The sequence below is a fragment of the Rhizobium sp. CB3171 genome, assembly GCF_029714265.1.
In the GTDB taxonomy this organism is placed as follows: Bacteria; Pseudomonadota; Alphaproteobacteria; order Rhizobiales; family Rhizobiaceae; genus Rhizobium.
In genome coordinates this window covers 980,418-1,038,088 of the sequence record NZ_CP121653.1, presented here as the reverse complement: position 1 = coordinate 1,038,088, position 57,671 = coordinate 980,418, and the positions used below count along the sequence as shown (strand labels likewise).

Annotated in this window: 44 protein-coding genes and 2 pseudogenes (2 of these 46 cut by a window edge); 25 read left to right on the top strand and 21 right to left on the bottom strand. The window is 60.5% G+C overall.

The genetic code is table 11. From position 1 onward, the window contains the following. Positions 1–453: the 3' portion of an alpha/beta hydrolase gene (locus QA648_RS24090; RefSeq protein WP_283053972.1), read on the top strand. 378 nt of this gene lie to the left of the window's left edge; only the last 453 of its 831 coding nucleotides appear in the window; its start codon lies beyond the left edge, outside the window; the stop codon is at positions 451–453. A gap of 105 nt (positions 454–558) precedes the next feature. Here QA648_RS24090 and QA648_RS24085 read toward each other — a convergent pair whose 3' ends face one another. Then, the gene (locus QA648_RS24085) at positions 559–984 is read right to left on the bottom strand and encodes a glyoxalase/bleomycin resistance/extradiol dioxygenase family protein (protein ID WP_283053971.1); all 426 of its coding nucleotides are present in this window, start codon (positions 982–984) and stop codon (positions 559–561) included. A gap of 154 nt (positions 985–1,138) precedes the next feature. On the opposite strand from QA648_RS24085, the gene QA648_RS24080 reads away from it, so the two are divergent. Next, the gene (locus QA648_RS24080; protein ID WP_283053970.1) at positions 1,139–1,516 is read left to right on the top strand and encodes a hypothetical protein; all 378 of its coding nucleotides are present in this window, start codon (positions 1,139–1,141) and stop codon (positions 1,514–1,516) included. Between the two features lie 30 nt (positions 1,517–1,546). Here the strand turns inward: QA648_RS24080 and uxuA are convergent, their stop codons facing one another. Beyond that, positions 1,547–2,749: a mannonate dehydratase gene (gene uxuA, locus QA648_RS24075; protein ID WP_283053969.1), complete on the bottom strand. Its 1,203-nt coding sequence runs from the start codon at positions 2,747–2,749 to the stop codon at positions 1,547–1,549. Between the two features lie 116 nt (positions 2,750–2,865). Between uxuA and QA648_RS24070 the strand changes: the two genes are divergently transcribed. The 4 genes from QA648_RS24070 (at position 2,866) to QA648_RS24055 (ending at position 10,564) form a co-directional block, all read left to right on the top strand. Next, positions 2,866–3,579: an FCD domain-containing protein gene (locus QA648_RS24070; RefSeq protein WP_283053968.1), complete on the top strand. Its 714-nt coding sequence runs from the start codon at positions 2,866–2,868 to the stop codon at positions 3,577–3,579. A gap of 30 nt (positions 3,580–3,609) precedes the next feature. Beyond that, positions 3,610–6,081: a glycoside hydrolase family 2 protein gene (locus tag QA648_RS24065; protein ID WP_283053967.1), complete on the top strand. Its 2,472-nt coding sequence runs from the start codon at positions 3,610–3,612 to the stop codon at positions 6,079–6,081. A gap of 19 nt (positions 6,082–6,100) precedes the next feature. Further along, positions 6,101–7,165, top strand: a complete 1,065-nt coding sequence (locus tag QA648_RS24060; RefSeq protein WP_283053966.1) for a S66 peptidase family protein — start codon at positions 6,101–6,103, stop codon at positions 7,163–7,165. A 138-nt stretch (positions 7,166–7,303) separates the two neighbouring features. Next, positions 7,304–10,564: a cellobiose phosphorylase gene (locus QA648_RS24055; RefSeq protein ID WP_283053965.1), complete on the top strand. Its 3,261-nt coding sequence runs from the start codon at positions 7,304–7,306 to the stop codon at positions 10,562–10,564. Between the two features lie 84 nt (positions 10,565–10,648). On the opposite strand, the gene QA648_RS24050 is transcribed toward QA648_RS24055, so the two are convergent. Together QA648_RS24050 and QA648_RS24045 are read right to left on the bottom strand one after the other, a co-directional pair. After that, positions 10,649–11,026, bottom strand: a complete 378-nt coding sequence (locus QA648_RS24050) for a hypothetical protein (protein ID WP_283053964.1) — start codon at positions 11,024–11,026, stop codon at positions 10,649–10,651. A 232-nt stretch (positions 11,027–11,258) separates the two neighbouring features. Then, on the bottom strand, positions 11,259–12,452 hold the full coding sequence (locus QA648_RS24045) for an MFS transporter (protein ID WP_283053963.1): 1,194 nt from the start codon (positions 12,450–12,452) through the stop codon (positions 11,259–11,261). 143 nt (positions 12,453–12,595) lie between these two features. On the opposite strand from QA648_RS24045, the gene QA648_RS24040 reads away from it, so the two are divergent. The 6 genes from QA648_RS24040 (at position 12,596) to QA648_RS24015 (ending at position 20,128) form a co-directional block, all read left to right on the top strand. Beyond that, the gene (locus QA648_RS24040; protein ID WP_104826794.1) at positions 12,596–13,492 is read left to right on the top strand and encodes a LysR family transcriptional regulator; all 897 of its coding nucleotides are present in this window, start codon (positions 12,596–12,598) and stop codon (positions 13,490–13,492) included. Positions 13,493–13,528: 36 nt separating this feature from the next. Continuing rightward, complete coding sequence (locus QA648_RS24035) at positions 13,529–14,188, top strand: DUF2161 family putative PD-(D/E)XK-type phosphodiesterase (RefSeq protein WP_283053962.1); 660 nt, start codon at positions 13,529–13,531, stop codon at positions 14,186–14,188. A gap of 277 nt (positions 14,189–14,465) precedes the next feature. Continuing rightward, a complete protein-coding gene (locus QA648_RS24030) occupies positions 14,466–15,971 on the top strand; it encodes a DegQ family serine endoprotease (protein ID WP_283053961.1) in 1,506 nt (501 codons plus the stop codon). A 295-nt stretch (positions 15,972–16,266) separates the two neighbouring features. Continuing rightward, positions 16,267–18,420 (top strand): GGDEF and EAL domain-containing protein, encoded by a 2,154-nt coding sequence (locus QA648_RS24025; RefSeq protein WP_283053960.1) that lies wholly within the window; start codon positions 16,267–16,269, stop codon positions 18,418–18,420. 226 nt (positions 18,421–18,646) lie between these two features. Then, positions 18,647–19,282 carry a J domain-containing protein gene (locus QA648_RS24020; protein ID WP_283053959.1) on the top strand — a complete coding sequence of 212 codons (636 nt, stop codon included), beginning with the start codon at positions 18,647–18,649 and terminating at the stop codon, positions 19,280–19,282. Between the two features lie 132 nt (positions 19,283–19,414). Beyond that, positions 19,415–20,128, top strand: coding sequence for a DUF899 family protein (locus QA648_RS24015; RefSeq protein WP_283053958.1), 714 nt, complete (start codon positions 19,415–19,417; stop codon positions 20,126–20,128). A 22-nt stretch (positions 20,129–20,150) separates the two neighbouring features. Here QA648_RS24015 and QA648_RS24010 read toward each other — a convergent pair. The 3 genes and pseudogenes from QA648_RS24010 to QA648_RS24000 all read right to left on the bottom strand — a co-directional run. Next, positions 20,151–21,800: pseudogene (locus QA648_RS24010) on the bottom strand (PAS domain S-box protein); the annotation flags it as partial. Between the two features lie 214 nt (positions 21,801–22,014). Next, positions 22,015–23,157 carry a Xaa-Pro peptidase family protein gene (locus QA648_RS24005; protein WP_283053957.1) on the bottom strand — a complete coding sequence of 381 codons (1,143 nt, stop codon included), beginning with the start codon at positions 23,155–23,157 and terminating at the stop codon, positions 22,015–22,017. Positions 23,158–23,241: 84 nt separating this feature from the next. Then, positions 23,242–23,946: a GntR family transcriptional regulator gene (locus tag QA648_RS24000; RefSeq protein WP_283053956.1), complete on the bottom strand. Its 705-nt coding sequence runs from the start codon at positions 23,944–23,946 to the stop codon at positions 23,242–23,244. Positions 23,947–24,097: 151 nt separating this feature from the next. On the opposite strand from QA648_RS24000, the gene QA648_RS23995 reads away from it, so the two are divergent. Further along, a complete protein-coding gene (locus QA648_RS23995) occupies positions 24,098–25,009 on the top strand; it encodes a dihydrodipicolinate synthase family protein (RefSeq protein WP_260305125.1) in 912 nt (303 codons plus the stop codon). A 107-nt stretch (positions 25,010–25,116) separates the two neighbouring features. On the opposite strand, the gene QA648_RS23990 is transcribed toward QA648_RS23995, so the two are convergent. Continuing rightward, the gene (locus QA648_RS23990; RefSeq protein WP_104826804.1) at positions 25,117–25,329 is read right to left on the bottom strand and encodes a hypothetical protein; all 213 of its coding nucleotides are present in this window, start codon (positions 25,327–25,329) and stop codon (positions 25,117–25,119) included. Between the two features lie 253 nt (positions 25,330–25,582). On the opposite strand from QA648_RS23990, the pseudogene QA648_RS23985 reads away from it, so the two are divergent. Further along, positions 25,583–27,093, top strand: a pseudogene (locus tag QA648_RS23985) (DUF1800 family protein). 17 nt (positions 27,094–27,110) lie between these two features. Further along, positions 27,111–28,295, top strand: coding sequence for a DUF1501 domain-containing protein (locus tag QA648_RS23980; protein ID WP_283053955.1), 1,185 nt, complete (start codon positions 27,111–27,113; stop codon positions 28,293–28,295). A 31-nt stretch (positions 28,296–28,326) separates the two neighbouring features. On the opposite strand, the gene QA648_RS23975 is transcribed toward QA648_RS23980, so the two are convergent. The 3 genes from QA648_RS23975 to QA648_RS23965 form a co-directional block, all read right to left on the bottom strand. Beyond that, positions 28,327–29,202, bottom strand: coding sequence for an arginase family protein (locus tag QA648_RS23975; RefSeq protein ID WP_104826807.1), 876 nt, complete (start codon positions 29,200–29,202; stop codon positions 28,327–28,329). 69 nt (positions 29,203–29,271) lie between these two features. Then, entirely contained in the window at positions 29,272–32,298 is a 3,027-nt protein-coding gene (locus QA648_RS23970) for a glycoside hydrolase family 38 C-terminal domain-containing protein (protein ID WP_283053954.1), read from the bottom strand. 338 nt (positions 32,299–32,636) lie between these two features. After that, on the bottom strand, positions 32,637–33,833 hold the full coding sequence (locus QA648_RS23965; RefSeq protein WP_104826809.1) for an MFS transporter: 1,197 nt from the start codon (positions 33,831–33,833) through the stop codon (positions 32,637–32,639). Positions 33,834–33,951: 118 nt separating this feature from the next. Here QA648_RS23965 and QA648_RS23960 point away from each other — a divergent pair, with 118 nt between their 5' ends. From QA648_RS23960 to QA648_RS23920, 9 genes are all read left to right on the top strand, one after another. Next, positions 33,952–34,782, top strand: a complete 831-nt coding sequence (locus QA648_RS23960) for a helix-turn-helix transcriptional regulator (RefSeq protein ID WP_104827884.1) — start codon at positions 33,952–33,954, stop codon at positions 34,780–34,782. 96 nt (positions 34,783–34,878) lie between these two features. Then, on the top strand, positions 34,879–35,943 hold the full coding sequence (locus tag QA648_RS23955) for a LacI family DNA-binding transcriptional regulator (RefSeq protein ID WP_283053953.1): 1,065 nt from the start codon (positions 34,879–34,881) through the stop codon (positions 35,941–35,943). A gap of 44 nt (positions 35,944–35,987) precedes the next feature. Then, positions 35,988–37,226, top strand: a complete 1,239-nt coding sequence (locus QA648_RS23950; RefSeq protein ID WP_260305131.1) for a sugar ABC transporter substrate-binding protein — start codon at positions 35,988–35,990, stop codon at positions 37,224–37,226. Positions 37,227–37,294: 68 nt separating this feature from the next. Next, the gene (locus QA648_RS23945; RefSeq protein WP_104826811.1) at positions 37,295–38,212 is read left to right on the top strand and encodes a sugar ABC transporter permease; all 918 of its coding nucleotides are present in this window, start codon (positions 37,295–37,297) and stop codon (positions 38,210–38,212) included. A 26-nt stretch (positions 38,213–38,238) separates the two neighbouring features. Beyond that, positions 38,239–39,102 carry a carbohydrate ABC transporter permease gene (locus QA648_RS23940; RefSeq protein ID WP_260305236.1) on the top strand — a complete coding sequence of 288 codons (864 nt, stop codon included), beginning with the start codon at positions 38,239–38,241 and terminating at the stop codon, positions 39,100–39,102. Positions 39,103–39,127: 25 nt separating this feature from the next. Then, complete coding sequence (locus QA648_RS23935; protein ID WP_260305133.1) at positions 39,128–41,059, top strand: glycoside hydrolase family 127 protein; 1,932 nt, start codon at positions 39,128–39,130, stop codon at positions 41,057–41,059. Position 41,060: 1 nt separating this feature from the next. Continuing rightward, positions 41,061–42,134, top strand: coding sequence for a sn-glycerol-3-phosphate ABC transporter ATP-binding protein UgpC (gene ugpC, locus QA648_RS23930; RefSeq protein ID WP_283053952.1), 1,074 nt, complete (start codon positions 41,061–41,063; stop codon positions 42,132–42,134). A gap of 114 nt (positions 42,135–42,248) precedes the next feature. Beyond that, on the top strand, positions 42,249–43,181 hold the full coding sequence (locus QA648_RS23925; protein ID WP_283053951.1) for a dihydrodipicolinate synthase family protein: 933 nt from the start codon (positions 42,249–42,251) through the stop codon (positions 43,179–43,181). 190 nt (positions 43,182–43,371) lie between these two features. Further along, entirely contained in the window at positions 43,372–44,928 is a 1,557-nt protein-coding gene (locus QA648_RS23920) for a GMC family oxidoreductase N-terminal domain-containing protein (protein ID WP_283054260.1), read from the top strand. 50 nt (positions 44,929–44,978) lie between these two features. Here the strand turns inward: QA648_RS23920 and QA648_RS23915 are convergent, their stop codons facing one another. From QA648_RS23915 to QA648_RS23905, 3 genes are all read right to left on the bottom strand, one after another. After that, positions 44,979–47,249 carry an FdhF/YdeP family oxidoreductase gene (locus tag QA648_RS23915; protein WP_283053950.1) on the bottom strand — a complete coding sequence of 757 codons (2,271 nt, stop codon included), beginning with the start codon at positions 47,247–47,249 and terminating at the stop codon, positions 44,979–44,981. Between the two features lie 131 nt (positions 47,250–47,380). Then, complete coding sequence (locus tag QA648_RS23910; protein ID WP_283053949.1) at positions 47,381–48,331, bottom strand: lytic transglycosylase domain-containing protein; 951 nt, start codon at positions 48,329–48,331, stop codon at positions 47,381–47,383. Between the two features lie 119 nt (positions 48,332–48,450). Beyond that, positions 48,451–49,344, bottom strand: a complete 894-nt coding sequence (locus QA648_RS23905) for a LysR family transcriptional regulator (protein ID WP_283053948.1) — start codon at positions 49,342–49,344, stop codon at positions 48,451–48,453. Between the two features lie 190 nt (positions 49,345–49,534). Here QA648_RS23905 and QA648_RS23900 point away from each other — a divergent pair, with 190 nt between their 5' ends. Further along, positions 49,535–50,836, top strand: coding sequence for an MFS transporter (locus QA648_RS23900; RefSeq protein ID WP_283054259.1), 1,302 nt, complete (start codon positions 49,535–49,537; stop codon positions 50,834–50,836). A 5-nt stretch (positions 50,837–50,841) separates the two neighbouring features. Here QA648_RS23900 and QA648_RS23895 read toward each other — a convergent pair whose 3' ends face one another. The 7 genes from QA648_RS23895 to QA648_RS23865 all read right to left on the bottom strand — a co-directional run. Then, positions 50,842–51,447 carry a flavin reductase family protein gene (locus tag QA648_RS23895; RefSeq protein ID WP_283053947.1) on the bottom strand — a complete coding sequence of 202 codons (606 nt, stop codon included), beginning with the start codon at positions 51,445–51,447 and terminating at the stop codon, positions 50,842–50,844. A 99-nt stretch (positions 51,448–51,546) separates the two neighbouring features. Then, on the bottom strand, positions 51,547–52,662 hold the full coding sequence (locus QA648_RS23890) for an anhydro-N-acetylmuramic acid kinase (RefSeq protein WP_283053946.1): 1,116 nt from the start codon (positions 52,660–52,662) through the stop codon (positions 51,547–51,549). Between the two features lie 10 nt (positions 52,663–52,672). Beyond that, positions 52,673–53,695 carry a serine hydrolase gene (locus tag QA648_RS23885; protein WP_283053945.1) on the bottom strand — a complete coding sequence of 341 codons (1,023 nt, stop codon included), beginning with the start codon at positions 53,693–53,695 and terminating at the stop codon, positions 52,673–52,675. A 20-nt stretch (positions 53,696–53,715) separates the two neighbouring features. Then, positions 53,716–55,458 carry an ABC transporter ATP-binding protein gene (locus tag QA648_RS23880; RefSeq protein WP_283053944.1) on the bottom strand — a complete coding sequence of 581 codons (1,743 nt, stop codon included), beginning with the start codon at positions 55,456–55,458 and terminating at the stop codon, positions 53,716–53,718. Next, positions 55,455–56,294, bottom strand: coding sequence for an ABC transporter permease (locus QA648_RS23875; RefSeq protein ID WP_260305143.1), 840 nt, complete (start codon positions 56,292–56,294; stop codon positions 55,455–55,457). The genes QA648_RS23880 and QA648_RS23875 overlap by 4 nt, the downstream gene beginning before the upstream one ends. Continuing rightward, positions 56,294–57,253 (bottom strand): ABC transporter permease, encoded by a 960-nt coding sequence (locus QA648_RS23870; RefSeq protein WP_283053943.1) that lies wholly within the window; start codon positions 57,251–57,253, stop codon positions 56,294–56,296. The genes QA648_RS23875 and QA648_RS23870 overlap by 1 nt, the downstream gene beginning before the upstream one ends. Before the next feature lie 30 nt (positions 57,254–57,283). Beyond that, positions 57,284–57,671, bottom strand: the 3' end of a protein-coding gene (locus QA648_RS23865) for an ABC transporter substrate-binding protein (protein ID WP_283053942.1). Its footprint extends 1,133 nt past the window's final position; only the last 388 of its 1,521 coding nucleotides appear in the window; its start codon lies off the right edge, out of view — the gene reads right to left on this strand; it ends in the stop codon at positions 57,284–57,286.

Here is a 57,671-nt window from a genome sequence, read left to right as displayed (position 1 = left end):
ATCGGCAAAGCCGCCGATATGGTCGACGGCCCTCTGATGCTGACAGGACATTCGGCCGGCGGCCAGCTCGCAACTCGCATCGTCACAACGACATCACCATTACCGGCATCCATCCAGGCCCGCATCCGCCATGTGGTCTCCATCTCCGGAGTGCATGACCTGCGACCGATCATGAAGAGGGCTATGAATGAATATCTGCGCATCGATGCCGCTGAAGCCGCGGCCGAAAGCCCGGCGCTGCTGGAGCCCGCAGACAATGTCCGCCTCACCTGTTGGGTCGGCGGCGCGGAGCGTGCCGAATTCATCCGCCAGAATGCCCTGCTTGCCAATATCTGGACCGGCCTCGGAGCGGCAACGTCTGCCGTTGTCGAACCGGATCGCAATCATTTCACGATATTGGACGGCCTGACCGATCCCACGCATCCCCTGACGCGGACCCTGCTTTCAGAATAATAGACAAGGCTTCATCCAGAAAGCCGCGTCTGGTTCAACCTTGCAACGACATTCGACGAATGGGACCGGGTTCGAACTCTTCGAACCCGGTCCTTTCTGCAAAGTTTATTTCTTGACGGGCGCGTTCATGGCCCAGACGATGCCGAAGGGATCGCGAAGCTGGCCCCAGCGGTCGCCCCAGAACATCACCTCGATTGGCATGAGGACCTCGGCGCCGGCATCGACGGCGCGTTTCCACCAGGCATCGATATCGTCGACAAGCAGTTGCAGGGTAAAAGCCTGCGGCTTTTGCAGCGCGTGACCATGTTCGGGATAAGCGTCGCAGAGCATCAACGAACTGCCGTTGATATAGAGATGGATATGCATCGTCCGGCCCTGCTCGTCAGCCGGATACATGAACACCTGTTCGGCGCCGAAGGCGCGCTTGTAGAATTCGGCGGCCTTCATGGCGCCATCCACCGTCAAATAGGCCACCAGGCCGCCAAGCACCGGCACCTTGGGCTGCTGCGATTGTTCTGTTGCATCGGTCATGATCGACTCCTCGGAACGGATTTTGCTAGTGCCCATCGGACGGGCTGTCCCAAGGACGAGCTTCGATCCGATTTTCCGACAAGCGCGGTGAAGGTTTTTCGATATGATCATTTCGTGGCAAAGAACCTTGCATCCCATGAACGGCGAGAGACACATGACCCGATGGCAAACACTGTTTCTGTCCTTAGGGCTGTTTGCCGGGGTGGCTCCAACTTGCTTGGCGTCCGGCCTCGCCTATCGCGGCATAGAAGACGACAGGACGAGCGGCGTAAAACACGGCCTTTTCGAGATAAGGGAAGAGGCGAGGCAATTCATCGCCAAGGAAAACATGGCTGACGGCACCCGTTGGGAGGCGCTTGACCCAAATCTGAAGATTCAGGTGCCGAGATGCGCTGTGCCGCTGACGGTGAAATGGGTTCCCAAAACATATGGCCTGTCCGCGCCGAATGTTGCGGTGACCTGCAGCAGGACGATCGACGGCAGTTGGGAAGGACATTGGAATGTCTTTGTTCCCGTCAGATTAAAGCGATGAAGGCTGCATCGGCTTGCCGAGCAGGAATCTCTAAAAGCTTTTCCAATAGCGTGAGTAGTCATCGATCTTGCCAATGGCGTGGATGACGCCGTGCAGCTCGGCCAGGCCCTTGAGCCGCCCGATCAGCGAATAACCGGGATTGGTCGGCTTATCGACATCGTCGCCGATCAGGTGACCATGGTCGGGGCGCATCGGAATCATATGGTCGGGGCGGCCATCGGTGCGGCGGCGAGCCTCCTCCGCCAGAAGTACGCGCAGGATCGCGTACATGTCACCGCGCCCTTCCAGATGCGCGGCTTCGACAAAGGAACCATCCGGCTCGATCGCCACATCGCGCAAATGGGCAAAATTGATGCGCGACGCAAATTCGCGGGCGATGGCAAGCACGTCATTGTCGGCGCGCGAACCAAGGGAGCCGACGCAAAGTGTCAGGCCGTTGGCGGGATGATCGACGCAGCCAGTGATGCGACGCAGATTCTCCGCCGTCGAAACCACTCGCGGCAAGCCAAAGAGCGAAATCGGAGGATCGTCGGGATGGATGGCGAGCCGTGCTCCAACTTCGGCGGCGACCGGTACGACCTCGTGCAGAAAATTGTCGAGGTTCGTCTGCAGGTCCTCCGTCGTCAGCCCGTCAAAGGATTCGATGGCGGTACGGATCGCCTCACGCCCGTAGCTATCCTCGCCGCCCGGAAGACCGGCGATGATATTGCTCTCCAGTCGACGAACCGCCTCTTCCGAGAGCCCCTTCAGCCGCTCCTCGGCACGCTGCAAAAGCTCCGGCGCATAGTTTGCTTGGGCACCTTTCCGGCGCAGAACGAAGACATCATAGGCAACGAATTCCACCATGTCGAAACGAAGGGCAAGCGCCCTCGTCGGCATCTCGAAGCGCAGGTTCGTGCGCGTCCAATCGACCACCGGCATGAAGTTGTAGCAGATCGTCTTGATGCCGGATCGGGCGAGATTGACCAGCGTGTCCTTCCAGACGCCGATCGCCTGGGCAGCGCCGGCGCCGCCAAGCTTGATAGCGCTTGGGACCGGGATCGATTCGCAGACGCTCCAGCGCATGCCGGCTGCTTCCACCAGGGCCTTGCGAGCCCCGATCTCCTCCGGTGTCCAAGTGCGGGAATGGGAGATCTCGTGCAGTGCCGTGACAATGCCCGTTGCGCCGGCTTGACGTGCGTGAATGAGTGGAACGAGATCCTTCGGCCCGAACCAGCGCCAACAGCTCTCCATGCGATGCCTCCCTGATTTGTTGGTCAACATATCGCTACATCGGCGAAAGTCCATCGCCGTGTCTGCTTGACATCCCTTATTGACCAACAATATCTGTTTGATAGTTGGAGGAATGCATGGCGATGGAAACCGCTGAGATCGAAGGGAAGGGATCGGCGGTGGACCAGGTGGTCGACGAGATCCGGCGGCTGATGCGCGAGCGCAATCTCGGGCTTGGCGACGCCCTGCCCTCGGAGATCGAGCTGGCGGCGATGTTCAACAGCAGCCGCAATACAGTGCGCGAAGCAATCCGCATCCTGAAGGCCTATGGCATCGTCGAAAGCAGGCAAAAGGTCGGCGCCGTCATCACCGACCGCCGCCAGCAGGCGTTGATGGAATTGTTCTCCTTCGCGATCGACATATCGGCCGAAAGCTTCCTGGACATTCAGGGTTTTCGCCGGCTGATCGAGGTCAATCTCTCCGATCTTCTTTTCCAGAATATCGACGACACCAGCATTGCGCGGCTGAAGGCAATCAACGACGCCATGAAGCTGGCGCCGGAACTGTCGAAGGCTGCGGAATTCGACTTCAAGTTCCATGCCGAACTCGTCGGCCTTGCCAACAATCGCACACTGTCACAGGTCTATGGCATTCTACAGCCACTGTTGCAGCGGCTGATGGAAGCCGGCAAGCGCTCCCGGGTCGCCGTCGAAAGTGCCTATAACGAACATTGCGACATCATCGTCGCGCTCCAACAGCGTGACCGAATCGCCTATGCCTATCATATGAACCGTCATCTTCACGCCGGGTTGCAGTTCATCCAGCCTCCCCAAGAACCGCGACAGATTTGACACAATCCATTTCCTGACGGACAGATAATCATGAAGAAACTGCCACTCGACACCGGCTGGACCCTTTCTCGCGTAGGCGCACCTTCGACCGCCCCGTCGCTCCCGGCGACGATCCCGGCTGCCGTGCCTGGCAATGTGCATCTTGATCTGCTGTCGGCCCGGCTCATCACCGACCCATATCTGGATGTCAACGAGATCTCCCAGGACTGGATCGGCCGCTCGGCCTGGCGTTACCGGATGGCTTTCGACTGGGATGACGAAGAGGCGGATCGGGTCGATCTGTCCTGCCTCGGGCTTGATACGGCGGCACGCGTGGAACTGAACGGCATATTGCTCGGGGAAACCTGCAATATGCATCGCAGCTATCGTTTCGACATTCGCGGGCAGCTCAAGGAGGGCCGGAACGAGTTGATCGTCGATTTCGATTCCGCCTATGCCCATGGCGAAGCGGTCCGCAGAGCGCTCGGTTCGGCCGCCGATATCCCGGCCAACTATCCCGGACCCGGTAACCTCATCCGCAAGATGGCCTGCAATTTCGGCTGGGACTGGGGTCCGAGCGTCGTCACAGCAGGCATATGGAAGCCAGTCGCCATTGAAAGCTGGTCGAAGGCGCGTCTCGCCATTGTCCGCCCGGAAATTACCTTGCAGGGCGGTGACGGTATGGCGCGCCTGCGTATCGAGGTCGAATGGGCGGACGAAGGCACGGACAGCGCGGCTCTGGTGATGTCGATCGGCGGCAAACGAACCGAAGTCCGAATTGCGCAGGGCGAGACGCATGCTCTGGCGGAATGCCGCATCGATAATCCGGAAATCTGGTGGCCGCATGGGCTCGGCGGCCAGCCGCTCTACGACCTCGACCTCCAGCTTCTGGGCTCAGACGGAGCGATGCTGGATCGCTGGCAGCGCCGCGTTGGCTTTCGCTCCGTGCGCCTCGACACCGCGCCCGATGAGATCGGTTCTGCCTTTACCCTCGTCGTCAACGACGTGCCGGTCTTCGCCCGTGGCGCTAATTGGATTCCGGAGGATTGCTTCCTGCCGCGCGTGACGCGGGAACGCTATCGCGAGCGGATCGCCCAGGCACGCGATGCCAATATGAACATCCTCCGCGTCTGGGGCGGCGGCATTTACGAGACCGATATCTTCTATGAAGAGTGCGACGCCGCCGGCATCATGGTCTGGCAGGATTTCCTCTTCGCCTGCGCCGCCTATCCGGAGGAGGAGCCGGTCTATGGCGAGATCGAAGCGGAAGCGCGTGAGGCGATCACCCGGCTGATGCCACACCCCTCGCTGGTGCTCTGGAATGGCAACAACGAAAACATCTGGGGGTATTTCGACTGGGGCTGGCAGGATGTGCTCGCCAATCGTCCCTGGGGCGCCGGCTACTATCTTGACCTGTTGCCGAAACTGGTCGCCGAGATCGACCCGACCCGAGCCTACTGGCCTGGAAGCCCCTATTCCGGCTCGATGGATATTGCGCCGAATGCCGACGAGCATGGCTGCAAGCACATCTGGGACGTCTGGAACGAGGTCGGATACGAGACCTACCGCACCTATATTCCGCGTTTCTGTTCCGAATTCGGCTGGCAGGCGCCCTCGACCTACGCTACGCTTACCGAATCCGTGCGAGAGAAAAGTCGAGCGCCCGCCTCCCCCGGTGTCCTGCATCGCCAGAAGGCAACCGGCGGCAATGACAAACTGATCAAGGGATTGGAAGGCTGGTTTCCCGCTCCGGAGAATTTCGACGACTGGCTTTTCGTCACGCAACTGAATCAGGCGCGCGCCATCAGCGTCGGGGTCGACCATATGCGTTCGCATCGCCCCACCTGCATGGGCGCGATCGTCTGGCAGCTCAACGATTGCTGGCCGGTGACCTCCTGGGCAGCGGTCGATGGCGCAGGCCGGAAGAAGCCGCTCTGGTACGCCCTACGCAACAGCTATGCGCCGCACCTCCTGACGATCCAGCCGCGCGGCGACGGTCTTGCCGCCATCGCCGTTAACGATGCGACACTGTTCTGGCGCGTGCCCTTCACCATCGAACGCTTCGATTTCAGCGGCACGCTGCTCGCTCGCCACTCCGTCTGGCGTATCCTTTGCGACCGCTTCGAAAATGCCGAGATCTCCATCCCCAAGGATGTGGCGACGTCGGGCAACCCTGAGCGCGAATTCCTGCGCGCCCGCCTCGGCGATGCCGAAGCCTGGTGGTTCTTCGAGAAAGATATGAAGCTGCAATATCCGCAGCCTCGTTTCGACCTTGAGGCCGAGCCGATCGCCGACGGCGTCGCCGTCACGGTCACGGCGCAATCCTTCCTGCGCGATCTCTGCCTGTTTGCCGACCGCATCAGCCCGAATGCCGAGGTCGATGACATGCTGGTCAATCTGATGCCGGGCGAGAGCAAAACCTTCCGCATCAAGGGGCTGTCGAAAGATGCGTGGGAGGACGCCGATCTTTCCGCTATCGTGCGTACAGCCAATCAGGTTGCAGGCACAGCGCACCCCCGGTGAGGCAGAATAAGGGTGAGAATTGATTCAGGAATCAGCCAGTCGAACGCTCGTCAAGCCTCGCCGCATTAAGGCCGGTGACCGGATCGCCGCTGTCTCGCCCTCCTGGGGCGGGCCTGGCACAGTGCCGGATCGCTATCTCACCGGCAAGCGCCAGTTCGAAGAGATATTCAATATCACCGTCGTTGAGATGCCACATACGTTGGCGCCGGCTGATTGGCTTGCCAGAAACCCGGCTGCACGAGCACAGGACCTGATGGATGCCTTTGCTGACCCATCGATCGCCGGCATCGTCGCCACGATCGGCGGTAATGACTCGATACGGCTCATTCAACATCTGAACCTCGATATCATCCGTCAAAATCCGAAAGTGTTTCTTGGATATTCCGATACCACCAGCCTGCATCTTGCCTGCCACGCTGCGGGTCTCGCCTCTTTCTATGGGCCGAGCATCATGTCCGGCTTCGCCGAAAATGGCGGTATGCATCGCTTCACCATCGACGGCGTCCGCAAGGCCTTATTCGAGATAGAACCAATAGGACTGGTCCCGCCGAACACCGAGGGTTGGACCGCCGAGCAGACCGACTGGGGCGATCCTGCCCAGCAGCGAAAACCCCGCTTCCTACAACCTGCCGACCTACCACGGATATTGCAAGGACATGGAAGTGCGTCCGGACACTTGTTGGGCGGTTGCGCTGAAGTATTGGAGATGGCGAAGGCAACGGCATGGTGGCCCTCCCTCGATATATGGAATGGGGCCATCCTTTTCTATGAAACATCCGAAGAGGCGCCATCGCCCAAACTCATAGAGTATTGGCTGCGTAACTTCGCAGCTCAAGGCATATTGCAGCGGCTGAACGGCGTGCTGGTTGCCAGACCCGATCCGGCGGGCAATGAGTCCTATCGAGCGGAGCTCGAAACCACTGTTGTTAAGGCGTTAGCCGAAGCTGGCCTCCCCGACCTTCCCGTCTTGTCCGGCCTCGATTTCGGCCACACCCAGCCGATGCTGACCCTCCCCTACGGCGTGAAAGCTTCGATCGACTGTCACGCGGCAACGCTGAAGCTGCTGGAGTCCGGCGTTTGTTAAGATCGCTGTGGCCAGGCACAGGCCGAAACGACCCTGGCGAAACATTGCGCTCGGAAACGATAAATTGCCTTCTATGATCGTGCGGCGGCTTGTGATCTAGTGCGGGTACCCAACCCATGAATCAGCGAGGCACCGGTTATGTCCTTGGAATCCAATCGTAGCTTTCAGACGCCACGGCGCGAAGAACTCGGTCTTTCCACGCTTGCCAATAGTGCCGGCCTGTCGGTATCGGCGCTGCCGAACGGCACGCTGTTTGCCATCGATTTCGCCGACCAGCAGGGTAGCGTCATGATCAATCAGGTGCTGGGATCGCCTGTTTACGGCGGTATCGGGCGCCTCTATCTGCGCATCGGCGGCTCGCAGCCTGAAGTCGCCGAAATTGTCGGCCCGAAGGCCGCGGTGCGCTTCGGCCATGATGAGGCGGGCTTTTGCTGGAGCGGCGAGACGTCCGGTGTCAAGCATACGGTCCGGCTGCAGCTCCATCCCGGCGATAGCGCCTGGTTCTGGCGGGTTTCGCTTGAAAATACGACCGGTGCGGCGCTTTCAGCCGATCTCGTGCTGATCCAGGATGTCGGCCTCGGCGATCGCGGTTTCCTGATGAACAGCGAGGCCTATGCTTCGCAGTATATCGACCATCATATTGCCGAGCATTCCGCCTTTGGGCCGGTGGTGATGAACCGGCAAAATCTGAAGCAAGGCGGCGGGCGCAATCCTTGGCTGGCGCAGGGCTGCCTCGATGGGGCGGCGGCCTATGCCACGGATGCGATCCAGTTGGCGGTGCCGGCCCCAGGCGGCGATGCACAGATGGTGCCGCGCTTTGGTGAAAGCCTGCCGAGCACGCGCCGGCAGCACGAAGTCGCGTGTCCGGCGATCCAATCGAAACCTCTCGCGCTCGCACCAAAGACGATCGCAACCGCAACCTTCTTCGGCTTGTTCGCCGCCGATCACCCCGCAGCCTCCAGCGATGCCGATCTTGCAAGGCTTGACGCCCTACCGCAGGCGCTGAACGAACTCGCGACGAGCGATATTGCCGGCGATGCCCCGGCTCGCAGCCTGGTGCAGGACGCGCCGCTATTCGTGACCGAGCCTTTGGACGAAGCGACGATCGAGCGGCTCTATCCCAAGCGGATGCTGGAAGAGCGCATTGACGGCCAGCTCTATTCCTTCTTCGTGCCGGATGGCTCGCTTAATCGCCACATCGTACTGCGTGAGAAAGAGCGCGTTGTTGCACGCCGTCATGGCGCCATCGTCCGCAGCGGCCAGAATATGCTGTTGGACGACCAGACGCTGGCCGCAACCTGTTGGATGCAGGGCATCTTTGCCGCGCAGTTGACGATCGGCAATACGTCCTTCCACAAGCTCTTCTCGGTCTCCCGCGACCCCTACAATCTGACGCGAGCGAGCGGGCTGCGCGTGCTCGTGGACCTCGGCGAAGGCTGGCGCCTGCTTGGCGTTCCCGCGGCCTTCGACATGGGATTGAGCGATGTTCGTTGGATCTACCGCCTTGCCGGCCGCACCATCACGGTGACGGCAATCGCTTGTGGCGATGATCCGTCCATGCAGTGGACCGTAGCGGTCGACGGCGGGGCCTGCCGCTTCCTGGTCTTCGGTCATATCGTGCTCGGGGAACGTGACTACGAAGCCGTCGCAAACATCGAGATCGACACTGCTGCCAAGCAGATATCGTTCCGGCCCCAGCCGTCTTGGCTTTGGGATCGCTATCCGCATGCGGCCTACCATCTCGTCACCTCGACGCCGGGTGCCTTCGAGGCAATCGGCGGCGATGAGCTTCTCTACAGCGACGGCACGCCTCGCAACGGCCCCTTCATCGCGCTCAAATCGCATCCGGTTCAAGGCTTCAGCTTTGCGGTCACCGGATCGATGACCGATGCGGCGGCAGGCGAACGTCTTGCCGTGCGCTACAAGGACGGCGTCAGCAGCGCTGACATGCTTGCTCCCGCGCAACGCTTCTGGAGCCATGTGACGCGCTGCGTGCGCATCGAAGGAGAAGGGCGGGACGTCACGGCGCAGGCTGTGATGCTGCCTTGGCTGGCGCATGACGCGATCGTGCATCTGAGCGTGCCGCATGGCCTCGAACAATATACCGGCGCGGCTTGGGGAACGCGCGACGCCTGCCAGGGACCAGTGGAATTCCTGCTCGCTTATGAACATGATGCCGAAGTAAAGCAGATTCTGAGCACCGTCTTTTCCGAGCAGTATCGCGACCGGGGCGACTGGCCGCAATGGTTCATGTTGGAGCCCTATGCCAACATCCGCGCTGGCGAGAGCCATGGTGATATCGTCGTCTGGCCGCTGAAGGCGCTGTGCGACTATATCGAGACGACGGGCGATCTCGCCTTCCTAGCCGAAACCGTGCCGTGGCGGGCCGACGACACCATGCAACGGACCGAAGAGACGGCGACGATTTCCGCGCATGTCGATAAGCTGCTCGACACCGTACGCAGCCGCTTCGTACCCGGCACAAGCCTCATCCGCTATGGCGAAGGCGATTGGAATGACAGCCTGCAGCCGGCCGATCCGCATTTGCGCGATTGGATGGTCAGCAGTTGGACCGTCTCGTTGCTTTACGAGCAACTGGTGCGCTACGCTGCGATCCTGACGCTTGCCAGCCGGGACGACGAGGCGCAGACGCTCAAGGAAACCGCCGCCGCCATGCGCGACGATTTCAACCGCCTCCTGATGCGCGACGGTGTCGTCGCCGGCTACGGCGTCTTCGATCCGAGCCATGATGGCGTCGAACTGCTGCTGCATCCGCAGGATACGCGCACCGGCCTGCATTATTCGCTGATCGCGATGACGCAGCCGATGCTGGGCGGCCTCTTCACGCCGGAACAGCGGCATGCGCATATGAAGCTGATCAGTGACAATCTGCTTTTCCCGGATGGTGTGAGACTGATGGAAAAGCCGGCGACCTATGCCGGCGGACCGGAGACATTGTTCCGCCGCGCCGAATCCTCGTCTTTCTTCGGGCGCGAGATCGGGCTGATGTATGTGCATGCGCATCTGCGCTATTGCGAGGCGCTGGCGCTGGACAACGATGCCGACGGTGTCTGGAACGCGTTGGCACTCGCCAATCCGATCGCGGTCAGCGGCCGGCTCGACCATGCCTCGCTGCGCCAGCGCAACACCTATTTCAGCAGCAGCGACGCCGCATTCCACGATCGCTATCACGCCTCTGATGATTGGGATCGCGTCAAGGCGGGCGGTATCGCTGTCGATGGCGGCTGGCGCATCTATTCGAGCGGTCCCGGGCTTTTTACGAAAAGCCTGATCAACAACGTCTTCGGCTTCAAACGGCAATTCGGCGAACGTATCCACAAACCGCTATTGCCGGCGTCGGTTGCCGTTTCCAAGATCGAACTGGATTTTGAGGCGTAATCGCGAAGGGAGCCGCTTGTTGCGGCTCCCTTTGAATTTGCGGCTGGGGGGTATGAGGTCATATGCAATGGCCTTACCTGCCTCTCAATAGCGGTTATCGTGCACCACGCCCATGATTTCCCCTCCTCGAGACACGCTCACGAGGAGGTTGTCGTCGCCACGCGTCGCCTCAACCAGATAACGCACCCCGACATCCTTTACGTTCCTGACGCGATAACCGCGCCGTTCCAAGAGGCGTATGACGTCATCCGGGCCGAAATTGTCGCGACGCTCGCCCCATCTATTGGCTGCATCGTGATGCCGGTTCCAGGCGTGAAGAAAATCGGACTCCGTTTGGTCCCGGTCAGAGTCGTAGCCGTCCGGCGACTGATCCTCGTGAATGACAACCTGAGCAATAGCGGGGCTGACGAGGCCCATCGTAATTGCGGCCGTCACACCCAAGGCGATGAAGGTAACCCTCATTGGCATTTCCTTTGTCGTTTCTTTCCAATAGGGGAGCGATTTAGTGGGCTCCCGGCACCGGTCCCTTCAGCTTTGATATGCAGGCCTCTTGTGCCGAGGCGCTTGGAGTTGGCTGGGCAGCAGACGTGCCTTTCGGCTCGTCCGTCGCACCCAACTCACCCATTATGCTCACGCGCATTTTGCGTTGTGTTCTTATTTGTTACGAAATTTAACGGCTGCGACGACTGAGCCATCAAGCGGCGCAGGAAACAGGTTGCGCCACGGAAGCGGAGCGACGATCAAGCGCGCCGCTCCAGAGGGTAAGAACGAGGGCAGCGGTGACCAGGATCGCTCCGATCCAAGGGGTTGAGCCGAGGCCGAGTGCGGATTCCACCACTAGGCCGCCGATCCAGGCGCCGGCGGCAATGCCGAGGTTGAAGGCGGCAATGTTTAGCGCCGAGGCGACATCGACCGCGGCCGGGCGCACCTTGCGGGCAAGCTGAACGACATAGAGCTGCAGGCCCGGCACATTGGCAAACGACAGGAAGCCGAGAGCGGCCAGCGTCGGAATTGCCAGCCAAGGCGAAACGGCCGTGAAACTGAACAGCACGAGCACGATCGCCTGAGCGATGAAAAGGCCCGTCAGCGCCTTGACCGGATTACCGTTTGCAAGACGCCCGCCGACAACATTGCCGACGGCAATGGCAACACCATAAAGCACCAAGATCAGGCTGACGGCGGGGGCCGCAAAGCCGGTCACTTCCTGCAGGATCGAGGCCAGGAAGGTGAAGGCGACGAAGGTGCCGCCATAGCCCAGCGCTGTCATGGCGAAGACGATCAGCAGCCGGCCGCTTGCCAGCACGCGGACCTGCTCGCCGATCCCGGCCGGCGGCGCCTTCTTCAGGTTTGACGGCAGCAGCAGCGCAATGCCAGCAAAGGCGATGACGCCAAGGGCTGCGACGGCGGCAAAGGTGGCCCGCCAACCGAAGGTCTGGCCGATGAACGTGCCGAGCGGGACGCCGGTGATGATCGCGACCGTCAGCCCCATGAACATCATGGCGATTGCCGAGGCACGGCGGTTTTCCGGCACCAGATCGGCCGCGATGGTCGATCCGACGGAGAAGAAGACGCCATGGGCGAAGGCAGAAAGCACGCGGGCGACAAGCAATGGCTCGTAGCCGGGGCTTAGGGCTGCCATGCTGTTGCCGGCGACGAAGAGCGCCATCACGCCGAGCAGCAGCGGCTTGCGCTCGATACGACCGGTGAGTGCCGTCAGGATCGGCGCGCCGAAGGTAACGCCAAGCGCATAGACGCTGACGATGAGACCGGCGAGCGGCAGGGTGATGTGAAGATCACCCGCAACCGTCGGCAGCAGACCGACGATAACGAATTCGGTGGTGCCGATCGCATAGGCCGCGATCGTCAAGGCAAAAAGAGCTAATGGCATGAGATGGCCCGATCGAAAGGCATCCGGAAATATCCGGCTGCACTGGTTCTTGTTCGATGAGAATATGGTCTCAGGACATTCGATCGATAATTGGCTATATCAACTCAACACTTGTGAATTCAATTCAAAGCTTGAGTGGAGTGATGGATAATCGCGCTGGTGAAATGGACGTCTTCGTGCAGGTGGCCGAGCTTCGCAGTTTCTCGGCAGCGGGGCGGAAATTGCGCCTGTCACCTTCTGCCGTCAGCAAGCTCGTTACACGCCTTGAGGACCGGCTTGGCACACGCTTTCTCGTGCGCACCACGCGTTCGCTGCAGTTGACGCCGGAGGGAGAGGTCTATCTCGAGCGCGCTCAACGCATCCTCGCCGAAATAGCGGAGACGGAGCGCATGGTGACAGCAGGAGGCGCCACGGTCCCGCGCGGACCTCTGCGCGTCAGCGCCTCCGTTGCCATTGGCGTGCGCTGCATCGTGCCACTCATTCCGGATTTCCTGGCACTCTACCCGGAAATAGAACTGGATATTTCGCTCAGCGACAGCATCATCGATATCGTCGGTGAACGCGCCGATGTCGCCATTCGTGTTGGGCCATTGCGCGACAGTTCGCTGAAAGCTCGCAAGCTGCTGGAAAGACGACGCGTCATCGTTGCTTCACCGGCTTATGTCGCAAGGCACGGCCTACCGGTGACGCCGGATGATCTCGACCACCACAATTGCCTGACCTTCAACTTCCGCCCGACCGCCGAAGGCTGGCCCTTTCGCGATCCGGCCACCGGATCAGAGTTCGTGAAGCCGGTCTACGGCAATCTGCAGGCCAATAATGGACCGACGGTGCGCAGCCTCTGTCTCGCCGGTCTTGGCCTTGCCCGAGTCGGATATTTTCATGTGCAGCCCGATATCGAAACCGGCGCACTGGTGCCGGTACTGGAGGATTTCAATGCGGGAGATATCGAGCTGATCCACGCCGTCTATGCCGGCCATGATTATCTTGCCGCACGCATCCGCGCCTTTATCGACTTTTTGGCATCGCGAATCACGTAAAACAGCAATGACCATCAGATAAGCAGAGGGCAGGACTTGGAGACGGCGCTTTATCTTCCGATCAAGAATTTCCTGGAAGCCGCCGGCTACGCGGTAAAGGGCGAAATCGGTAGTTGCGATCTTGTCGGTCTGAGCAAGGATGAACCGCCCGTCGTCGTCATCTGCGAATTGAAGCTAACCTTCAATTTGGAACTCGTGCTGCAGGCGGTTGATCGTGCGTCAGTAAGCGATGAAGTGTGGATTGCCGCCCGCGTCTCGGCGAAGGGCAAGGGACGAGAGAGCGACCGCCGTTTTCGCGATCTCTGCCGCCGCCTCGGTTTCGGCATGCTGGCTGTCTCCGACAACGACACCGTTGATATCATCGTCAGCCCGGTCGCGCCGATGCCGCGCAAGAATATCCGCCGGCGATCACGTCTTGTTGAGGAACATAAGCGGCGCAAGGGCGATCCCGCCCTTGGGGGCAGCACGCGCGCGCCGATCATGACCGCCTACCGTCAGCAGGCACTTGCCTGTGCGATGGCGATCCAGAATGGACAGCAGCGTCCTAGAGACATTCGCGCAAACGCGCCAGAAGCCGCCAAAATACTGCAGCACAATGTCTATGGTTGGTTCGAGCGCGTCGATCGCGGCATTTACGCCCTGACCGAACTCGGTTCGGAAGCATTGAAGCGCTGGCCGCAGGCGGATGGCGCTTAAACAATAAAGGTGAAGAAATTCGGGCATTACAACGTTAAATTCCAGTAATGTCTTACAAAATTGCAATATAAACATGATCAATATTTAATTTGTAAAATTCATCAGGCGGATCATATAAATCTCCAGCGCCAATTCTTTTTTCTACTGCAAGCTCCGCAGTAAACTCGGATAATAGAGATTCCCCGGAAAGAATAGAAATGGCACTCCGTTCGACGCCTGGTCCCTGACATGGACCCAAGACGCCATATCGCCAACGATCTCGTAAGGGACATCTGCCATGTCAAATCTACTTCGCAAGCATCGCGCCGCTGCCATCGTCGGAGCGGCCATCATAGTCGGCGCAGGGGCCCTGCCCTTCGCCTTCAGCACCCCCGCTGCCGTTGCCGCGACGGCCGAACCTGGCGGCATCATCGCGCCTGGCGGCTCTTTCGCGCCGATCGTCGACGCCGACAAGCCGGCAGTCGTCACCGTTACCACTACGATGAAGGTCACCGATACCAGCGCGGATGCCGGCGACTCCCCGATGGACGAGCAATTCCGCCAGTTCTTCGAGAACCAGGGCATCCCCTTCCCGCAGCAGGAGGCGCCGCAGCATCGTCCGGCGCAGCGCGCCATGGCACTCGGCTCCGGCTTCCTCATCAGCCCGGACGGGGTCATCGTCACCAACAACCACGTCATTCAGAATGCCACGGATATCAAGGTGACGCTCGATGACGGCACCGAACTACCGGCCAAGCTCCTTGGCGCTGACGCAAAATCCGATCTGGCTGTCCTGAAGATCAAGGCGCCGAAGCCTCTCGCCACCGTGGCCTGGGGCGACTCCGATAAATTGAAGCTCGGCGACCAGATCCTGGCGATCGGCAATCCCTTCGGCATTGGCACGACTGTCACCGCTGGCATCGTTTCGGCCCGTGGCCGCGATCTGCACAGCGGCCCCTATGACGATTTCATCCAGATCGACGCTCCGATCAATCACGGCAATTCCGGCGGCCCGCTGGTCGACCGCGACGGCAATGTCGTCGGCATCAACACCGCCATCTATTCGCCGAATGGCGGCAGCGTCGGCGTCGGTTTCGCCATCCCTTCGGATCAAGCCAAGGCGATCGTCGCCAAGCTTGAAAAGAACGGCTCGATCGATCACGGCTATCTCGGGGTCGCCATTCAGCCCGTGACGGCCGATGTTGCCGATGCCGTCGGCCTTTCGCAGCCGCAGGGCGCTCTGGTCGCCAGCGTCAATGACGGAACGCCGGCTGCACGTGCCGGCATCAAGACCGGCGATATCGTTACGGCCGTCGGTAGCGAGACCGTCAAGTCGCCCAAGGATCTGTCGCGCCTGGTTGCCGATCTTGCTCCCGGCGACAAGCGCTCGCTCACGGTCTGGCGCGATGGCAAGAGCATGGATGTGAACGTCACCCTCGGCGGCAATGACGACAGCAAGCAGGCTGCCAATGACAGCGGTGACGGAAAGGTCCAGCCATCCAATCAGCCGAGCATCGGCGTCGGCCTCGCCAATCTGACACCGGATCTACGCGAGCAGCTCAACCTTCCGCACGGTGTCGAAGGTGCCGTCGTCGCCAGCGTCAATCCCGATAAGTCGGCCGCCGCTGCCGGCATCCAAGCGGGCGACATCATCGTCTCGGTCAACGATCAGCCGGTCCACAGTGCCCACGATGCCCAAAACGCAGTTGCACAAGCCGGCAAAGCAGGCCGCAAGTCGGTTCTGCTGCTGATCGAACGCGGCGGCGACAAGACCTTCGTGGCAGTGCCGTTCTCGGCTGCCTAAGCATCTCTCCTGAAAGGCAAACGCGCCTCGTCTCCATCACTGGAGGCGAGGCGTATCTATTTCCCGCGATTGCGTCCGCAATTCCCAACTCCCCAACATCACAGCGCAGCAAAGTGCGCAGGCTCGCGCCGGCGCTATCGCGACCGAGGGGGAATTTTAACCGACAATACTATTGTCAACCAATAGTTTACGATGTCGCCACAGAAGGCTGACATGTCACACTCCCACAATCGGTCTTTCACTGATACATAACGATTTGCTCACACTGTAGCGTGGCGTGGATTGTGAGGGAAACATGCGCAAGGCGGCAGTCGGAGAAGAGATTGTGGACGCGGTACCGGTGGATACCGAAGAGCCGATTACCCGCGGGCGCGCGGCGGAGGAGCTTCCGCAGTCCCAAGAGCCCAGTCTCGCCGAGCGTTACGACTGGCTCGAGGCCATGATCAACCATGTGCCGGACTACATCTATGCAAAGGATCTGGAGGGCCGCTTCCTATTCGCCAACAGGGCCATCGTCTTGAACAATGGACTTGAGCGCGTGGAGGATATGGTTGGGCTGACGGATTACGATATCCATCCTTCGGCGGCAGCCGAGACCATAGCTGCCATCGAGCGACACGTCATGGAGACCGGTGAACCCGATCTTGGTTTCGAGGAACGCCGTCTGAGAGGCAACGGCTGGCTGATGATGTCGCGCGTTCCGCTGAGGGACAAAACGGGAAAGGTGATCGGCGTCGTTGGGGCCTCGCGGGACATCACGGCCCGTAAACGCGGGGAAAGCCTGATGAAGGCCCAGGCGCAGCTTCTCAAAGCGGTCGCCAAGGGAGTACGCTTAGACCCGTTCCTCAGTGACGTCGCAAACCTGCTCGAAGAGGTCATCCCCGGCACTGCCGCCGCTGTACTCCTGCACAAGGAAGGCGCCCAGGAATTTTATATGGCGGCGGCGTCCCCGTCGGCACGCGCGGCTTCGATTTCGCCGGCAGATATCCTCGACAACCCGGCATCGTGGCGTCGCTTTGCAATCTCGTCGGGTGACGGCGGACAGCACGGCGCGCTCGCCGTCCAAGTATCCTGCCATGAAGCGAGTCTGTGGGAGTTTCTGACGGGCGTCGCACAAACGATCGGTATCGCGATCGACCGTCACTACGATGCCGAGCGCATCACCTTCCTTGCTGAGCACGATGCCCTGACCGGATTGCCAAACCGTACGCTGCTCGACCGAAAGCTCGACGATATGCTGCGGCGTGCCAACGAAACGTCAAGGAAAGTTGCGGTCGTCTTCCTCGACATAGACAACTTCAAGCTCGTGAACGACAGCCTCGGTCACGCGGCCGGCGACAAGCTGCTCAAGATCGTGGCGAACCGGATCTCCGAGGAGATTGGTCAAGACAATCTGATATCGCGCATCGGCGGCGACGAATTCATTCTGGCACTCGAGCAGACCGACGAAGACTTCGTCCCGTGGCTGACGCGCATTCGCGAGGCCGTGGCGCGGCCGCTTACTTTGGCCGGAATGGACCTGCAGCTCACATGCAGTATTGGCATGGCCAGCTTTGCCATACATGGCAGGACCGCCAAGGAATTGTTTGCCAACGCCGATATGGCGATGTATCGCGCCAAGGAGAATGGCCGAAACAGTATCCAGGTGTTCGATCCGGTACTGGCCGAGAATGCACGGCAGAAACTCGGGCGATCGGAGGAGCTGAGACGCGCGGTCGAACGCGACGAATTCGTCCTGCATTTCCAGCCGCAAAAGGACATGACCTCCGGCGAGATTATCGGCGTGGAGGCGCTCGTGCGCTGGAACCATCCGACTGACGGGCTCGTCTTCCCCGGAGACTTCATTCCGCTCGCCGAGGAGTCCGGCCTCATCGTACCGATTGGAGAGGCTGTCCTGCGTAAGGCCTGCGGTCAGGCGAAAGAATGGCAGAAACAGGGGCTGCCGCCCGTGAAGATCGGCGTCAACATGTCTGCTCGGCAGTTCCAAGAACAGGGCATGACCCGTCAGGTGGCCGCAGCCCTCGCCGAGAGCGGCCTTGATCCGCAATGGCTCGAAATCGAGGTCACTGAAAGCCTTCTGATGCGCGACGTGCAGGGGGCGATCATGAAAATGCACGAACTTAACGCCCTGGGCGTCAGTCTCGCCATCGACGATTTCGGTACGGGCTATTCCAGCCTGAGCACGCTGAAACGTTTCCCGTTGTCGCGCCTCAAGATCGACCGGTCCTTTATCGCCGATATTCCCGATGATGCCGACGATATGGCGATCACATCCGCGATCATCTCGCTTGCACGATCGCTGGAACTGGACGTGATCGCCGAAGGCGTGGAGACTAAAGAGCAAGCCCGCTTCCTGTCGGAAGCCGGATGTAATGCCATCCAGGGATACTTGTTCAGCAAGCCTATTCCGGCGGAAGAGGTCACGCGCATAATGCGGAGCCGGTCCTGAAGTCTTTGTCCAAATAATTTCCTCTAGAGACCGGCAGCTTTCAACAGAAAGAACGTTTCTGCGTCGCGTCATCATAGTTTTTGTCCAAACTCTGCCGCGGTGATGATAGAGAAGAAGCGGGGACGGATACGAACCGTCCTCCGGTAGGCGCTGCGTTCTGCCGGGATCATCGACGGCATAAGAGCTTCAGGACTTTGGACGGGGCTGAGCGGCAGCAGGAGTTGGAGTGACCGATCCATACGAGATTCTCGGCATCGGACGCGATGCGGGCGAAGAGCAGATCAAGACCGCCTATCGCAAGCGGGCGAAGTCGGCGCATCCGGATTCCGGCGGCGACACCGATGCTTTCGGACAGCTCCAGAAGGCCTACGAGCTGCTTCTGGACCCGGTGCGCCGAAAGGTGTTCGACGATACCGGCTATGACGTCGAACTCACCGACGCCGTCGATTTGCAGGCCCTGGTCGCCATCGAGAAGCTCATTACAGATATGGTTCTGGACGAGCGCGAACCCGGAACCTTCGATCCGGTCGCCCATATGCGCGCCAGTCTTTTGGAAGAAATCCGCAAGGCACACTTCAGCAAAAGCGAGCTGGAGCGTCATTCGGACCGCATCCGCCTTCATTTGGATCGTCTGGGAAAACGCCCCGGCAAGGATGTCGTCGGTCATATGCTGCGCGCCCGCATCAAGGCCATCGCGACCGCGATCAGCGAAACGGAGGCCAAGATCGACGCCACCGAACGCGCCTGCGACATGCTCGACGGCTATCTCTATGTCATGGACGCGCCGATGCTCGAGAGCGACGAGCCGATATCGGATGTCGAATGGGATGACACCCCCGGGGTCCGCTCCGCCGCCCAGTGATTCCCGTTAACCCGATGCCCTGCTGAATGCTGGAACTTTCGATCGGCAACCGGGTTTTCTCCCGCGTCAGGTCGAATTCCGACGGTGCCATACGACCAGTATCGGCTCATCGATCGCACAAGGGAGGACATCATGATCAACGAAGATGGATACACGCCTGCGGCAGAACTGGCGCAAAAAAACGGTGCCAGATTTCCCAACGAAAGCAGCGAATACCGGCAGGCGCGAGATGCTCTGCTGGCAGAAGAAATCGAACTTCGGCGGCAAATAGAGCGTGTCGCCGCGCAGCGGCGCGCGCTGCCGCCGGGCGGCATGGTGAAGAAGCGCTATCAATTCATCAGCCCCGACGGTCCGGTCAATTTCGAGGATTTGTTCGATGATAAGGAAACCCTGCTAATCTACAGCTACATGTTCGGCCCGGAGCGGTCGCGGCCCTGCCCGATGTGCACGTCGTTTCTTTCGGCGCTGGAGGGCGAAATACTCGATATCGAACAGCGAATGGCAATTGCCGTCGTCGCTCGGTCGCCGATCGAGAGACTGCTTGATTTCAAGACAGAGCGCCGCTGGCAGAATTTGCCACTCTATTCCGACCCGACCGGCGAATATAGCCGCGATTACCGTGCGCTCGGAGCCAACGGCAACGACAACGCCGCCGTCAATGTCTTTACCCGCAGAGATGGAACGATCCGGCATTTCTGGGCTGAGGAGATGGGTCCGGTCACCGCCGACCCCGGTCAGGATCCACGCGGCGCGCCCGATCTTATGCCGCTCTGGACGGTCCTCGACATGACACCCGAAGGCCGGGCAAGAGATTGGTATCCGAAGCTCACCTACGGACATGCTTGAGCGGATCTTGCGTCGGCGATGCCTATGCCTCGCCGGCAGTCACAATGCCGGCAACTGGAGTCTCGGTCACGGCTTTGGTGATCACCGCGGCAAGTTGGCCCTGATTGAATGGCTTCGGCAGGCGGAGCAGATCGTTGTTGCTGCCCGCCGGAAGCTCGGCGTATCCGGTAGCAAGGATGATCGGCAAACCCGGCCGCCGCTCGGCGATCGCCGCGGCGAGCTGTGAACCGGTCATCCTCGGCATGGCGTGATCGGTGATGACGATATGGATATCGTTGTGATCCTCGAGCAGCTTCAGCGCCTCCTCGGCTGAATGAGCCTGCAGCACGGTATGGCCGAGATCCTCCAGCATGATTGCCGTGTTCATCAGGACCAGCACGTCGTCGTCCACCGCCAGGATATTGAACAAGCCTCCGGCCGCGGGCGCTGCTTCAATCGCCGGCTCATCCTTCCTCGTCTCGGTCTCCGCTGTGACGGGAAGCCATAGCTCGGCCGTGGTTCCCTCGCCCCTGCGCGATTTCAGGATCAGCTTGCCTCCAGATTGCGCCATCAATCCCTGGATCATGGGCAGGCCAAGTCCTGTTCCCTTGCCAACGCCCTTGGTCGTGAAGAATGGTGTGGTTGCATTGGCAAGCGTCGCCTCGTCCATCCCCTCTCCCTCGTCCCTGACGGAGAGGCATACATAGGCCCCCGCTTTCGATCCGTCCGCTTCGTCCCTGGCAATGCTGCGAAGTTCGGCGGCAATGACGAGCCGTCCGCCCTTTGGCATCGCGTCGCGCGCATTCACGACGAGATTCAAAAGAGCGTTCTCAAGTTGGTTCGGATCGGAGGTCACCCTTGGAAGGCTGAGGGGGAAATGCGTTTCGATCGTCATCGACGGATCTACCGTGCGCTGTAGCAGGCCGGTCATATTGCGAACCAGTTCGACCACGTCGAGCGGCTCGATCTTGAGCTCCTGACGCCGAGAGAAGGCGAGCATGCGTTGCGTCAGCGCCGCACCGCGCTGCGCACCTTGGATGGCGTTGTCGATCAACGGGGTGATATCGGGATTGTCAGCAGTCCGCTTGCGCACGATTTCAAGACTTCCGAGCACGGCCATCAGTAAATTGTTGAAATCGTGAGCCATTCCCCCGCTTAGCTGGCCGACCGCTTCCATCTTTTGTGCCTGGAACAATTCTTCACGCACCTGTTCCAGCTTGCGCTGAGCCTCTCTCTTTTCGGTGATGTCGCGCGTGACCTTCGCAAACCCCAGAAGCGTTCCATCGTCGTCGCGAAGCGCATCGATGACGACGCTTGCCCAGAACCGGGATCCGTCCTTCCGGACTCTCCAACCTTCGTTTTCAAACCGGCCCTCTTTGGCGGCAATATCGAGCGCCTTCCACGGAAGCTGCGTCGCGCGGTCTTCCTCCGTATAGAACTGGGAAAAATGCTGGCCGAGGATTTCTTGCTGCGAGTAGCCCTTGATGTGCTGCGCACCGAGGTTCCAACTGGAGACGTAACCTCGGGGATCGAGCATATAGATGGCGTAATCCGCGACACCCTGAACGAGAATGCGAAACTGTTCTTCACTCCGCCTGAGTTCTGTTTCTGCTTTCTTTCGTCCAGAAAAATCACGCGTAATCTTTTCAAAACCCAACAAGTCGCTCTCCGCACTTCTGATTGCATCGATGACCGGGGGGCGCTTTCGCAGATGCCATTCCGGTCTCCGAGCCGCCCGGTAAACTACGGAAACGCGGATTGGTTCCGCTGAGGCGCGGACTTCTAATCGAAAGTTACAAGCGAGCGAGGTGATAGAGGCGCAATCCGGTTCGCCGTTAAGCCAACCGGACCGTCACGAAAATATGATGCGTTGTTTTCTGTCAGCCTTTCCGAACGCGGTCCGTCAACTACGAAAACGGCTCGGTCGGCCCCTTGGCGGGATCGGTGAACCAATGCGGTCCTTCCGCCGTCATATAGATATGATCTTCCAGCCGAATACCGAATTTGTCGGGAAAGACGATCATGGGTTCATTGGAGAAGCACATGCCAGCGGCAAGCGGTGTTGCATTGCCGCGCACGATATAGGGCTCCTCGTGGATTTGCAGACCGAGACCGTGGCCGGCGCGGTGGGGTAGTCCTGGGAGACGGTAATCCGGGCCAAGGGCATGTTTTGAAAGCACCCGGCGCGCGGCATCGTCGAGGCTCGAACAGGGCGCGCCGAGCTTCGCTGCATCGAAGACCGCTTGTTGGGCTTCCCGTTCGATCGCCCATGCCGCTTCGAATTCGCGATCGCGGTTTTCGAGCACATAGGTCCGGGTAAGATCGGAATGATAGCCGTCGATCTGACAGCCGGTATCGACAAGCACGACGTCGCCTGCCGCAAGGGTCTGGTCGCCCTCGGCGCCATGCGGCAGGGAGGTCGCCGCCCCGAAGGAAACGATGCAGAAGGTCGAGCCGCCGTCTGCTCCGGCTTGGCGATGCTGCCGGTCGATGAAGTCGACGACCTCTGAAGCCTTGACGCCTGGTTTCATCAGCGCATGCGCCTGCTTCTGGATATTGAGCGTCAGGTTCATGGCGTATTGAATGAGAGCGATCTCGGCTGGAGATTTGATGCGCCGCAGGCTCCGGATGATCTGACCGCCATCCTTCAATCTTTCGGCGTCAGAGGCCGCAGCGAGCCTGTGGTAAAAGAAAAGCGGCAGCTCATCGTCCAGTGCAAGCGAGCCGACTTGACCCAGCAGCCGTGACACGAGCCCGGCACTGTTTTCTTCCTCCTCCCACACCAAGATTTCTCCAGGCAGATGAGGCAGCGTTTCCACGCGGCTGCGCTCGAAACCCGGGACGATGTAATAGAGTGCGGCTGGTGTGACGAGCGCGCCAAGGAACCGTTCGCTCGGATGCCAGACGAGACCGGTGAAATAGCGCAGGCTTTCCGTCGACCCGAGCAGCATGCCGGCGATTCCCTCTGCCTCCAGCGCCTCTCTCAGTCGTGCCAGTCGGAGCTTCCTCTCGTCATCGGTGATGCGGGGGACGGGATGGGACCATGTCATCTTGTTGTTTTCCAGTTCCTGTTGCGCTCGGCTCCCGAGCGGCCGACGCCGGCTATTGAATGGACACGACTGCGACTGCAGGCATCACGAAATCTCAATCGCAAGGGGACGTTCGAGGTCGCGGGCGATGTATTCCTGAATCTGGCGCACGATCTGCGCTGCATGATCGATCGCCAGCCGGTCGGCGCGGGCGACATCGCCAGCCTCGATAGCGGCGATCATCTGCTCATGCTCGTCCACATATTGACGCGGCAGGCGATCGTCGAAGGTCGAGTAGTAAAGACGCAGGATGCGCCGACCCTCGTCCAGCAGCCGTGCAAAAAACGTGGTGTAGTAGGAATTGCCGGCAAGTTCAGCGATGGCGACATGAAATTCGCGGTTCGCCTCGATCATGCCGAAGGCATCTCGAGCAGCTACGGCATCGGCGAATTCTTTCTGCCGGGCGCGCACGCGCTGCATAATATCGGCATCCTTCCGCCCCGCCGCCCCACGCGTCGTCACGCGATACATCAGCGTCAGCGCCTCGAAATAGGTGGGCAAGCCGGCGAAGTCGATCATCGCAACGATCGTGTTGCGGTTCGGGAGTGTCGTCACCAGCCCTTCCGCGGCAAGCCGAAGCAGCGCCTCGCGGATCGGTGTTCTCGACATCTTGAAGCGCTCGGAAAGCCGAACTTCGTCAAGCGGGCTTCCCGGTTCAAGTGTCATCGACAGAATTTCCCTGCGCAGGGCGGCATAGACGCTCTGCGTGCCCGAGCCCCGCACCCGCACATTCTCCTGCTCGTTCGCCATCCGATGTCCTTCTTCGAAACAAACGTCTTACTATTTTGTTTTGGCGGTTTTCAGCAACAGTGGGCAATCGACCCATATATCGCGTACAACCATCCTTGAGTCTTGTCGACAGTTTGTATATAACACAAGTACTTTCAATCGAGGAGCCAAAATGACGACAGGATGGAAGGGCGTATTCCCCGCCGTAACGACACAATTCAACGAGGATCTTTCCGTGGATCTCGCGGCGACGCAGCGCGTTCAGGACGCGCTCGTCAATGACGGCGTCAACGGCCTCATCGTCATGGGAACCTGCGGCGAGAACAATTCGCTGGATCCGGAGGAGAAGCGCACGATCCTAAAGGCGGCCGTCGAAGTGGTGAACGGCCGCGTTCCGGTCGTCACCGGCGTTTCCGAATTCGATACGCGCCGCGCCGTCGCCTATGCGCGCGATGCCGAGAGGCTGGGCGCCGACGGCCTAATGCTCCTGCCCGCCATGGTCTATGTCCCGAAGCCGGAGGAGCTGATCGCGCATTTCCGTACCGTGGCAGAAGCAACTTCACTGCCGATCATGCTTTACAACAACCCGCCGGCCTATCGCGTCAATATCGGCGCCGACGTATTGCAGGCCCTCGCCGAGGTGCCGAATATCAAGGCCGTCAAGGAAAGCGCGCCGGATCCGCGCCGCTTTACCGACCTCATCAATGCTTTCGGCGATCGCTTCGACATCTTCGCCGGCCTTGACGACGTTGCGCTTGAAGGCCTGATGCTTGGTGCTAAGGGTTGGGTTTCCGGCCTCACCAGCGCCTTCCCGCAGGAATCCGTAGAGCTTGTTGCCGCTGCCGAGCGCGGCGACTGGGAAGAGGCTCGCCGCATCTATCGCTGGTTCATGCCCCTGCTGCATCTCGACGCCGAGCATGATCTCGTCCAGTCGATCAAGCTCGCCGAGCAGATCATGGGCCGTGGCTCCGAGCGCGTCCGCATGCCGCGACTGCCGCTCTCCGGCGCCCGTCGCGCCGAAGTCACCGCCATGGTCGAAAAGGCAGCCGCTACGCGCCCCTCGAAGGCCCGTCAGGCGGCCTGATAGCGAATATACGGAGGCCGGCGATCGCAAATATGCGGTTGCCGGCTTTTTTCAAAGGTGTCTTGGATCAGCGCCGACGATGCCGGTCACCGGATCGAAACGGAATTCTAATCGGCGTCTTCCGGCAATGCCTGGATATAGCGCACGACTCCGTAAAAAATCCCGAAGACAACAAGCACGAAGGCCGCATGACGGATGTCATGCAGTACCGTGTGGTGATGTCTCACCAGCAGGGAGATCGTATTGTACATAGCTATGGCGAGCGCAGTCATGGCCATTGCCAGTAACAGCGCCATGTTCCGATGAATAAATTTGACCATCGCTCACCTCTTTTCCGCTTCGCCAGATAGAAGAGAAATTAAGGAGGAATTACGACGGATCCGACGCTTGCGGAGAATGTGCCCAATCTATCCGTGTGCGTTAAATTATTGATATTTAAGCGATAGCCAGATGGCGCGGTTTCCCGCAGGTGAATTACAAATTGTCCATGTCGGAAAAAGGCCACAATTTCCGAACTTTCCTGACACAATTGCCTGCGAGCCTACCACCGGATCGGTGATGCGGTGACAAGCGATGAGCCTTTCATTTCAGACCATGGCGGCACTGCGGTTCGGCTACGGCTTTCGCCCGAGCGAAACGCCACCTGCCGACAGGGACGCGTTGCTCGACCCGATGCGCGTGGCCGACAGCAACTGCCTTTTTCCGGTGGGCGGCATCGATGCGCGCCGCCAGGCGATCCGCAATGTGGCCGACCGTCTCCGCGACATCCGCAGCAGCGACATCGATGATGCTGCCAAGCGGGATGAGCAGAAGGCTGTCTTCAAAGAACTTCAGCAGAGCTACCAGCGCGATGCCGATGCGCGCATCGCCCAGGCCGTCTTCTCGCCGAACGGCTTCTACGAGCGGCTGGCCGCTTTCTGGACAAATCATTTCTCGGTGAGTGTCGACAAAACCCAACCGATGAAACTCATCGTTCCCCTGTTCGAGGCCGAGGCGATCCGGCCCCATATCGGCGGGACGTTTCCGGATCTGCTGCGCGGCGCTACCCAACATCCGGCAATGCTGATCTATCTCGACCAGGCGCAATCGCTCGGCCCGGATTCTCCCGCCGGCCTCAAACGCAACAAGGGACTGAACGAAAACCTCGCCCGCGAATTGCTGGAGTTGCACACACTGGGCGCCGGCAGCGGCTATACGCAGGACGATGTGCGAGCGGCCGCCATGGTGCTGACAGGCATCACCGTCGACCGGCAGGCGGTCGAGGTCGATTTCCGCAAGGCCATTGCCGAACCCGGCAGCCATCGGGTGTTGGGTGTCAGCTATGGCCGAACCCAGCGATCGGAGCGGGATTGCTTGCAGATGCTCGACGATCTGGCGCTGAACCCGAAAACGGCGGCGCATATCAGTCGCAAGCTCGCGGTCCACTTCATTTCCGATACGCCGCCGCAACCCAGATGTGGCGAAAGACGAATGGTGACCTGATGGCAGTCTATGGCGCGATGCTCGATCATCCCGCCGCCTGGACGAATGAAGCCGCCAAGGCCCGGCAGCCTTTCGACTTTGTCGTAGCCGGCCTGCGGGCGCTCGATCTTCCGAGGAATGCGGCCGCGGGCGCAGTCGTCGATGCGCTTGCCGATGACGAGGGTGCCGGGCAGGCAATGGTCGATGACAATCCGCCTATGCCCGACAACAGCTCCGGCCCGCTCGACAATACAGCCAACCCACCGGATCCGCAGGAGGCAAAACGCCGGCAGGCCGCGATCGACGCGACCTTCTATGTGCCGCGCGGTCTCGGCGTCTACGCGTTGCAGCGCATGGGGCAACCTGTGTGGCGGCCACCCAGTCCGGCCGGCTTTCCCGAGGGTTTCGACGCCTGGATCAATGCCGGGGAATTGTCCGAACGGATTTCCTGGGCGCGGCGCGCAATCGGTCGTTATGGCAAGCAGGATGATCCGAGGCAGTTTCTCAAGGAGACGCTGGCGGACGCGGCTCGCGACGACACGATCCGGGTTGTCACGCAAGCGCCGAACAAGATGACGGGCCTGACGCTCGCGCTTGCTTCGCCCGAATTCAATCGTCGTTAAAGCGAGGAAATATTCCGATGGCAAACGACAAGCCCTTCTCGCTTTCCCGCCGCGGTTTCCTCGCTTCCGCCGGCTGCTTGGCGGCCGCGCCGATCTTTACGCCGGTGACTTTTGCGGCCATGCCCGGAGACAACCGCTTCGTGACCATCGTGCTGCGCGGCGCCATGGACGGGCTCGATCTGGTGCAGCCCTATGGTGAGGCATCTTTCGCCGGTTTGCGACCGGATATCGCCATCGCTCCCGATAACGGGCTTGTTGATCTCGATGGCTTCTTCGGCCTGCATCCGGCGGCGGCGGACCTACTGCCGCTATGGAAGGCCCGAGAACTTGCCTTCGTCCATGCCGTTTCGACGCCTTATCGCGACGCCCGTAGCCATTTCGACGGCCAGGACATGCTGGAATCGGGTGGCGGCCACGTCGCCGAGGAAAAGACCGGCTGGCTGAACCGCGCACTCGGAAGCATCGCGCGCTCGACCGCGCATAAGGCGATCGACATCAACACCTCGACCGAATTGATCCTGTCAGGCCCCAATACGGTCGACGTCTGGGCCTCGGATTCCGGTTTGGGCATGGGTGCGGATGAGATGCAGTTCCTGACACGCCTTTATGCCAACGATCCCGCTTTCGCCAAGGCGATGGATGAGGCGATGCGCGCCGACCAATCGGCGAAGATGGGCGAGGCGCCGGGCGCCAAACATGGCGAACAGATAGCCGATGTCGCAGCGCTTGCCGCCGGGATGCTGCTGCGCGAATACCGCATCGCCAGCTTCTCCATCAACGGCTGGGACACTCATGTGCAGCAGGCAGCCCAATTCCGCAAGGCGGCTGGGGACCTGACGCAGGCGGTGTTGACATTGAAGCGCACGCTCGGCCCGGACGCATGGAAGACGACGGTGGTTCTGGCGATGACCGAATTCGGCCGCACGGTCCGCCAGAACGGCTCGGGCGGCACCGACCATGGCACCGGCGGTTGCTGCCTGCTGGCGGGCGGCGCCATCAATGGCGGCCGCGTACTCGGAAAATGGCCGGGAATTAAGGACGAGCACCTCTTCGAGAACCGCGACCTGATGCCCACCGCAGACGTGCGCGAGATAGCCGCCGCCATGCTTTACCGGCAGTTGGATGTCGGCGCCGACGACCTCAATTCGAAGATCTTTCCGGGCCTAAGCTTCGACAAGTCCTCACAGTTCCTGAAGGTGTAATTCCTCCGCTGACGGTTCGATTCCCATCTTCTCAGGCGCGACCTTCCCCGATCAGTGGAAGCGCTCTCAGCATGTCTCTGATGGCGATAGCGTCCCATGGCAGGTGTTCGGTAATTCCAAGCCCCACCACGTCCACCTCTCTGGCTACGTCGTTCAAAAGACGAACCACTTGGGCAATGGTCATTCTACCTCGTGGAACTCCCTCGAACGCGTCTGAAGGTGCATTCGGCATCGCGAAGTTGAGGGAACGGAACTGGACGGGATCGATGACATCGAGGTCAAAATGGATGGCAACATGCCGGGCGCCCGTCGAACGAAGCCATTCGATCACCGGTTGGCTGGTGTCGATCAATTGGGACGGCGTCGCCATGCTGAGCCCCAGCCTTTCAACGATCTCCCATTCCTCAGGCGACATATCGTAGAGCCCTGCATACATCACCTTCTCAGGCTTGACCGGCCGGGCCACCCTATTCGTGAAATCCGGATCGCCCTCTCCCATCAAATTGCCCAGAACCATCGCGTGCGCATGCACGAAATGCTTTGGCGTCATCACATCGGGATGAGCATCGACCCAAAGCACGGCCAAATCGCCCTCATACCGCTCATTGAGGTATGCGAACGGGGCGAGATCGACAAGGCAGTCGCCACCCAGAACGACAATCCTGTCGGGCATTTCCTTCCTGAGGATCTGGTCTGTCGAATCCAGTTGCCGAAGCAATGCACTCCGCGCGACGATGCCGTCTTCGAGAGGAAGTTCGGAACCATCGGGCTCCGGCACTTCGACCGTCGCGACCGGCCCTGCGGCCGCCGGGGCAAGCCACGCCAGCAACTGTGCCCCGAAATGATAGGCTTCCAAATTTCCCCCTTGCCATTGGGGGATGTGCAAACGCAGAGTTTTCGTACTCATTTGTTGCTCCGAGCTCTGTTCGTGGAGCGCCGGCTGCTCTTCATTCGACCATCCAGGTCGGCGCAGCCGTCACGCCCGTATCATCTTCCAGCTTCTGACCTCGAAGGGCAGGATATCGGGACCCGCATCGCGTTGGGCCGGCTCCTCCATCAGATTGACGGCTTCGCTGATTGTCCAGCCGTTTGCCGGGATGACGGCAAGTCCGCCGCGTCGGCCGGCCGGTTCGTAGACGCGCAGCACAAGCCCGTCGCCATCTTCGGCCGGCTTGATGGCGGAAAGCGCGACCGGCGTGCCCGTCACGGCAATCGGAGCGAGCGTCGTCTCCGCGAGACCAGCTGCCGTCGCGACGATCAGCGGCTGATTGAGGTCGTCGGCCTCCTCCCGCACACGACCAGAATGCCATTCGCCGGTGTGCGGCAGCAATGCGTAGGTGAAGCGCTGCACACCCTCGTCCGCCATCGGATCGGGATAGATCGGCCCACGCACCAGGCTCATGCCGAGCACGTTGCCGCGGGCACTATGGCCGTATTTCGCGTCATTGAGCAAAGCGACACCAAAATCCGGTTCGCTGAGATCGATAAAGCGATGGGCGACCGCCTCGAACATCGCAGCATCCCAGCTCGTATTGGTATGCGTCGGGCGGCTGACGACGCCATAGGCGCATTCGAACGTGGCGGTGCGCGCCCGCGTCGCAACCGGGCTCAGCGAGCGCAGCAAGGTGCGGCGATCATGCCAGTCGATTTCAGTTTCGATATCCAGCCGCTTGGCGTTGGCCGTCAGCACATAATGTTGCACGATGCTGGAGTCGCGATAGCGATGGACGACCTTGATCGCGGCTCGATATGGACTGTTTTCGACGAGTTCGATGCTTTCCGGCTTGTCGAGACAAACGCCCTTTTCCGGATAGTCTGCATCGATGTCCCAGGCATCCCAATTGCGCGGCTTGTCGAGCGGATAGACCCAAAGCTGATTGGCGGGTTCCGCTAGCGCCTCGCGGCCGGTCGCTTTGTGCACAAGGCTCTGCACGGCTCCATCCGCGCCGATGGTCACGGCGAGATGCTCATTCTCCAGCCGGTTCGCTTCGGCGTGCAAACCACCGGCTGGTTTCAATGCGGCGCGGTCGAATACATGGATGGAAAGCGGCGAGACTATGTCGCCGGTGGAAAGGACCGTGCCGTCGGCGAGGAGCGCGCGCAGCGGCCGGGCATCCAGCGACGGATTGACGACGACGAGAGCATCCGCAACACCGCCCTTCGGCAGGGCCGAAACAATGGCGTCCACAGCGTCGTTTTGAGCCATCTTGGCATGATCGATGACGGTGGAAAGCTCGCGCTCGGCATCCTGATAGACCTCGCGAATGCTCGATCCGGGCAGGATATCGTGGAACTCGTTTTTCAACGTGACACGCCAGTCAGCCTCCAGGCTCTGCGGCGCGGCGCCACCGATCATATGGGCGATCGATGCCAGGGTTTCGGCTGTTATCAACGCCCGCTCCGCCCTGCGATGCAGCCGCTTGACACCACTCTGGCTGGTCAGCGTCGCGCGATGCAGTTCGAGATAGATTTCCCCGGACCACGTCGGAACATGCTTTTCCTTCGCCGTGCGATGGGCACTCGTGAAGAAATCGGCGACCTTGCCCCAACGGGCCTTCGGGATGGCGGGGAAACTGCGCAACTGCACTTCGCGCTCGACCATCTCCGGCGTCACGCCGCCGCCGCCATCGCCATAGCCGACTGCAAGAAGCGAACTATCATGCAGGGTTTTCGCCCGGAAGTTCTTCCAGGTCGGCACGAAGCAATCCGGCTGGACAAAGCCGTTATAACCCTGCATCGGATTGTCGAAAGTATGCGCCAGCACCCGGCTGCCATCCAGACCTTCCCACCAGAAGAGATCGTAGGGAAACCGGTTGGTCTCGCTCCAATTGACCTTGATGGTGAAGAAACTCTCGATGCCGCCCTGGCGCAGCAACTGCGGCAAGGCACCGGAAAAGCCGAAGCAATCCGGAAGCCAACAGACCGTGTGACGCGCACCGAAAGTTTTTTCGAAATAGCGCTGGCCATAAAGAATCTGCCGCACCAGGCTTTCGCCCGTCGGCATGTTCGTGTCCGGCTCGACCCACATGCCGCCAATCACTTCCCAGGAGCCATCGGCCACTTTTTCCTTGATGCGCGCAAGCAATTGCGGGTCGTCAGCCTCCATCTGCGCATAATAATGCGCCGTCGACTGGTTGAAGCGGAAATCGGGCGAGCGATCCATCAAGGACAGCGCCGTGTGGAAGGTCCGGCGCATCTTGCGGCGCGTCTCGTCATAGGGCCACAGCCACGCAAGATCGATATGGGCATGGCCGGTCAGCAGCAATTGGCCGTTTTGCGGATAACGCTCCTGCAGCGTCTTCAGGCGGGCAAGCAGGCCGTCATAGGCTGCAACGACAGAGGCGCGCTCGGCCTCGGAGAGACCCTGCGGGCTTTCGACCAGCTCGGGCAATTCCCAAATCTTTTGTTGCCATTCGGCGTTCGCCGTGCGGGAAACATAGGAAGCCGTCGCGGAAGGCCAGTCGAGGCTGCGCAGCGCCGTCTCGGCGGCATCAAGCAGATGCGGCACGACGTCGTGATCATCAAGCGCCTCGATAGCCTCTACTATCTGCCGCAACAAAAGGTTCAGCCGGTGCACGGGAATGTCCAGCCAGGCGAGCCGCGCCCGGTTTAACTTCGGCTGGCGGTTCGGTTCGCCGAATGGGAAACGGGCAACGCTGTCCGTCGTGATCGAGAGACTGCGATCCTTCAGCGCGAATTCCTGATGATAGGGATCGAGCCCGAAGCTCTCGCCCCCGCCGCCTTCATAAGCGAGCGTAATCAGGCTCTCGCCGCCGAGATCGAGCTGGAGGCGGATTTCCTCCAGGGGCCAGTCGGCGGGTACGTTTGCTTGCGAGGCGAAATGCACCACGCCCTTGCGATGAGGCCAGGCCTGACCGATGGCGATATCCTCGCCCTCGAACGTCCAGTTGTCGATCGCAAGTACAGCGCGTTCGCGCCAATGGCTGAGCTCTGCGGTGCGTACCTTGAGGCGGTCTAGGCGCTGGGCGATGGTGAGCTGCATGGCATGTCCTACTTGGTTGATGTCAGGCCGGGACCGCACGGGCGGTCATGGCGTCGCGAATGAGGCATTGCAAAGCAGGAAGGATGCTGAAGGCGGGATCAGGCTGATGTGATCGGCAAAAGCAGATGGGAACGGCCACCGGAGAAACCTTCCTCGGCCGGGACTTTGGTGCCTGTGCTCACTCGACGGTCTCCTCCTCCTGCGTGAAGCAGGCATAGATTATGGCGAAGAGCAGACCGATGACCAGTCTCAAAATGGAAGCAATTTTTCGGGCTTGTCTCCTCACCCGCGCCAGACGGCGAGATGCGCGGCGGGGCAATAAACCCCGCCGCTATTGCTCAATGTCTCGGTATACGTGGCAAAAAGATTGTGAACAGACCGAGCAGCGGCAGATACGAGCAGATCGTATAGACGAAGGAAATCCCGTGCGTATCGGCAAAATCGCCGAGAAACGCCGCGCCAAGCCCCCCTGCCCCGAAAGCGAAGCCGAAGAATATGCCGCCAATCAGCCCGACGCGGCCGGGGATCAATTCCTGCGCGAAGACGACGATAGCCGGGAAGGCCGAAGCAAACACCAGCCCGATCACCACCGTCAGGACGCAGGTCCAGAACAGGTTCGCATAGGGCATCATCAGCGCGAAGGGGATAACGCCCAAGATCGAGAACCAAATCACGAAGCGCGCTCCGAGACGGTCTCCGACCGGACCGCCCATGATCGTTCCGACCGCGACTGAACCGAGAAAAAGGAACAGCATCAATTGCGCGTCGCGAACGTCGAGATGGAACTTGTCGATGACGTAGAAGGTGAAATAGCTCGATATGCTCGCCATATACACGTTCTTCGTTGCCGTCAGCAGGATGAGGATCGCAAGCGCCCAGACTGCCTTGTTGCGTGCTATCGGCAAGGCGCGGCTGGGAGCCGGACGCGCGGCATGCTCGCGGCGATGGCTGACATACCAGGTGCCGACCCAGCTCAGGACGATGAAGCCGATGACCGCCAGAACCGCGAGCCAGGCGACGCTCGATTGGCCGTGCTGGAGCACGAAGAAGGCGGCGATCAACGGGCCGATGGCCGAGCCGGCATTGCCGCCGAGCTGGAAGAGCGACTGCGCCAGGCCATGGCGCCCGCCGGAAGCCAGCCGCGCGACGCGCGAGGCTTCCGGATGGAACACCGCGGACCCAAAACCGATGAGGCTCGCCGCGACCATCAGCATGGGGAAGCTGCCGGCATAACCGAGCAGCACCAGCCCTGAAAACGTGCTGACCATACCGACCGGCAGGGAATAAGGCATGGGCCATTTGTCTGTGACAATACCGACGACCGGCTGCAGCAGCGACGCCGTAATCTGAAACGTCATCGTCAGCAGACCGATCTGAACGAAATCGAGGGCGTAGTTCTCCCGGAACATCGGGTAGAGCGACGTCAGCAGCGATTGCATGATGTCGTTCAAAAGATGGCAGACACTGACCGCCACGACGATTGAAATTGTCGTCTTCTCAAATCGGGCCTGCGCGCCCGAAAATGCCGCAACCATTGAGGATTCCTTCCTGCGCCGGCCGATTCTTTCAGCCATGCCGTTTGATCAGCTTTTACACGGCTTGCAGGTGACCTTCTTTCGTGTTTTGGTCCAGTTCTTTCGCGATCGGGCCAAAATGGAAAAGCTCTCTCAAAAGCTGCTGGCGACACTCGACCGAGATCACGAGCAAAATATGCTCTGGATGGAGGGATCGAATGCCGGCGTGCTCGTCCACAGCTCGGAGCCGCCGCAGGGTTACACTGTTCCCTGGCATCATCATCGCCGCACACAATTGCTCTGTGTTTTCGCCGGTGTCGTGCTGATCCTGACGACCCGCGGCCGATGGATGGTGCCGCCCGGCCATGCCTTGCTCATTCCCGTTGGGCTGGAGCACTCCGTCGAGATGCTGAGCGATGTCAGCCTGAAATCGGTCTATGTGATGCCGCGCGACCCGACCCCGCCGGACGAGGCGCCCCGCGTCGTCGAAGTGACGGATCTCGCGCGCAGTCTGCTGCTCGAAGCCATCCGGCTGCGGGAAGCGCCGGTCGGAAATCGCAAGGCTGAACTTGTCCTTTCCCTCCTCATCGAGGAGATTTCGACGCTGGAAGAACGCCCGCTCGGCCTCCCCTTCCCATCCGACCGACGGCTGGCGGCGCTCTGCCGTGAGTATCTGGCAAACCCGACCCCGAATGCCAGATTGGACGACTGGGCCGAGAAGCTCGCAATGAGCCGCCGCACCTTCACCAGGCAATTTCGCAAGGAAACCGGCATCAGTTTCATCACCTGGCGTCAGCAGGCGAGCGTCTTCGCGTGCCTGCCGCAACTTGCGGAGGGGCAGCCGGTGACCAACGTCGCGCTGGAGGCCGGCTACGAAAGCGTTGCCGCCTTCACCACCATGTTCCGCCGCATGCTCGGAACCTCGCCGCGCACCTACATGGTGAACCGCTGGTCTTTCGACCGGCCGTAGAAGTCGCGCAGATATCCCACCTTTACAGCCAAAGACATTCATGGCAGGCATGATCAAAAAAATTTGAGAAAAGCTTTTCTCATCTTGACTCTTCGGATGGGAAAAGCTTTTCTCATCGCAAATAAGTTCGGGAGAGGACATCTGGAAAACCAGCGGATCAGAAACGGTCGGGTAACGATTCACGATGTTGCCGCTGCCGCAGGGGTCAGCATTTCGACGGCGTCGAAAGCCTTGAACAATACCGGGCGGATGGCCGACGACACGCGGGAACGGGTCAAGCGCGTCGCGACTGAGATCGGGTTCCGGCCGAACGCCTTGGCCAAGGGTCTGCTTAGCAATCGGAGTTTCACCATCGGTCTTTTGACGAACGATACCTACGGCCGTTTCACTCTCCCTGTCATGGCCGGAATTACCGAGGCGCTCGTCGATCACGGCGTCTCGGTATTTCTCTGCACGATCGAAGACGATCCTGCGCTCGGAAAGGTTCATGTGGACGCCATGCTGGACAAGAGCGTCGACGGCATCATCGCTTCGGGAAAGAGGATCGACCGCCGGCTACCGGTGGATCTGTCCAACCTGCCCGTGCCCGTCGTCTATGCCTTCACGGAAGGGACACCCGATAGTGTTACCTTCTGCGCCGACGATTTTCAGGGCGCCGCTCTTGCCGTCGAATGGCTGATGGGTCTCGGCCGCCGCCGGATCGCTCATGTCACCGGCCCCGAGAGCTTCGTTTCGGTACGCGAGCGCACAAGGGCCTATCGAAGCCTCGTCGGCGATGCGTTGCCGGTGATGTACGGTACATGGTCGGAAGCCTGGGGCCACGAGGCCGTTGCGAAAATCTGGGATACGCCTGGACTGAAACCGGACGGCATTTTCTGCGGCAACGACCAGATCGCCCGCGCTGTAGTCGACGCCCTGCGCGAGCGCGACGTGCGCGTGCCGGAGGATGTCTCCGTGGTTGGCTTCGACAATTGGGAGATCGTCGCCGCCCAAACACGGCCGCCGCTGACGACGGTTGACATGAATCTCAAGGCACTCGGCCGGGAGGCCGGGCTTACGGTTCTGGCGCTGGCGGAGGGCCGCGCCATCGAACCAGGGATCAGGACATTGCCGTGCGAATTGGTCGTGCGGCAGTCGTGTGGGGGACACCCCGTTCATTAGTTGAGGAAGAGGGGCTGATGGAAATGCCCCATGGGAGGAGAAACATGATGAAGCGACTTCTGGCCGCGACCGGCCTCATATCCTTATGCCTGATGTCCGGCGCGTCAGCCGCCGAAAACATTACGATGTGGGTGCGCTCCGGCATCGGCGATTCCTTCAAGAAGGTCGTCGAGGCTTATAATGCCAGCCACGACGACAAGGTCACCATGACCGAGGTGCCCTTCTCCGAGCTGGTGCAGAAATACGCAACCGCGATCGCCGGCGGGCAGGCGCCCGACGCCTTGTCGATGGACCTGATCTACACGCCAGCCTTCGCCGCCGCCGGCCAGTTGGAAGACCTGACCGACTGGGCCAAGAGCCTGCCCTATTTCAACTCGCTCTCTCCGTCTCATGTGAAGCTCGGCACCTATCAGGACCATATCTACGGCCTGCCGCTCTCGGTCGAGACCTCCATTTTTGCCTGGAACAAGGACCTCTACAAGAAAGCTGGCCTCGATCCGGACAAGGCGCCGACGACCTGGGATGAGATTACGAGCAATGCCGAAAAGATCCGCGCGCTCGGCGGCGATACCTACGGCTTCTATTTCTCCGGTGGCGGCTGCGGCGGCTGCATGATCTTCACCTTCACGCCGCTCGTCTGGGGTGCAGGCGCCGACATTCTCTCGGAAGACGGCAAGAAGGCGACGCTCGACACGCCGCAGATGCGCAAGGCGGTGGATATCTACCGCAACATGGTCAAGAAGGATCTGGTGCCGGCGGGTGCCGCGAGTGACACCGGCGCCAACTTCCTAAGCATCAGCAACGGCAAGATCGGCCAGCAGAGCATCGGCGCCTTCTCGATCGGCACGCTGATCACGCAATACCCCGATATTCATTTCGGTGTGACGCTGATCCCCGGTGTCGATGGCAAGCCGTCCTCCTTTGCCGGCGGCGACAACTTCGTCATCACCAAGGGTACGAAGAAGCTCGATGCGGTGAAGAAGTTCCTCGAATACACCTATTCGATGGACGGTCAGAAGATCATGGCGAAATATGGCAGCCTGCCGACGCGCGGCGATATCGCCGACCAGGTGCTTCAAGGCCTCGATCCGCGCATGCAGGTGGGCCTGAAAGCCATCTCCATCGCCAAGACGCCCTATACGCTGCAGTTCAATGACCTGATCAACAGCGCCAACGGCCCTTGGGCCGGCTTCACCAATGCCGCAATCTTTGGAGACAACGTCGATACGGCCTTCTCCAATGCACAATCGGAAATGCAGTCGATCATCGACAACGCCCAGTAGTAATAAATCATCACAGACCGGGAGGCTTGGCCTCCCGGTTTTCCCCACCAAAACATCAGGAGCATCCCATGGCTGGTCCCGGAGCTATTGCAGCACTGCGGCAGCGCAAGCGGCGTCGACGTGCCGGTTGGCACGGATTTCTCTACATCGCGCCCGCCATGGCGCTGGTCCTGGTCTTCTTTGTCCTGCCCGTGATCTTTACCGGCTGGATGAGCCTGCACAACTGGCCCCTGCTCGGTAGTCCGCGCTGGATCGGCTTCGGCAATTATACAAGGATGGTGTCGGACGTCCGCTTCATGGCGGCATTGCGCTTCACCGCCTATTATACCGTCATCGTCACCATCGCCATTTTCGCCGTCGCCTTCCCACTGGCGTTCTACGTCGAAAAGCAGCGGCGACTCGTTGGTTTTTACCGCACCATCATCTTCCTGCCCGTCGTCGTCGGGCTGGCGACGGCCTCGCTGCTTTGGGTCTGGCTCGCCAACGTCGATAGCGGCTTTTTCGTGCCCGCGGCTCAGGCACTCGGACTGATCGACCGAAGGCCGAACCTGCTTGCCGACTTCGACACCGCCTTTGCCACGATCATCGTGATGGTGGTCTGGAAGATCGCCGGCTTCACGATGATCATCCTGCTCACCGGACTTCAGGCGATCCCCTCCGAGCTGACGGAGGCCGCCCGCATCGACGGCGCCCGGCGTTGGCAGCGCTTCCGATTCCTGACCCTGCCGCTGATGCGCCGGACGATCGCGCTTGCCTTGATCATCTCGATCACCGGCTCGGTGCTTGCCTTCGACCAGTTCTACATCATGACCAGCGGCGGACCGCAGAACCAGATGATCTCAGTCGTCTACTACATCTTCAACCAGTCCTTCGTGTCCTTCAATCTCGGCTATGGCGCGGCGCTGTCGATCGCCCTTCTCGTCATTCTCGTCTTAATCAGCATCGTCCAGCTCTGGCTGCTGCGCGTCGGGGAGGATCGCCCATGAGCATCGCGAACATGAGCACCACAAAGGTGAGAACCGCAAAAGAGCGTCGCGCCCGGCGGAAAATGTGGAGTGCTGTCAGCTATCACGGCGTCGGCGTCATCATCGTCATCTTCTTCTTCGCGCCCTTCGCAATCGCGCTGTTATCATCGTTCCGGCACGGTACGGAGGCGAGCCTTCCGCCTCTGCCGCCGTGGCCGACATCGGGCTTCAGCTTCGATGCCTACCGCGCCCTCGACGGTTTCGGTGCCGGTGTCGTGCAGCATACGCTGAACTCGCTCTTCGTTTCGGTGGCGACGGTCATCCTGACGGTCATGGTCAGCCTGCTCGCCGGCTACGGCTTTTCGCGCTATCAGTTTCCGTTCAAGGGCGCCTTCTTCATTCTGATCATCGCTACGCTGATGATCCCGTTCCAGTCGATCCTGACACCGCTCTTCATCATCTTGGCAAGGCTCGGCCTCAACAATTCGCTGCTCGGGCTGACGCTCGTCTATGTCACCCTCCAGCTACCCTTCTCGGTCTTCATGATGCGCAACGCCTTCGACGCGGTGCCCAAGGAGATCGAGGAAGCCGCTCGCATCGACGGCGCACGCGATCTGAAACTCCTTTTTCGCGTCCTCTTCCCGCTGGTTCTGCCGGGTGTAGCGACCGTTGCGATCTTTGCCTTCCTCAATGCCTGGAATGAGTTCCTGGCAGCGCTGGTACTGCTTTCCAGCAATGAGAAATTCACGCTGCCGGTGCTGATGATCGCGGTTCGGACCGGGCGGCTCGGCGCCGTCAACTGGGGCGCGGTCCAGGCCGGCATTGCCGTCATGACCATACCCTGCGTCATCGTCTTCCTGCTTCTGCAACGCTATTACATGCGCGGTCTGATGGCCGGCGCGGTGAAATGAACCTCAAACGAAACGGATGAAAGCCATGTCAGACAAGCAAAATCGCCAATTCCGCCCCCTGCCCGTTCCGAATGTCGAACTTCACGGCCTTTTCGGTGCCCGGCAGGACGCGATCTGCAACTCCACGGCCGCCACCCTGCTCGACCGCTGCGTCGAGGCCGGCATGGTCAGGGCAATCGACGTCGACAAGCCGAGCCCTGGCATTATCCTGCCGCTGCAGACCTGGTCGGGCTCGACACAGATGTTCTGGGATAGCGATCTCGGCAAATCGATCGAGACCATCGCCTATTCGCTCTATCGCCGCCCCAATCCAGAGCTCGAAGCCCGCGCCGATGCGATCATCGATATGTATGAAAAGCTGCAGCAGGAGGACGGTTACCTGAACGCCTGGTTCCAGCGCGTGCAGCCGGGCCGTCGCTGGACCAACCTGCGCGACCATCACGAGCTCTACTGCGCCGGACACCTGATCGAAGCCGCTGTCGCCTATTATCAGGCGACGGGAAAACGCAAGCTGCTCGACGTCATGAGCCGCTTTGCCGATTACATGATCACAGTCTTCGGCCATGGCGAGGGGCAATTGCGCGGCTATTGCGGCCACGAGGAGGTCGAGCTGGCGCTAGTGAAGCTTGGCCGCGTCACCGGCGAGAAGAAATATCTCGACCTTGCCAAGTATTTCATCGACGAGCGTGGCCAGGAACCGCATTTCTTCACCGAGGAGGCGCTGCGCGACGGCCGCGATCCGGCAAAATTCGTGCAGAAGACCTATGAATACAACCAGGCTCATCAGCCAGTGCGCAAGCAGACAAAGGTCGTCGGCCATGCGGTGCGCGCCATGTATCTCTATTCAGGCATGGCGGATATCGCCACGGAATATAATGATGACAGCCTGACCTCGGCGCTGGAGACGCTGTGGGACGATCTGACCACCAAGCAGATGTACGTCACCGGCGGCATCGGGCCGGCCGCCTCCAACGAAGGCTTCACCGACTATTACGACCTGCCGAACGAAAGCGCCTATGCCGAAACCTGCGCCTCGGTCGGTCTGGTCTTCTGGGCGAACCGCATGCTGGGGCGCGGGCCGAACCGGCGTTATGCCGACATCATGGAACAGGCGCTCTATAATGGCGCCATGGCCGGGCTGTCGCTCGACGGAAAGACATTTTTCTACGAAAATCCGCTGGAAAGCGCCGGCAAGCATCATCGCTGGACCTGGCATAACTGCCCCTGCTGCCCGCCGAACATTGCCCGCCTGCTGGCTTCCGTCGGTTCCTACATGTATGCGGCTGCCGATAACGAAATCGCCGTCCATCTCTATGGCGAGAGCAAGGCCCGCGTTCCGCTTGCAAGCGGCGTGACGGTCGAATTGGCTCAGGAAACGAATTATCCTTGGAACGGCGCGATCCGTTTTGGCGTCAATCCGGACCGCAGCGCCCGCTTCGCGCTATCGCTCCGCATCCCCGGATGGGCTAATGGTGCTACGCTCGCCATCAACGGCGCGCCCATCGATCTTTCCACAATTACCGTCGACGGTTATGCTCGCATCGAGCGGGAGTGGCAGGCTGGCGACAAGGTCGACCTCAACATTCCGTTGATCCCGCGTACCCTGTTCGCCAATCCCAGGGTGCGCCAGGACGCCGGCCGTGCAGCGCTAATGCGTGGGCCGCTGGTCTATTGCGTCGAGACGACCGATAATGGCCGCGATCTCAACGGCATCTCGCTTACCGGCGATCCCGCGTTGGCGCAGACGGCGGAAATTGCCGCACTGGAGGGCGCAGTCGCGCTCGATATTCCGGTGAAGCGCGATGAGTCGGATTGGGGAACGGACCTCTATCGAACGGCGCCGCCGAAGAGCCGCTCCGCCACCGCCCGTTTCGTTCCCTATCATTTGTGGGATAATCGCGAGCCGGGTGAGATGCTGGTCTGGGTCCGCGCCGGCCAGACGCAACACGGAGCCTGACATGGGCAAGAACAGCATGAGTTTGACCGGCGTCCGCAAGAGTTACGGCGGGCTGGAGGTCATTCACGGTATCGATCTCGAAGTGCAGGAAGGTGCATTCGTCGTCTTCGTCGGCCCGTCCGGCTGCGGTAAGTCGACCTTGCTTAGGATGATCGCCGGACTGGAGGAAGTGACCGACGGCGAGATCGCCATCAAGGGCCGGGATGTCACCGATCTCGACCCGTCCGAGCGCGGCATCGCCATGGTCTTTCAATCCTATGCGCTCTATCCGCATATGAGCGTGCGTGAAAATCTCGGTTTCGGGCTGAAAATGGCCCGGACCGATGCTGAAGAGATCGAAGCGCGCGTCAGGGCCGCTTCGGCGATCCTCAAGATCGACCATTTGCTGGACCGTCGTCCCGGCCAGCTTTCCGGTGGCCAGCGGCAGCGCGTCGCCATCGGCCGGGCGATCGTGCGGAAGCCGGATGTCTTCCTGTTCGACGAGCCGCTATCCAACCTCGACGCGGAACTGCGCGTCTCCATGCGCATCGAAATCGCCCGGCTGCACCGCGAGCTCGGCAACACGATGATCTATGTGACGCACGACCAGACTGAAGCGATGACGCTCGCCGACAAGATCGTCGTCCTCAGGGACGGCAAGATCGAGCAGGTCGGCAGCCCGCGCGAGGTCTATGAAGATCCAGCCAATATTTTCGTCGCCGGCTTCATCGGTTCCCCGCGCATGAACATGATCGAAGCCGAATGGGTCGCTGATGGTTCCGCCAAAGTTCCAGGCGGCTCCATCAAGGCGGACGTAGGACAGGCGAACCTTGCGGCCGGCGACAAGCTGATGCTGGGCATGCGTCCGGAACATCTGATTGTCGTATCCGACAATAATGATGCGATCCGCGTGACCGTCGATTTCGACGAATATCTCGGCGGCACGCGCTATCTCTATTGCCAGACGGAGGACGGTCAAAACCTGATCGCGGAATATCGCGAAGGTCCCGATGTTCAGCGCGGCGATACGCTTTACCTGCGCTGCCCGCCGGAAAGACGTCGCTATTTCGACGGACAGGGGAACCGGCTCCGTTGAAGGATCATCTCAAAGCGACGCTGCCTAATCATTTGACGAACAACTAAAATTATGACGATGTTTGCCGGTGGCGCCGGAGCATCTGTTTCGGCGAATGAATTTGGAGGCGGCAGGATGGCCAGACTGACCGAAGACGCCAAGGGCGTCTATGTGATCGCCGTTACACCCTTCACCGACGAAGGCGCGCTCGATTTCGCCAGCATAGACAGCATGGTGGATTTCTACGAAAGCGTCGGGGTGACCGGGCTGACGGTGCTCGGTCAACTCGGCGAGGCGCCGAAACTGACGGCGGAGGAATCGCGCGCCGTCGTCGAACGCGTGCTGAAGCGCCTCGATGGCCGCCTGCCCGTTGTCGTCGGTGTCTCCGCGCCGGGGCTTGCGCCGATGCAGGAACTGGCCGAAGCGGTGATGGACCAAGGCGCGGCGGGCGTGATGGTCGCGCCGCCCTGGACGATCAAGACAGACGACCAGGTCTATGCCTTCTATCAATCGGTCGGTGAAGCATTGGGCGATACACCCTTCGTGCTGCAGGATTATCCGCTGACGACCAATGTCACCATCGCGCCCAAGGTTATCGACCGCATCATCAAGGGCGTGCCGAACTGCGTCATGCTCAAGCATGAGGATTGGCCAGGCCTGTCGAAGATTACCGCGCTGCGTGCCTCCGGCGACAGTGGTGAAACGCGGCGTATCTCTATCCTCTGCGGCAATGGCGGCCTCTTTCTGCCTGAGGAAATGGGCCGCGGCGCCGATGGCGCCATGACCGGCTTCTGCTATCCGGAAATGATGGTCGGCGTCGTAGAGGCCTATGGAGCCGGAAATATCGATCGGGCGCATGAGATCTTCGATGCCTATCTGCCGCTGGCACGCTACGAGCAGCAACAGGGCATTGGCCTCGCCGCCCGCAAATATGTCCTCGCCAAACGCGGCGTCATCAAATCCGCCACCCTGCGCAAGCCCGGCGCCAAGCTTTCGCCGCTCGACGTGAAGGACGTCGAACGCCTGCTTGCCCGGCAGGCGCGCCGTCTTCAGGAGATCGGCGCATGAGGCTGGGGCTGGCGAGCAAGGAGGCACTGGTGCTGGGGTCAAGCAAGAGATTAGGCGCGCGGATCAGGGTCGACGAGGGCACGATCCGATCAATTTAAGACGATGAATATTGGCCAAGGGGGGAGCTTTGGTGGCGAAGACCTATGATTTCATCATTGCCGGCGGCGGTTCGGCAGCTTGCGTCGCCGCCATGCGGCTGGTGCGTGATTTCGGCTTTTCCGTGCTCGTCATCGAACGCGGGCCGCGCAGGACCGCGAAGCTGATGGCCTTTCCCGCGGGCTATATGAAATATCTTGCCCGCGACGATTTCCTTGAAATGCATCACACGGTTCCGCAGCCGCAGCTTGGCGGCCGCGGGCCGATCGTTCCGGTCGCCAAGGCACTCGGCGGCGGCAGCGCCGTCAATGCCATGGTCTACATGCGCGGGCAGAAAGAGGATTACGACGGCTGGGCCGCCCATCTCGGCCATGGGATAGAATGGTCCTATGCCAACATGCTGCCGCACTTCAAAGGGATCGAAGCCAATACGCGCTTCAACAACAGATATCACGGCATATCCGGCAATCTGCGCGTCTCCGAGCCCGGACACATCTCGGACACGACGGAGGATTTTCTGCTGGCCGCGCAAGGGCTCGGTCATCCCTACAATCCCGACTTCAACGGCGTCCGGCAAAACGGCGTCGGCATCATGCAGCACACCTACGGCCAATGGAACGGCAAGATGGAGCGCTCCGATGCCAAGAAGGCCTTCCTCGATCCGCTAGCAGGTGACAAGAGGCTGGAGATCATCACGGATGCCCGCGTCGACCGCATCGTCATCGAAAACGGCCGCGCGACCGGTGTGACCTACACGCGCAATGGAGAAAGCCAGACGATCCATGCAGCGCGGGAAATCCTTGTCGCGGCGGGCACCTACAACAGCGCCAAACTGATGATGCTCTCAGGCATCGGCCCGGCCGATCATCTGCGCGAGCATGATATCGCCGTTACGCTCGATCTTCCCGGCGTCGGCGCCAATCTGCAGGATCATCACGAAGTCCCGGTCATCGCCACGACCAAAGCCAAATCCGGCTATTTCGGCGAGGACAAGGGTTGGCCGATGCTTCGCAACGGGCTGCAATACCTGCTCTTCAACTCGGGTCCAGTCACCACGACGGGCATAGAATCCTGTCTCTTCTACGATCCGGACGGCAGCGAGCGGCCATCGATCCAGCTCTATTGCGCCCCGATCGTCTATCTCGACCGTGACGTTTCCTCGGCCAAGCCCACCTATGGGGTCACCTTCACCTCCTGCCTGCTACGCCCGAAGGCACGCGGCAGCGTCAAACTACGCTCGCGCAACCCGGCGCATCAGCCATTGGTCGACTGCAACTTCTTCGGCGATCCGGACGACCTGCGGCTGACGCTTGCCTCGCTGAAGGTCGCCCGGCAATTGCTGGAGACGGAACCGTTCAAATCGAAGATCGCGGACGAAATCCTGCCCGGCCGAGCGCTGCAGGACGAAGAGGCCCTGACCAAATTTGCCGGCCAGACCGTCAAGACGAATTACCATCCTTCCGGCAGCCTGCGCATGGGACCGGACAACGATCCGATGTCGGTGGTCGACGGAAAGCTGCGCGTGCGCGGCGTCGAAGGCCTGCGGGTTATCGATTGCTCGATCATTCCCTTCATCCCGTCGGGAAATACCAATGCGCCGGCAATGGCGATCGGCTCCAAGGCAGCGGAGATGATCGGAAAGAGTTACTGAAGTTCGCCAGTTCGGATGCTTCAAGTTCAGACCGCTTCAGAAACAACAGGTTACACCGCTTTGTTGATGCGCACCGGAACCGACTTATAAGACGGCGTGCCGCTTTCCTTGTCCTGATAGTCGATCGGGATCAGGCAGTTTGCCTCCGGATAATAGGCGGCGACCGAACCCGACGCGATGTCGTAGGAGATCGCTGTCAGTTTCAGCAGCCGCTTGTCGCCCGAAGGCAGCGCTGTCTCGATCTCGACGAGATCGCCATGCTCCAGCCCCTTCGCCGCCAGATCGCGGTCATTCATGAACAATACGTCACGGCGGCCGAAAACGCCGCGATAGCGATCGTCTAGACCATAGATCGTCGTGTTGTATTGGTCGTGGCTACGTATCGTCGCGAGTTTGAGCAGGCCGGCGTCTGCCACTGCGACATCCTCGTTGAGCCCCTGGAACAGCAGGAATTCCGCTTTGGCGGAAGGCGTCTTCCAAATGCGCTCGGTTGGACCAAGAGGCAGGCGGAAACCACCCGGTACACGGATGCGCTCATTGTAGCGCGCGAAATCGGGAAAGACGATTTCGATCTTGTCACGAATGCGATCATAGTCGGCTACCAGGTCCATCCAGGCGACCTTGCTATTGGGCAATGTTGCCTGCGCCATACCGGCAACGATCGCCGGTTCGGAACGCAGATGGTCCGAGGCCGGCTTCAGCTTGCCGCGCGAGGCATGCACCATCGACATCGAGTCTTCGATCGTCACCGATTGCGGCCCGGAGGACTGGATATCCTGCTCGGTGCGCCCAAGCACCGGCAGAATGATCGACTCCCTGCCGATCAGCAGTTGCGAGCGATTGAGTTTGGTATTCATGTGAACGGCGAGATCGAGCTTGCGCATGCCCGCGGCGCAGAGTTCCGGGTCCGGCAGCGCGATCGAAAAATTGCCGCCGAGGCAGAGCAGCACCTTCGACCGCCCCTCCGCCATCGCCTGCATTGCCGCAACCGCATCGTGACCATGGTGTTCGGGCGATTTGAAGCCAAACGCGCGCTCGATGCCGGCAAACATCGCAGGATTGGGCCTCTCGCTGATCCCGACCGTGCGATTGCCCTGCACGTTGGAATGGCCGCGCAACGGGCAGATGCCGGCGCCGGGCTTGCCGAAATTGCCGCGCAGCAGCAACAGATTGGCAATCTGCTGCACATTCGCAGTACCCTTGGCGTGCTGGGTGATGCCCATGCCGTAGGTGACGATCGTGGCATTCGATTTAGCATAAGCGGCTGCGACCCGTTCCAGCTCTGCCCGCGCAAGGCCGGAGGCCCTTTCGATATCGGCCCATGCCGTCTGCTTGAGATCAGCGGCGAAGGCATCGAAACCGTTAGCGTGTTCGGCGATGAAGGCACGGTCGACAACGTCTTCCGACGCCTCGGCCAACTCCAATATTGCCTTCATGATGCCTTTCAGCGCCGCCGCATCGCCGCCGATCTTCACCTGATAGTAGGAAGAGGCAATCCGCGTCGAACCGAAAGTGCTCATCTCGATCGGGTTCTGCGGATCGGCAAAGCGCTCGAGCGCCCGTTCCTTCAGCGGATTGAAGACGATGATCGGCACGCCGCGCCGCGAGCATTCATGCAGCGTGCCCATCATGCGCGGATGGTTGGTGCCGGGATTGTGGCCCATGGAGATGATCAGCTCGCAACGGTCGAAGTCCTCCAGCGATACCGTGCCCTTGCCGATGCCGATCGATTGCGGCAGGCCTACGCTGGTCGCCTCGTGGCACATGTTGGAGCAATCGGGGAAATTGTTGGTCCCGTATTCGCGCGCAAAGATCTGGAACAGAAAAGCGGCTTCGTTGGAGGCGCGGCCGGACGTGTAGAACTCCGCCATATTTGGATCTGGCAGGCTGCGCATGATCTCGCCGATGCGGGCAAACGCCGCGTCCCATTCGATCGGCCGATAGGTATCGGTTACCCTGTCATAGACCATCGGGTGCGTGAGCCGCCCTTCATTTTCCAGCTCGTAATCGCTCCATTCGAGCAGTTCAGTCACGGTATGCTTGGCGAAGAACTCGGGCGTCACGCGCTTGTTCGTGGCTTCCCAGGTGACGGCCTTTGCGCCGTTTTCGCAGAACTGAAACGTCGATGTGTGTTCCTTGTCGGGCCAGGCGCAGCCGGGGCAATCGAAACCATCAGGCTTGTTGGTGCGCAGAAGAAGCAGCGGCGCTTCCGTGACATCCATCTGCTCGCGCACGGCCTTGGCGGTCGCCCTCAAGGCACCCCAGCCGCCCGCGGGATTGCTGTAGGTACGAATTCCCGGAACTTCGCGCTTCTTCGCCATAGCACGCTCCTTTGGTTGCCCGCCCGAGACCCGGGAATGAGACTAGCCGATTGACGAGTATTTGCACATTGAGAAGCAGCGAGCGATAAACCCATTGTGCATTTCGCTGCATTCCGAACCCGGCGAAACCCTCAATTCTTGAAGACGAAACAAGCGCCGCCCTTTTGGCGGACTTGAGCGCAAACGGCATCTGCCTCATCACGCGTCTGCCGGCCGATACGGGCGGCGTATCGGATGCGGAAACCGAAATCTGCATTGCGCTGGCGCACGATAAGCGGCTTTTCTTCATTCAATGGAGATGGAAGCTTGCTGATGTCTTCGGAGAAAAGCCGCCGGACGGTATCGAGTTGGAGGTGCTCCGCAAGCTGGGCGCCCCAGGGCGCCCAGGGTCGCTCCTGCTCCAAAGCGACCTGCTTCAGCCGGCGGCTGCCGGCAAGCGCCATGCAGGCCTGCGCGAAAGGCTTGCCTTTGTCGAGTTCCGGCGCGACGGTATCGGGCGGGTCATCCTTCCATTGCTCGACCGTGTGTGCCGTGATGGCAATCACATAGCTGCGTGTCTCATAGGGAAGATTGCCGGAATTGAGGAAATTTGCGAGGCCGTTTTCGCCGGCATTATAGGCGGCGGCGGCCAAGCCGAGATTGCCGAAACGGTTGCGCAATTCGTCCAGATAGGCCGCCGCCTTGCCCAGTGCCTCCAGCAGGTCGTAGCTGTCCTGAACGCCGCGCAACCGTGCTGTCCCCGGCATGAACTGCGCAATGCCTCGCGCGCCCTTCGGGCTGATCGCATCGGGGCGAAATGTGCTCTCGCGCCAGATGAGCCTGGCGAGATAATCCGATGGCAGATGATTGGCGTGGGCAAAATAGTCGATCGCGTCGCAGAGGTCGCGATTGTAGCTCTCCGTGCGGATGCAAAGTGTCTTGCCGGTATCCGTTACCAAAGGTCCGGAAATGCAGGCCGGTGACGCAACGCTCCATTCAGGCTGGGCCTTCGCGGGGCAAGCGGCCGAGACGACGAAGCCGGACGCAATAACAAAACCTGTGACCCTTACGACAAAGCCGGACCGATGCTGGTTGCCTGCCATCCCTGCGAAACCCGTTTGAAATCGAAATCGCTAGATTGCCTTCTTGATAGCATCGATGCGCGACGACGAAAACTAGGAAGCTGCTGGAGGCTTCCGGATAACCTCCGTTCAACGGTCGGCTATGGCCTGAAAGCTTCGAAGATCAATGCCCGCAGCCATCGATGGACAGGGTCTGCGTCCATGCGCGGATGCCACGTCTGCGCGATGACGAAGCCGGGGGTGGCCACTGGCAGCCCAAACATCTCGATCTGGCTCGCAACGCCCGGCTGGCAATACGAACGCGGCACCAATCCGATAAGATCGGATGCTGCCGCGACGGCGATAACTGCCGGATAGCTCGGCACGACGAGGTTGACCTTTCGCGAAAGGCCGAGTTCGGCGAGAGCTTCGTCAACGGGACCCGTGAAATGCCCTCGCCTGGAGGAGATGACATGTTCGCACGCCGCGTATCGCTCGGGGGTTATATGCTCCGCCCTCAAAAGAGGATGTCCAGCCCGCGCCACGCCGACAAAGGAGTCCTCAAACAGTGTTTGCCCGCGCAACTCCGCGCCATCACCCGAGATGACCCCGATGTCCAGGTCAATCGTTGCATCCCTCAGGGGCTGAATTTCCTTGTTTGGCTTGGGCGCGAAACGCAGCCGCACACCGGGCGCGGCATTCGTGACGGCGATACTGAGGCGCGCGGCATGTAAGAGCACGAATGCCTCGTTGGCACGGATCGTGAAATCGCGTTGCAGCTCGCGAATTTCGACCGCTGGCTGCGGGCTAAGCACGGCCTGGACAGCAGCGGTCAGCGAACGCACCTGGTCTGCCATCGCCTCGGCATGGGGTGTCGCGACCATCGCACGGCCGGCCGGAACCAGAATGGGATCGCTCAACGCTATCCGAAGCCTCGACAACGTCCGGCTCATGGCGGACGTACTTAATCCGAGCTTTCGCGCGGCAGCCGATACGCTCCGCTCACGAAGCAAAGCGTCCAGGGCTACCAGCAGGTTCAAGTCGACATCGGGCATAGGCTGGTTTTAACGAGGCGAGGCGTTCGACGCAACGCTCAGTTTCCTGTGTTGCGTCTGGCGCAATTCATGCACCGCGGATATCCATGGCGCAAACAAACGAACAAAGTGAGCTTCTATGTCCGTAGCATCAATCGGTACCACTGCCCATGACGGACTGCCCTATCCGCAACGATACGTGGCCGTTGCCGTGCTTCTTATGACGCTCGTCCTTGTGGTGTTGGACGGAGCCATTGCCAATGTCGCGCTGCCATCCATCGCGGCCTCGCTTGGTGCCGATGCCAGCGACACCGTCTGGGTCGTATCCAGCTACCAGCTCGCTGTGCTTGTCGCCCTCCTGCCCTGCGGCGCGCTGGGCGAAATTTACGGGCCGCGACGAGTCTTCCTGATGGGTGTCGCTCTGTTCACGCTAGCTTCGGCAGCCTGTGCCTTCGCCGAAAATCTGCCGGTTCTGGTCGCGGCGCGATTTGCTCAGGGATTGGGTGCCGGCGCGATCATGGCCCTGGCGATGATGAACCTGCGCTTTGCGGTGCCGCAACAACTATTGGGAACGATCATCGGCATCAACGCGATGGTCATTGCCATTTCGTCGGCCGCAGGGCCAGGTGTCGCCGGGGCAATCCTCTCTGTGGCCAGTTGGCCTTGGCTGTTTGCCGTCAACATACCGCTTGGCGCAACCGTCCTCCTGTGTGGCAGGCTTCTAGGCCATTTACCAGGCATGAAGCGACAATTGAATGTTGCGGCGCTGCTGGCCAACACGCTGATGTTCGTTTTGTTCTTTTGCGGCGCAGATCGGATAGCCAGCGCACCGATCAGCGGCGCCGTGTTGATTGGCGGCTCAATTCTCTCTCTCGTCGCGCTGCTACGCCTTGAGCGCAAGAACACTGCGCCGATTGTTCCGACGGATCTATTGGCCGATCCTGCCTTTCGGGTTGCCGTCATCGCGTCAGTCGCGTGTTTCACCGGCCAAATGCTGAGCTACGTCGCGCTGCCGTTCTACCTGCAGCACACTTTGCACATGCCGCCGGCGCTGGCGGGGCTCTACATGATGCCTTGGCCCGCCGCGACCATCATCATCGCTCCCATTTCCGGGCGGCTGGCCGGTCGCATCAAGACGGCGTGGCTCTGCGCCACTGGCGGCGCGCTCCTTGCCGCAGGCCTTTTCATTGCGGGTCTAAGTCCCGCCGATCCCCGGGGAATTGCATTTCTGGTGGGTACGGTGATCGCCGGCGTCGGGTTCGGCCTTTTCCAGACCCCAAACAACCGCATTCTCCTTCTTACCGCACCGAAGGCGCGCAGCGGTGCTGCGGGAGCCATGCAGGGCACGGCACGTCTGCTCGGGCAAACTTTTGGCGCCATTTGCATGTCGATCATTTTCGAAACCATGCCGCAGACAAGCGCACCCAGCTTCGCACTTGTCTTGGCCGGCATCTGCGCGGCGGTCTCTAGCTGCGTCAGCTTCAGCCGCGCGCGCTATGAAACAGTCGGATAGAGATCTTACGCCCGGAATGTTTTCCCAAGCTCAGTGTCGGACAAATCGTAATAATGACGAAAATTGTAAACCAGCGGAGACCATTTATGCGGATCGATATGATCACTATCTCCTTTCAAGAACTCTTCGCAGGCATGTACGCGCACGATCTCGACAACCGCAACGAGGCCGCCTCCAAGTTCAGCCAGTTTTGTTCCGCCCATTTCATGACGTGACAAGACACGGGCTTCCATTTGAACCGGGCATTCTGCAGCCCGGACCGGGCGAACCAGCTCACTGTCGCGCCTGGAAAATCCCGCTGCTGCAAATTTGTCTTTCTCCGTCCTGAATTGTTTGGACTTCAGTTCGGGCACAGGGTCTTTGCCCGTCAGCGGCGCAAGCTTCTCGACCATCTGCCACATTGAGGGAGAAGGAAGGTTTACGACGCATTCCGGGTGCCGCGCGAGATTCTCCGCGAGCTTGGCATCATTCAACAGGCCAAGCGCCATCGTCCAGCCAAGTGCCCAAAATGACGAGATCGGTGACAAATTCGTCGAACCATCCTCGTTCAAGCTGCTGATTAGTGCGATAGGTGTTCCAAAATACAAGATTTTTGGCTCAACGGTTCTCACTTCGTCCTCCTGAAACAGGATACGTCCGCATCACCATAAGTGATTTTCGCTCGGCAATGGTTCGATTGCGATCGAAGTGTGATCTCCGCCGAAGCCGACCTATTCTGCAAGCCGGCCACCACACATCGGCGTTGGGACGCCCGTCGTGCCTGGAAAGCTGATCGGCAGGCCTCGCAAGACGCGCACGGCCAAGAATGCAAAGCATTCGGCTTCGACGGCATCCCCACGCCAGCCGAGCGTTTCCGCCGAGATGGGCTCGACGCCAGCGCGGGTCCTGAGCATCGACATGATCGTCGGATTGCGGCGGCCGCCGCCGCTGACCACCAGCTTCTTCGGGCGGCGGGGCAGCAGGTCCAGCGCCTTGCCGACAGCGGATGCGGTGAAGGCCGAAAGCGTTGCCGCACCGTCCTCGGGGCCAAGTCCGTCAGCCATGGAGGCTCCGAAGTCGAAGCGATCCAGCGATTTCGGATAGGGGGCGCTGAGATAAGGATGTTGCAGCAGCTTCGCAAGCCTTGTCTCATCCACCGTACCAGCTCGGCCGAGCGCGCCGTCCCTGTCCATCTCGCCAAGGCCATGGGATTTGACGAAATCATTGAGAGGCGCATTGGCCGGCCCGGTGTCGAAGGCGACGAAATTGCCCTCCCCGTCCGACCAAGTGATGTTGGCGACACCGCCGAGATTGAGGATGGCGGTATCGTCTCCGGCGCCTGCACGCCGCAACAGGGCGGTATGATAGACGGCCGCCAGAGGCGCACCCTGCCCGCCAGCGCGTACATCGGCGGAACGGAAGTCATAGGCAACCTTGGTGCCAAGGATGGAGCGCATCAATTCGCCGTCGCCGAGCTGGCGTGTATCGCCGCGACGCTCCTTTTGCGGCGCGCGATGCAGCACGGTCTGGCCGTGGAAACCAACCACACCGATATCGGCCATCGTCAGCCCGTGGCTTTCAACAAGGTCCTTCACCGCGTCCGACTGCGCACGCGTCAAGGCCTCCTCGGCTTTTCTGAAGATTTCCGGCTCCGGCCCGTTGAAATTCCAGACCCTGGCCTGCGCCAATGTCTCTTCCAGCAATGTCTTGATCCACTCCGGATAGGGCGCCAGCACATATTGACCGAACTCTTCGATCCGCTCGCCATCCGTCTTGAGCAGGGCGACATCGATATTGCCGTCGAGAACGGTTCCGGTCATCAGACCCACGGCCCAGATTGGTTCCATGATCAAGCTCCTAAGCTTTGTTGACGAGATCGCCGACGGTCTGGCGAAGCGCCACGATCCCGCTGTCGAAATGGCGTGTCGGGTGAATACGGTTGGTGAGCAGCGTCCAGGCCCTTCCCTTGTCGAAATCGATCCAGAGGCCGGTGCCGGTAAAGCCGGTATGGCCGATCGTGCCCGGCGAGCACAAGCTGCCACCCGACCAGCCGTCATAAGGCCGCTCCCATCCATGCGTGCGGGTCGCCGATAACGGCGAGCGCATCAACGCGATGGAGCGCTCGGAGGCGCCGGAGCCTCTAAGCAAACCCACGGCAAAATCGAGGACCGCGTCGGCCGTTCCGAACAGGCCGGCATGCCCGGCACCCTGCAAAGCGGAGCAATTATCATCATGGACTTCGCCCGAGAGAATGCGGTGGCGCCAGGTGCAATCCTCCGTCGCGGCAGCCTGATCGGATGTAGCGGAAAACGCAAAACCCGGGCCGCCGGCATCCATGTCGCGGATCGTCTGACCCGTCAGGCGCTCCAAGGCGAAGCCGAGCAAGATGAAATTGATGTCGGAATAAACCGGCGGACCGGCCCGCCACTCACGCTGGAGAATGAAGGCGCGCAGCAGGTCGGGATCGCGGCCGTAGGTATAAAGCGGTTCGACGGCCGGAAAGGGCGTCTGATGGCCGAGGCACTGGCGAAAGGTCACCTTCCGCTCCCAGGCAGCCGCATCATATTGGCGCAGATCCGGCAGCAACGAAATCAGCGGCGCGTCGAGATCGATCGTGCCGGCTTCCGCCAAGGCCAGGATGCGCGGCGTGGTGAAGATGACCTTGGTCAGGGAGGCCAGATCGAACCAAGTATCGGCAAGCATTGGCCGCGTGATCGGAACCTTCTGCGCTGAGCCGACCGCGCGGACCATCCGATCGCCGTCGCGATCGATAATGCCGAGCACGCCGCCGGGAATGCGCCCGGTCGCAACGGCGGCTTCAACGGGCTGGAATGCCCGATCGAAGCGCTGCGCGAATTCCGTCTTCCCTGTCGCCGTCATGCTTCCCCCGCGTCTCTCTTTCAGGCTTCCGCCTGGGCTATATGATCCGGAGCGAATTGTCGCCATTCGGTTGCCGCCGGCTCGAACCCGAGCGGGCGCACCAGAGAGGGGACCTGACGCGTATCCAGCGCAAAATTCTCCCGCCGGCGATCAACCGCCGGAACGGCCGAGATCAACCGCTTGGTATAGGAATGCTTCGGCTGCGACAGCACCGACACGGCATCGCCGATCTCGACGATCTGGCCGGCATAGATCACCGCGATCCGGTGCGCAATCCGCTCGACCACCGCCATGTCATGCGAGATGAAAAGATAGGCAAGCCGGTACTCCCGCTGCAATTCGATCAGAAGATCCAAGACTTGAGCCTGAACGGAAACATCCAACGCCGAGACGGCTTCGTCCAGCACCAGAACCGAAGGGTTCAGCATTAGCGCGCGTGCAATGCACAGTCTCTGGCGCTGCCCGCCTGAAAATTCATGCGGATAGCGTTCGAGACTGTTTTCGGGGAGGCCGACGCGCTTCAGCAACATGGCCATCCTGTTGCGTGTTTCCCCCGACGCCCGTCCGCCGGCGGCAATGACGGGTTCCGCCAGGATGCTATCGACGCGAAGTCGCGGGTTGAGCGAGGCATAGGGGTTTTGGAACACCATCTGCACGGCGCTCGTCCGGTCCGCCGTCTTTCCGGCATTTGCGGTAAATGTGCCCCGCGTCGACTTCACCAATCCGAGAATTGCCCGCGCCGTAGTGGATTTACCCGAGCCGCTTTCGCCGACGATCGCCAGCGTTTCGCCGGGCAGAAGATCGAAACCGACGCCTTCGACCGCATGCACCGCGCCAGTCGGACGGTAAAAGAAGCCGCCCGATACCGGGAAGCGAACTGTCAGCCCATCAACCTTGAGCGCCGGCGCAGCCTCTGCGGTCTCATCGCGGCTAAAATCCGAACGGGTCGCGCGGCCGGCCGAAAAATGCGGCACGGAATGAAGGAGATGCTGGGTGTAGGGATGGCTGGGTTTATCGAGGATCTGATTCAGCTCGCCCTGCTCGACCGCCTCGCCAGCCTGCATCACCATGACCTTGTCGGCGATACCAGCAACGAGACCGATATCATGGGTGATGAAGATCATCGACATGCCGGTCTCGCGCTTCAGCTCGGCCAGAAGCGCCATGATCTGCGCCTGCACTGTCACGTCGAGTGCCGTTGTCGGCTCATCGGCGATCAGCAGGCGCGGATTGCAGGCAAGCGCGGTCGCGATCATCACACGTTGCAGCATGCCGCCGGAGAGCTGGTTCGGGCAATATTTCAGCCGCCGCGCAGCATCGGGGATGCGGACGCGATCCAGCGCATCCTTTGCTGCAGCGGTTGCCTGACGACCGGTCAGCCCGCGATGCAGGCGGAAAGACTCTTCGATCTGCGTGCCGATGGTCAGCACCGGATTGAGCGAGGTCATCGGCTCCTGGAAGATCATGCCGATCTCGGCGCCGCGGATTTTGGTGAGTTCCGCTTCCGTCGCCATCGTCAGATCGAGAACGCTGTTGTCGGCGCGCCTCAGCTTGATCGAGCCGCCGATGATGCGACCGCCGCCAAAATCGACGAGGCGATTGATCGAGAGTGCGGTCACCGATTTGCCCGAGCCACTCTCTCCGACGATCGCCAGCGTCTCACCGGCTTCGAGATCGAAGCGGATGCCACGGACGATCTTGTTGGCCTCCGGATTGCGGCCGAAGCCTACTTGCAGGTTTGACACAGAAAGCAGAGGGCTCACAGGCTGGACCTCCGCATTTTCGGATCGAGAACATCACGCAATGCATCGCCGAGCAGATTGAAGCCGAGGATGCTGATCATGATGGTGAGGCCGGGGAAGATCAGCAGCCAGGGTGCGGTTTCCATCAAGTTGCGGCTGTCGCTGAGCATCAAGCCGAGCGAAGAGGCCGGCGGCTGAGTGCCGAGGCCGAGGAAACTTAAGCCGGCTTCAGTCAAGAGGGACCATGCCAGCGCCAGGGTGATCTGGACCGTCAATGGTGCGACGAGGTTCAGGAGCAGATGCCGTGTCAGGATATAGGGCTTGCTGCTGCCAAAGGTGCGGGCGGCATCGACGAAATCGCGCGATTTCAGCGAGAGGGCCGGCCCGCGCACGACGCGGGTAAAGATCGGCGTATAGACGATGGCGATCGCCGCGACGCTGGTCCAGGTGCCGGGGCCGACTATGGCGATGATCAATAGCGCGAGAAGGATGGCGGGGAATGCCAGCAATACATCCATCGTGCGCATGATCACCCCGTCCCAGCGCTTGCCGAACCAGGCGGCGGTCAGGCCGAGCACGGTGCCGATCAGACTTGCAAGCGCAACGGAGAGAAAGGCGACGATGAAGGACTCGCCGATGCCGTTCATTAGCCGACTAGCAACATCGCGCCCTAGCAAGTCCGTCCCCATCCAAAAGGCGCCACTTGGAGCGTGCAATCGGTTGAGCGGGCTCCGCGTCACGGGATCATAGGGGGTCAGTCCCAGCATGCCGAGAGTGGCAAGGATGAGATAAACGACGACAATGGCGCCGCCAATGCAGCCGCTCGTGTGCCCGAAAATGGCTTTGACGGTGCGCATCAGCCTTCTCCCAAGCGAACGCGCGGATCGAGTGCGACATAGGCGAGGTCGACAAGCAGGTTGACGATCATGAAGTTGAAGGCAATGAACAGGACACAGCCTTGAACGAGTGCGTAATCGCGTTGCTGGATCGCATCGAGCACCAGCCGCCCGAGACCGGGCAGCGCGTAGATCTGCTCGACCAGCACGGCGCCGCCAAGGAGATAGCCAAATTCCACGCCGCTCAGCGTCACCACCGGAATGAGTGCGTTGGGCAGCGCATGACGCCAGATGACGCCCCGGGCTGGCACGCCGCGGCTGCGCGCAGTGCGGACATAGTCGTCACTCAGCACATCGAGCATGGCCGAGCGCACGACACGCGTGACCGAAGCGGCGAAGGCAAAACCGAGTGTCAATGCCGGCAGGATCATCTGGCCGAGATTGCCAAGCGGATCCTGCAAGAACGGCGTGAACGCGCCCATAGCCGGCAGGACACCGAAGCCTGCCGAAAGGGCATAGATAATGAGAAGTCCGAGAACGAAATTCGGGGTGGACTGCCCGACCATGGCAACGACGCGTACCGCGAGATCGGACAGTCTTTCATTTCTTGTCGCGGCGAAGACGCCTGCCGGCAGGCCAATCAGCAGCGCGATCACCATGGAGAGCAGCGCAAGCTCAAGTGTCAGCGGAAACCGCTCGAGGATGATGTCGAGCACCGGTTTGCCGTAGGTGACGGAAATGCCGAGATTGCCCTGCAGCACACCGAACAGCCAATGCCAGTACTGCACGAACCATGATTGGTCGATGCCGAAATAGGCCGCCAGCGCCTGCCTCTGTTCGGGTGTCAGCAGGCCGGCATTGGTTCCGAGCATAGCCGTGATCGCATCGCCCGGCACCAGCCGGATGGCGACGAACACGAGGACGGACACTCCCAACATGATCAGCGGGAATGTCATCAGCCGGCGCGTCAGGTAACCCATGGGACTTCCTCTAGAACCAGATACCTATCCTTACTGGATGGATACCTTGCTGAGGCCGAAGAGAGAGCCCGTCGGTGTCGGCACGAAGCCCTGAACGTTCTTCTGCTCGGCCGTGTAGCCATAGGCGGTGTAGAGCCAGATCCACGGCGAGACTTCGGCAATGTGCTTTTCGAAGTCGCCGAAAATGACCTTTCGCTTGGTGGGATCGGTTTCGACACGACCTTTCTGCATCAGGCTGTCCAAGGTATCGTCGATATAGTTCGCGACCTTCTGCAGGTTGCCGGTCTTCGTCCAGTAACGGTTGTACATCGAATAGGGATCGGCGCTGCCGCCATTCAGCGCAACAGCCATATCGAAATTGCCCTTCAGCCAGGCATCGACATAGACGTTGAGTTCCATGACCTTGATATCGAGCTTG

What these genes read in the sequence shown, in the direction of transcription:
- QA648_RS24045 (WP_283053963.1), bottom strand. Translation starts at nt 12,452, where the DNA reads ATGCCATTAGCTCTTTTTGCCTTGACGATCGCGGCCTATGCGATCGGC.
- QA648_RS24005 (WP_283053957.1), bottom strand. Translation starts at nt 23,157, where the DNA reads ATGACATGGTCCCATCCCGTCCCCCGCATCACCGATGACGAGAGGAAG.
- QA648_RS23875 (WP_260305143.1), bottom strand. Translation starts at nt 56,294, where the DNA reads ATGCGCACCGTCAAAGCCATTTTCGGGCACACGAGCGGCTGCATTGGC.
- QA648_RS24080 (WP_283053970.1), top strand. Translation starts at nt 1,139, where the DNA reads ATGACCCGATGGCAAACACTGTTTCTGTCCTTAGGGCTGTTTGCCGGG.
- QA648_RS24025 (WP_283053960.1), top strand. Translation starts at nt 16,267, where the DNA reads ATGCGCAAGGCGGCAGTCGGAGAAGAGATTGTGGACGCGGTACCGGTG.
- QA648_RS23945 (WP_104826811.1), top strand. Translation starts at nt 37,295, where the DNA reads ATGGCTGGTCCCGGAGCTATTGCAGCACTGCGGCAGCGCAAGCGGCGT.
- QA648_RS23955 (WP_283053953.1), top strand. Translation starts at nt 34,879, where the DNA reads ATGGGAAAAGCTTTTCTCATCGCAAATAAGTTCGGGAGAGGACATCTG.
- QA648_RS23920 (WP_283054260.1), top strand. Translation starts at nt 43,372, where the DNA reads ATGCGGCTGGTGCGTGATTTCGGCTTTTCCGTGCTCGTCATCGAACGC.
- QA648_RS23915 (WP_283053950.1), bottom strand. Translation starts at nt 47,249, where the DNA reads ATGGCGAAGAAGCGCGAAGTTCCGGGAATTCGTACCTACAGCAATCCC.
- QA648_RS24015 (WP_283053958.1), top strand. Translation starts at nt 19,415, where the DNA reads ATGATCAACGAAGATGGATACACGCCTGCGGCAGAACTGGCGCAAAAA.
- QA648_RS24000 (WP_283053956.1), bottom strand. Translation starts at nt 23,946, where the DNA reads ATGGCGAACGAGCAGGAGAATGTGCGGGTGCGGGGCTCGGGCACGCAG.
- QA648_RS24085 (WP_283053971.1), bottom strand. Translation starts at nt 984, where the DNA reads ATGACCGATGCAACAGAACAATCGCAGCAGCCCAAGGTGCCGGTGCTT.
- QA648_RS23975 (WP_104826807.1), bottom strand. Translation starts at nt 29,202, where the DNA reads ATGAGTACGAAAACTCTGCGTTTGCACATCCCCCAATGGCAAGGGGGA.
- QA648_RS23995 (WP_260305125.1), top strand. Translation starts at nt 24,098, where the DNA reads ATGACGACAGGATGGAAGGGCGTATTCCCCGCCGTAACGACACAATTC.
- QA648_RS24055 (WP_283053965.1), top strand. Translation starts at nt 7,304, where the DNA reads ATGTCCTTGGAATCCAATCGTAGCTTTCAGACGCCACGGCGCGAAGAA.
- QA648_RS23935 (WP_260305133.1), top strand. Translation starts at nt 39,128, where the DNA reads ATGTCAGACAAGCAAAATCGCCAATTCCGCCCCCTGCCCGTTCCGAAT.
- QA648_RS24040 (WP_104826794.1), top strand. Translation starts at nt 12,596, where the DNA reads ATGGATAATCGCGCTGGTGAAATGGACGTCTTCGTGCAGGTGGCCGAG.
- QA648_RS24030 (WP_283053961.1), top strand. Translation starts at nt 14,466, where the DNA reads ATGTCAAATCTACTTCGCAAGCATCGCGCCGCTGCCATCGTCGGAGCG.
- QA648_RS23980 (WP_283053955.1), top strand. Translation starts at nt 27,111, where the DNA reads ATGGCAAACGACAAGCCCTTCTCGCTTTCCCGCCGCGGTTTCCTCGCT.
- QA648_RS24070 (WP_283053968.1), top strand. Translation starts at nt 2,866, where the DNA reads ATGGCGATGGAAACCGCTGAGATCGAAGGGAAGGGATCGGCGGTGGAC.
- QA648_RS23970 (WP_283053954.1), bottom strand. Translation starts at nt 32,298, where the DNA reads ATGCAGCTCACCATCGCCCAGCGCCTAGACCGCCTCAAGGTACGCACC.
- QA648_RS23905 (WP_283053948.1), bottom strand. Translation starts at nt 49,344, where the DNA reads ATGCCCGATGTCGACTTGAACCTGCTGGTAGCCCTGGACGCTTTGCTT.
- QA648_RS23870 (WP_283053943.1), bottom strand. Translation starts at nt 57,253, where the DNA reads ATGGGTTACCTGACGCGCCGGCTGATGACATTCCCGCTGATCATGTTG.
- QA648_RS24050 (WP_283053964.1), bottom strand. Translation starts at nt 11,026, where the DNA reads ATGAGGGTTACCTTCATCGCCTTGGGTGTGACGGCCGCAATTACGATG.
- QA648_RS23950 (WP_260305131.1), top strand. Translation starts at nt 35,988, where the DNA reads ATGATGAAGCGACTTCTGGCCGCGACCGGCCTCATATCCTTATGCCTG.
- QA648_RS23885 (WP_283053945.1), bottom strand. Translation starts at nt 53,695, where the DNA reads ATGACGGCGACAGGGAAGACGGAATTCGCGCAGCGCTTCGATCGGGCA.
- QA648_RS23960 (WP_104827884.1), top strand. Translation starts at nt 33,952, where the DNA reads ATGGAAAAGCTCTCTCAAAAGCTGCTGGCGACACTCGACCGAGATCAC.
- QA648_RS23925 (WP_283053951.1), top strand. Translation starts at nt 42,249, where the DNA reads ATGGCCAGACTGACCGAAGACGCCAAGGGCGTCTATGTGATCGCCGTT.
- QA648_RS23990 (WP_104826804.1), bottom strand. Translation starts at nt 25,329, where the DNA reads ATGGTCAAATTTATTCATCGGAACATGGCGCTGTTACTGGCAATGGCC.
- QA648_RS23910 (WP_283053949.1), bottom strand. Translation starts at nt 48,331, where the DNA reads ATGGCAGGCAACCAGCATCGGTCCGGCTTTGTCGTAAGGGTCACAGGT.
- QA648_RS23890 (WP_283053946.1), bottom strand. Translation starts at nt 52,662, where the DNA reads ATGGAACCAATCTGGGCCGTGGGTCTGATGACCGGAACCGTTCTCGAC.
- QA648_RS23965 (WP_104826809.1), bottom strand. Translation starts at nt 33,833, where the DNA reads ATGGTTGCGGCATTTTCGGGCGCGCAGGCCCGATTTGAGAAGACGACA.
- uxuA (WP_283053969.1), bottom strand. Translation starts at nt 2,749, where the DNA reads ATGGAGAGCTGTTGGCGCTGGTTCGGGCCGAAGGATCTCGTTCCACTC.
- ugpC (WP_283053952.1), top strand. Translation starts at nt 41,061, where the DNA reads ATGGGCAAGAACAGCATGAGTTTGACCGGCGTCCGCAAGAGTTACGGC.
- QA648_RS24065 (WP_283053967.1), top strand. Translation starts at nt 3,610, where the DNA reads ATGAAGAAACTGCCACTCGACACCGGCTGGACCCTTTCTCGCGTAGGC.